Here is a 57,359-nt window from a genome sequence, read left to right on the forward strand (position 1 = left end):
CGGTCGGCCTGACCGTGGACTGGGTGGATATCGCCGGGCGTCCGCAACGCGTGGACGACGCGGTCCTCGGCGCGATCCTGGACGCGCTGGAGATTCCCAACGCCACGCCCGCGCAGCGCCGCGAGGCGCTGTCCGCGTTGGGGTCGCGCCGGCAGGTGCCGCTGCTGCGTACTGCCGTGGTCGGGGCGCCGGTGGATGCCGGCGCCGCGGATGCGCCCTGCGTGTGGGAACACGAGGATGGCGGCCGCGAGGACGGCCGCACCGACGTGTCGGGCCAGGCAACGGCCCCGGCACATCCGGGCTACTGGACCCTGGCCTGTGGTGCGCACACCCAGCGTGTCGCGGTGGCACCGCCGCGGTGTTTCGGCGTGCATGATGCGGTGACCCGCGCGCATCCGTGGGGCCTGGTCCTGCAACCGTATGCGGCCCGTGGCCAGCACGATGGCGGCACCGGCGATACCGCTGCCTGCGCGGACTGGGCGCGGCAGGCGGGCGCGGCTGGCGCGGACGCGCTGGCACTCGGGCCGGTACATGCCGCTGGCGGCATGGACGCGCACTACAGTCCCTATTTCCCGGGCGACCGGCGCTTCCTGGAGGCGGTGTATGCCGCCCCTGTCGAGCAGTTCGGTGATGTAGCGCTGCAGGTGCTGGAGCTCCACCCTGCGCTGCGCGAGCAGCTCGCCGCAATGCGGGCCGCACCATTGATCGATTGGCCGGCGGCGGCGATGGCCAAATGGGCATGGCTGGGTGCCGTGCGCGGCGCGATCGCCGATGACGCCGAAGCGATCGGCGACCTGCAGCGTTTCGTCAGCGACGGTGGCCCGGCGCTGGCGCGGCACGTGGCGTTCATGCATCCCCGCCTGGGTCTGTCGTCATCGCTGTATCTGTTCGGACAATGGATGGTGAGCCGCGGCTGGCAGCGCGCACAGGCGCAGGCGCGCGGCAGCGGGATGGGGTTGGGCCTGATCGCCGACCTCGCGGTGGGCTTCGATCCCGCCGGCGCCGAAGCCGACGCCGCCGGCGGCGCATTGCTGCGCGGCTTGGTGCTCGGTGCGCCGCCCGACAGGTTCTGCGCCGCAGGCCAGGTCTGGGGCGTGACCAGCTATTCGCCGCACGGGCTGGCCGAACAGGGCTTCGCACCGTTCATCGCGCTGCTGCGTGCGGTGATGCGCGACCGGGGCGGAATCCGGATCGACCACATCCTCGGCTGGCAGCGCTTGTGGGTGGTGCCCGATGGCGCCGGGGCAGGACAGGGCGCCTACCTGCGCTATCCGCTGCAGGACCTGCTCAACATCGCCGCGATCGAGTCGTGGCGCAGCCGCTGCATCGTGATCGGCGAGGATCTCGGCGTGGTGCCCCCGGGCATCCGCCAGACGCTGGCCGCACGCGGCGTGCTGGGCATGGATGTGCTGCCGTTCGCCCGCGATGAGAACGGCGGGTTCCTGTCGCCCGGGGCATGGCGCGCGGATGCCGTGGCGATGACCGGCACCCACGACCTGCCGACCCTGGTCGGCTGGCGGCGGGGGCTGGATCTTGGCTGGCGGCACCGGCTCGGCGAGCTGGACGAGGAGGGACTGCGGCAGCAGGCCGCCGAGCGCAGCGCGGATATCGCACGCCTTGATGCCGCCATGAAAGGTCGCGCCCTGGATGAGATCGCCGGCCGCCGCGCGGCACTGGAGTACGTCGGCGCCAGTCCGTCCGCGCTGGCGCTGCTGCCGGTGGAAGACGCGCTGGGCATGGCCGAGCAGGTCAACCTGCCGGGCACGTTGGGCACCCACCCGAACTGGCGCCAGCGGCTGCCCACGGAAGGGGTCGAGCACACATTGGAGGATGCCATGGACCGTTTTGCTGCCGCCCGCGCGCAGGTGCGCCCATGAGCCGGGTGCGTGCCACCGCGCGCCTGCAGCTGCATGCGGGATTCACCCTGGACTATGCCGCGCGCCAGGTGGATTACTACGCCGCGCTCGGGATCAGTCACCTGTACCTGTCGCCGATCTGGCGCGCCGTGCCCGGTTCGACCCATGGCTACGACGTGGTGGACCCGACCGAGGTGAACCCCGAGCTGGGCGGCGAACGTGCCCTGCGCGCGCTTGCCGGCCGGGCGCGACAGCGTGGCATGGGGCTGGTGCTGGACATCGTGCCCAACCACATGGCCGCCCACGCGGACAACCGCTGGTGGTGGGACGTGCTCCGGCACGGCCGCGCCAGCCCCCATGCCGACTGGTTCGACATCAACTGGAACGCGCCACTCGCAGGCGGCGCGCTGCAGCTGCCGATCCTCGATCGACCGCTGGACGCGGCCATCGACGACGGCGTGCTGCGCGTGGAGCAGGAGGCTGGGGGTGCGGTGCTGCGTCACCACGAGGCGCGGTTGCCGCTGGCACCCGGCACGGTGCCCGATGCCGCCCCTGCCGATCTGCGCGTCGTCATCGAGGCGCAGGCCTACCGCCCGATCTGGTGGCGGCTGGGCGACGACCGCTTGAACTACCGGCGCTTCTTCACCATCTCCAGCCTGGTCGGCCTGCAGGTACACCACGAAGGGGTGTTCGAGACCGTGCATCGCCTGCCGCTGGCGTTCCTGGCGGAAGGGCTGGTGGACGGCCTGCGCGTGGACCACGTGGACGGCATTGCCGACCCGCAGGCCTACCTGCAGCGACTTCGCACCGCGATGGACAGCGCATGCGCCACGCATGATGTTGCGCCCCTGCTGTGGGTGGAAAAGATCCTGGCGCCGGACGAGGAACTGCCGGCGTCGTGGGCCTGCGACGGCACCACCGGATACGATTTCATGGACCAGGTCGCGGCGTGGCTGCACGACGCGTCGGGCGAGGCGCCGCTGGCCCGGCAGTGGCACCAGGCCACGGGGCGCAACACTGCGTTCATCGCTGAAGAGCGGCAGGCGCGCGGTGAAATGCTGGCGCGTGGCCTGCGCAGCGAGTTCGACGCACTGCTGCGGCACGTGGCGCGCATGGAACGCGCCGAGTTACCGGCCAGCGCCCGGTTCGGGCGTGCGCTGCTGTCGCGTGCGCTGACCGCGCTGCTGGTGCGCTTCCCGGTATACCGGACGTATGCCACGCCAACCCGTTTCGACGAGCACGATCAGCGTCGCTGGGACGCGGTGCTGGACAGCGTGGAGCGCGAGGAACCGGCGGATACGGCACTGGCGGCGGGCTGGATTGCTGCCTGCTTCCGCGACAGCGGCGATATGCGCGCACGCGCTACGCTGCGGCGGCGCTTCCAGCAGCTCAGCGCGCCGCTCAACGCCAAGGCGGTAGAGGACCGCGCGTTCTACCGCTACGGCGTACTGCTCTCGCGCAACGAGGTCGGCAGCCGTCCCGACCATTTCGCCCTGTCCACCCGTGCCCTGCACACGCGCACGCTGATGCGGGCCCACCACCACCCACAGGCCATGCTGGCCACGGCCACCCATGACCACAAGCGCGGTGAAGACAGCCGTGCGCGGCTGGCAGCGCTGTCCGAGCAGCCGCAGTGGTGGGGCAGGCAGGTGCGCACCCTGGATCGTCGCGCCGCACGCGCCGGGTTGGCGCTGCCACCGCCGGCGGTGCGCCACATGCTGTGGCAGACCCTGCTCGGCGCGTGGCCGATGCAGGGCCTGCAGGACCCGCGAAGCTTCACTGAACGGGTCGTGCAGTGGCAGCTGAAGGCGCTGCGCGAAGCCGATCTGTTTTCGTCCTGGACCGACCCGGATACCGCCTTCGAGACCCGCACGCAGGCCTTCATCGAACAGCTGCTGCTGCACCCGGCCACGGTCTCGCTGCGCGGCGTCCTGCAGCAGGCGGCCGAGCATGTCGGCGCCGCCGGCGCCCGCAACGCGCTGGCCCAGCTCACGCTGCGGCTGACCGTGCCGGGCGTGCCCGATCTGTACCAGGGCACCGAGGGCTGGGACCTGTCGCTGGTGGACCCGGACAATCGCCGCGAGGTGGACTACGCGCAGCGCCGCGCCTGGCTCGACGATGCACGCCGCTGGCCGCAGCTGCTGGCGCAGTGGCAGGACGGCGCCGTCAAGGCGCGCCTGCTGCGTGACGTGCTGGCCCTGCGACGCGAACAACCGGCGCTGTTTGCCGAAGGAAGCTACCAGCCGCTGCATCCGGACCGCGATGTGCCGATGCTGGCCTTCCAGCGCGAGCACGCCGGCCAGCGGCTGCTGGTGGCGGTGGCGCACCACACCGCGGCGCAGCCTGCCCGGCAGGGCGCCGCGCTGTCCGCTTCGCATTGGGGCGGGGCGTCACTGACGGTCCCGCCCGGGCGTTACCGCAACCTCCTGACCGGCGCCACGCTGGTCAGTGATGGCACTCCCCTGCGCCTGCGGCAGCTGTTCGACGGCAGCCCGGTCGCGATTCATTCAACCTGCTGAGATATGACGATGGACGAGCAACAGAAAGCCGAACGTACCCGGGAACTGGCCCGGCAGATCTGGGAGGCGGAAGGCCGCCCGGAAGGACAATCGGCACGTCATTGGCAGATGGCCGAGCGGCTGGTCGCCGCCGAGATCGAAGCGCTCCTGCACGACCAGGAGGTCCCGCGATGAGTACCGCCAACGGCGCAGGGCAGACGCGGGTCAGGGCAGGGCGACCGTACCCGCTGGGTGCCACCTGGGATGGGCTGGGCGTCAACTTCTCGCTGTACAGCCGGCACGCCACGCAGGTGGAGCTGTGCCTGTTCAACGAACGCGGGCGCGAGGTGGAGCGGATCCGCCTGCCCGAATACACCGATGAGATATGGCACGGTTACCTGCCGGACGCGCGGCCCGGCCAGCGCTATGGCTACCGCGTGCACGGACCGTACGCGCCGGAGGCCGGCCACCGCTTCAACCCCAACAAGCTGGTGATGGACCCCTATGCCAAGCAGCTGGTCGGCCAGATCAAATGGGCGCCGCACCTGTTCGGCTACACCCTGGGCCACAAGGACAAGGACCTGAGCTTCGACCGGCGCGACAGCGCGGCCTACGTGCCGCGCTGCGTGGTGGTCGACCCGGCGTTCACCTGGGGCGCCGACCGCAGCCCGGCCACGCCGTGGGACCGGACGGTCATCTACGAAGCGCACCTGCGCGGGTTGTCGATGCAGCACCCGGCCGTGCCCGAGGCCATGCGCGGCACGTTCTCGGCGCTGCGCTCCGACGCGCTGTCCGACCACCTGCGACAGCTGGGCGTGACCGCGCTGGAACTGCTGCCGGTGCATGCGCACGTGGACGACCAGTACCTGGTCGAGCGCGGGCTGAAGAACTACTGGGGCTACAACACCCTCGGCTTCTTCGCACCGGACCCGTCGTTCCTCTCCACCAGCACCATCGCCGAGTTCAAGCAGATGGTGGCCAGCCTGCACGACGCCGGACTGGAGCTGATCCTCGACGTGGTCTACAACCACACCGCCGAGGGCAACGAACTCGGTCCGACGCTGTCGTTCAAGGGCATCGACAACGCCAGCTATTACCGCCTGGCCGATGACCGTCGTTACTACATCAACGACACCGGGACCGGCAACACGTTCGATCTGACCAACGCCGGCGCACTGCGCATGGTGATGGACTCGCTGCGCTATTGGGTGCAGGACATGCACGTGGACGGCTTCCGCTTCGACCTGGCCACCATCCTCGGGCGCGAACGCGCCGGCTTCGATCCGTCCGGCAGCTTCCTCGATGCGGTGCGCCAGGACCCGGTGCTGAGCCAGGTCAAGCTGATCGCCGAACCCTGGGACATCGGGCCCGGCGGGTACCAGCTCGGCAACTTCGCGCCGGGTTGGGCCGAGTGGAACGACCGCTTCCGCGACAACCTGCGCGCGTTCTGGAAGGGCGACGAAGGGCAGCTCTCCGAGTTCGCCACGCGCCTGATGGGCTCGGCGGACCTGTTCGACCACAACGGGCGCCGGCCGTCGGCGTCGGTCAATTTCGTGACCGCGCACGATGGCTTCACCCTGCACGACCTGGTGAGCTACAACGACAAGCACAACCTGGACAATGGCGAGGAAGGCCGCGACGGCACCGACCACAATATTTCCTGGAACCATGGCGCGGAGGGGGCGACCGACGACCCCGGCATCCTGGCGCTGCGTCGCCGGCAGATGCGCAACCTGCTGGCCAGCCTGCTGCTCGCGCAGGGCACGCCGATGCTGCTGGCCGGGGACGAGTTCGGCCGCACCCAGAACGGCAACAACAACGCGTACTGCCAGGACAACCCGATCAACTGGATCGACTGGGAGCGCGCGGCGAGCGAAGAAGGCCAGCAGCAGTCGCTGTTCGTACGGCGGCTGCTGGCGCTGCGCCGACGCTACCCGCAGCTGCGTCGCAGCCGCTTCCTCGACGCCCGCGATGGACATGGCACCGACGCGGCGCACTGGATCCGCCCGGACGGCCAGCCGATGCAGGAAGGCGACTGGCACGCACCGCAGCAGCGGGCCTTGATGTTGCAGCTGCCGGCGATGCCTGCCGACGGCGACGGCAACGGCAACGGGGTGGAGGGCATCCAGCTGTTGCTGCTGGTCAATGCTGCGGCGGAGCCACAGGCCTTCGTGCCGCCGCCGCTGGACAACACGCCATGGCGGTTGTTGATCACCTCGGTCGACGACGCGCCGGTGCAGGCCGACGAGCACGGACACTGGCACCTGCCGGACCGCGCCATCGCGCTGTTGGCCAGCCGGGGCAGCAGCGCGCACTGACCGCGTTGCACCACCAGTAGAAGTACTGAGGCCCGCGCTGCGCCGCAGCGCGCATGATGGGAATGAACGGGGGCGGCCGCTTGGCGGTGCGCCCTGCGTTCAGACAACAGACTTCCCAACGCCAGGGTGGCGCCATGCAGTGCCTGCGGTGCGCGCGACGCTGTCTCCCGGCTGCAGGGGTGCTGCTGCCCGCCTTGTTGCTCGCCGGCTGCGTGCAGGGGCCGGCGTATGTACGACCCACGGTGCAGGTACCGTCGCACTATCGTTTTGCTTCCACGCCGCTTCCACCGGCGCCGGCACCCACCTTGGCCGAGGTGCCGCGCTGGTGGCGCCACTTTGGTGATGCGCAGCTCGACGCGCTGGTCGACGAGGCATTGCGCGCCAACCATGATCTCGGCATCGCCACGGCGCGGGTTGACGAGTTCGCCGCGCGGGCGGCAGCCTTCCGCGCCGAAGCGCTGCCGGTGCTCGGCTATGGCGTGGCTGCCGGGCGCCAGCGCACCCCGGGTGTCGGCACCGGTGGCAATTACGCAGGCCTGCTGTCGGCCAGCTGGGAGCTCGATCTCTGGGGGCGCCTGCGACGCGAGCGCGAGGCCGCGCGTGCCGAGCTGATGGCCACCGAGGAGGCGCGACGTGGCGTCGCGTTGACCCTGGTGGCGGCGGTGGTGACTGGCTACATCACGCTGCTGGACCTCGACCGCCAGTTGGAGATCGCACGCGCAACGCTGGCAGGGCGAGGCCAGAATGTAGTGGTGTTCCAGCAGCGCCTGGACGGAGGGGCGTTGTCGGAACTGGAAATGCTGCAGGTGACCGCCGAATACGAAAGCGCGGCGGCGGCCATTCCAGAGCTGGAGCAGGCACTGGCGATGCAGGAGCACGCGCTGTCGGTGCTGGTTGGCCGCAACCCCGGCGCCATCGCGCGTGCGGGCACGCTGCAGGCCCTGCATGCGCCGTCCGTTCCGCCCGGGCTTCCCTCCGATCTGCTGGCGCGGCGTCCGGACATCCTGCAGTCCGAACAGGCGCTTGTGGCGGCCAATGCGCGCATCGGTGTAGCCCGCACGCTCTACTTTCCGCGCCTGTCGTTGAGCGGGGACGCCGGCTCGGCCAGCACCGAGCTGGACCGGCTGTTTACCGGGCCAGCGCGGACGTGGTCGTTTGCCGGGCAGCTGTTGGGGCCTATATTCGCCGGTGGCAGCATCGCCGCCGCCAACCAGCAGGCCGAGGCACGCAACCAGCAGGCCTTGCTGGCCTACCAGGGCGCGATCCAGGATGCGTTCCGTGACGTGGATGATGCCCTGGTGGCCATCCAGTCGAACACTACGCTGGTGGCGTCGCTGGAGCGGCGCGTGACAGCGCTGCGGCGTGCGGTCGGCCTGGCGGTGGAACGCTACGACAACGGTTACTCGGACCACCTGGAAGTGCTGGATACCGAACGTGGCCTGTTCTCGGCCGAACTGGCGTTGAGCAGCGCACGGGGCAACCGCTATCGGGCACTGGTCGCGCTGTACCAGGCGCTCGGTGGCGACTGGGCCACGGAGGCCGCGCAATGACCCCGCCTCCCACCCAGGAACCCTCGATGCAGACCGCAGCAGCCCCGCCAGCCGAGGCGACGGGCCCCGCAGCCGCAGCGCCTGCGGCACCGCCCGCAGGACCGGCACCCGTGCGCCGGATCGTTCGCCTCACGCTGGCGGCGCTGTTGCTGGTGTTCGTGTACCACCTCATCGCCGACCGCTTCACCCCGTACACGTCGCAGGCGACAGTGCAGACCTTCCTTGTCCAGATCGCGCCGGAAGTAAGCGGCCCGGTGGTCGCCGTGGACGTACGTGACAACCAGCCGGTGAAGGCCGGGCAGCCGCTGTTCCGGATCGACCCACGGCCCTTCGACATCGCGCTGCGCGCGGCGCAGGCCAGCCTGGCAGTGGCGCAGCAGGGCGTGGATTCGAGCGCGGCCGACGTGCGGGTGGCTGCCGCGCAGCTGCAGCGGCAGCAGGTGGAGCTTGCCACCAGCCAGCAGTTGGGAAAGATCGTGCTGGACCTGTCGGCAAAACGCGCCTTGTCGGAGACCTCGGCGATTCGTGCGCGCAGCGACATCGCCCGGACCCGTGCCGAGATCGAGCGCGCCCGGGCCGAGTCCGAGCGTGCGCGGATCCGGCTGGGCGATGGCGCGGCCGGGCATCCGCAGGTGCTGCAGGCGCTGACGGCGGTGGAGCAGGCCACCCTGGAACTCCGCCACACCACCGTGCTGGCCCCCGGTGCCGGCGCGATCACCAACCTGCGGCTGGCCCCGGGGCAATTCGTCAGCCGCGGCCAGCCGGTACTCGGTTTCATGGCCGACGGTCCACGCTGGGTGACCGCTGCGATGCGCGAGAACCAGCTGGGTCGGATCCGTCCCGGTGCCCGCGCGTACGTGACCTTTGACGACCAGCCGGGCGACGTGTTCCCCGCGCGCGTGGACAGCGTCGGCTGGGGCATTGCCAACGGCGGCGAATCACCCACCGGGCAGCTGCCGACGGTCGACGCGCCGACCGGCTGGCTGCGCGAACCGCAGCGCTTTCCGGTGCGCATCGCGCTGGACGGTGCGTCCGGCAATGCAGCCGCGTTGTCGCCGGGGCGCAGTGGCGCGCAGGCCAGCGTGGTGGTGCTGACCGCGGACGGCTCGCTGCTCAATCCGTTGGCCCGGGCATGGATCTGGGTCGTCGCGCAGCTGAGCTACCTGCAATGAACGCGCCGGTCCCGGGCGTGCAGCGCGCAGCCACCCATGCGGTGCTGCGCTTCGCGGTCGCCGTGACGGCGGCATTCGTGATCGGCGAGGTGCTGGGCTGGTGGCCCAGCTTCCTCGCCGCCGTGCTGGCAGCGGTACTGCTGGCGAGCCTGCCGGTACGCCCGACGCTGCGCATGGCCGTTGGGCTGGTAGCGGTGATGGCGGTCGTCGCATGGCTGCCGTACCTGCTGGCGTCGTTGCTGCGCGGCGTGCCGGTGGTGCTGTTCGGGCTCGCCGCGCTGGGCATGTTGCTGGGGTTCCATGCACTGCTGCAAGGGCGTCCCAAGCTGCCGGCAATGCTGCTGCTGATCTGCCTGGCGGTGATACCGGTGGTGGTGCTTACCGCACCGGCGCAGGCGGCTGCGTTGCCGTGGGCCCTGGTCCGCGGCATGGCACTGGCGCTGGCGCTGATCCTGGTGACCTTCGCGGCATGGCCTGCGATGCCACCACCGCGCGCCACGCCTGCATACGCGCCGCTGGGCGCGACCCCCTGGCGCCTCGCGCTGCTGGCCACGGGGGTGATGCTGCCGATCCTGCTGGTGTACCTGCTGTTCGGTCTGGTGGATGCGTTGCCGGTGATCGTCACCACGGTGATGCTGGTGATCCATTTCGACCCAGGGCAGAGCGCGCGTCACGCGCTCGCCCTGATCCTGGGAAATCTTGCCGGTGGCCTGCTCGGCTGGTGCATGCACTTGGCGTTGCTGACCACACCGACCCTGCCGTTCCTGGCGCTGCTGCTGTTCCTGGTCTCGATCGGATTCGCCCAGCGCATCGCGGTCGGCGGCGCGGTCGGTGCGGTGGCGCTGGTCGCCTGCAACGCGGCGTTGATCATCTTCGGCACCGCGCTCGCCACCGGCCCTGCGTCGGTGATGGTGTGGCTGACCCGGCTGGCCCAGTTCGCGCTGGCCGGCGCATTCGCGCTCGGCATGATGCACCTGCTCTGGCAGCGCTTTGCCACCGTCGCCGCACGCCCGGCGGCGTTACCTTCGCCTTCAACCCACGCGCCCTGAGCGCCAGGAGACCTTCCATGACCACGCTTCGTTCCGCAGACGCACCCGAATTGAATCCGGCGGCCAACGATCCGCGACAGAAGAAGCGACTGGTGCTGGGCGTCGCGGTCTGGGTCGTCGGCTGGATCCTCGGGCTTGGCCTGATGCCGGTGGTGGAAGCCTCGTCGCTGTCCGAAGGCCTGAAGACCACGCTCAACGGCGTGCTGCTGCTCGGCTTCCCCAAGCTGTTCCTGGTGCTCGCGGTGGCGATCATGGGCAAGCCGGGCTTCGCCTATCTGAAGTCGCTGATCGGTGCGCGTCTGCGTCGGTTCGCGCCGCCGGCCTCGGTCAGTCCGCTGCGTTACCGGATCGGACTGATCCTGTTCATCGCGGTCATCGTGCTCAGCTCGATAGGCCCGTACGTCGTGCCGGAATCGGGATCGCTGCGCATGCAGCACCCGCACCTGATGGCAATGAGCGGCGACCTGCTGCTGATCGTCAGTCTGTTCATCCTGGGCGGCGACTTCTGGGACAAGCTGCGCGCCCTGTTCGTGCGCGACGCCAAGGCGGTGTTCCCGCCGGCGTGATCTGCACGGAAAAGTTCAGGGCTCGTCGGCGGGCGACATTCCGGGCGGGCGCGACAGCCACACCGGGCCTTCGCGGGCCCGGTCGTAGCCGACCTGGTAGAGCACGGTCATGCGCGCCGGATCAAAGCTGGCGGCGTCGGCCAGCGCAAGCCGCGAATCGATGGTGACCCAGGCAAAGCGCGCACCGTCGCGCCGGGCGTAGGCGTACTCGCGGAACAGGTCGCCGATCATCCCGGCGCGGCCGGCGACGTCGATGGAACGGAAGGCAATGCCGCGCAGCGAACGCTCGGCCGGGTCCGAAGCCGCAGCCAGCTGGCCGTTGTGGATCATGAAAGCGTCGTAGGTGGCGGGCGCGCGCGACAGCCGGTTGTAGAGGCGCTGCGGATCGATGATGCCGGCGTGCAGGAAAATGTTGGCGGCAACGAAGCCGTCCACGTGCATTTCGTCGTAGCGCTTGCCCAGCACGTCCACCTCGATCAGTACCGGCGGGAAGGCGATCGGGATCGAGGCCGATGCCAGCATCACCCGTCGAAACAGCGCCAGCGCCTCCGGCGATCCGCGCGTGGCGATCAGCCCCATGTTCCAGACCACGAACTGGCGCGAATCCAGGTCCGCCGTGCCCATGTACAGACGACGCCCGGCGCGGTGTTCAGCGGCGATCCTGGCCAGCAACGGTGCGTCGATGGCGCGTGCGATCAGTGCCTCCAGCGGCGCGGTGTTCGCCAGTGCATCGCGGCGCAGCAGTGCCATCAGCGGATTTCCGGCCGCGAACACGTCGGCGTCAGAGGTGGTGGTGTAGAAGCGCCGCAACGCGTCGTCATGGTCCGGTCCAAGGAACGCGTAGGGCGCCATCAGGGCGCCGGTCGAGACCCCGGTGACGATCTTGAAGGTGGGGCGGCTGCCGGTGGCGGTCCACCCGTTGAGGAAGCCCGCGCCGAAGGCACCGTTGGCGCCGCCGCCGGACAATGCCAGGTGCGGGTAATGGATGCGGCCGTCGGCCGCGACAGGGAACTGCTCGGGGTGCTCGTCGCGGATGGACTGCTCGAAATCCTCCTCCATGTCGCGATTCGGGCGGCCGGCCCAGGCGCGTACATCCGGCATGCCGGGCACCACGGCCCAGGCGATCTGGTCGGCGGGCACCGGGGTGCGGGGCAGGGTGGCGCAGCCGCCCAGCAGCAGGCACACCACCAGGACAGCGGCCAGAAGCGGAAGGCGGCGGAAGGCATGGATCGCATCCATGCGCGCAGCGTGGCATCGACCCGGACCCGGTTCCACAGTAATTCCCGCAGCGTAGGGACACGCCACGCGTGTCAGCGTGGACCTGCACCGAGCGGTGCGGCACCCCGTGGACACGCATGGCGCGTCCCTACATATCCCAGGTAGGTGGGGTGCCGAATCTCTCCAGCAGGAACGCCGTCACCTCGCGCACCTTGCGCGACCGCAGCTTGTTCTCAGGCGACAGCAGCTGGATGTAGGAGGTTTCGGTCGCGACCGAGCCTTCCCACGCACCGAGCAGCGGCACCAGTTGCTGCTTCGCGAAGCTTTCGCGGTGGTACAGCCAGCTGGGAAACAGCACCACGCCGTGCCCCTCGAGCGCGGCGGCGAGCAATACTTCGGCGTTGTTGCTGCACAGCGGGCCGCTCACGTTGATGCCTTCGAACGGTTGCGCAGCTGCCTCGCGGAAATACCAGCGCTGCCGGCCGAACTGTCCCTTGTAGAGCAGGCAGCGGTGGTCGAGCAGGTCCGTCGGTGTGTCGGGCGTGCCGTGCTCGGCCAGGTAGGCCGGGCTGGCTGCGACGATCTGCTGCTGCGCGGCGAGGGTCCTGCCGATCAGGCCGGAATCGACCCGCGGCCCTATCCGGACCGTGATATCCACGCCTTCCTGCACCGGGTCGATGTAGGCATCGGTGAGCTGCAGCTCCACCTCCAGCGCCGGATGCGCCGCCTGCAGCTGGTTGACCAGTGGGGCGACGTGAAGCCGACCAAAGGCCTCCGGGGCATTGATCCGCAGTCGACCACTCAACGCGCCGTCGTCTCGGCCGAGGTCGTCCACTGCCGCATCCAGCAGTTCGATCGCTTCGCGGGCCTGCTGGTAAAAGCGTTCGCCTTCCTCGGTCAGCCGCACCGCACGGGTGCTGCGGTAGAACAGCTGGCGGCCCAGGTCCTTCTCCAGCGTGGCGATGAAACGGGACACCGACGAGGCCGGCACCTGGAAATGCCGCGCGGTCGCGAGAAAGCTGCGCGTGTTGGCCACCATCAGGAAATAGCGCAGGGCCTTGAGCTGCATGGGAATGCTCCGGTAATGCTGTTTCAGCAATTGTGATTTGCCGTGTGGCGGGATTGTAGCTGTATCGGCATCTACCTACGATGGCCGCCTGCCCGCACTGGCGGGCCCCTCCCCAGGACTACCGCAATGACTTCCCTGTTCACCCCGTTTGACCTGGCCGGCACGCCCCTGCGCAACCGCGTGGTGATGGCGCCGCTGACCCGCGCCCGCGCGCCCAACGACATTGCCGACGAGCGCATCGCGCTGTATTACGCCCAGCGCGCCACCGCCGGGCTGATCGTCAGCGAGGGCACGCCGATCTCGCAGGAAGGGCAGGGCTACCTGTTCAACCCCGGCATCTTCCGCCCCGAACAGATCGAGGGCTGGCGGCTGGTGACCAATTCCGTGCATGCGGTGGGTGGCCGCATCGTCGCGCAGTTGTGGCACGTGGGACGGGTGTCGCACCCGAGCATCCAGGCCGACGGCAGGCTGCCGGTCAGCGCCAGCTCGAAGCAGGCGGTGGGTGCGCAGGCGTTCGGCCTTGACGAGGCCGGCAACCCCGCCCTGGTCGCGCCGCCGGCACCGCGTCAGCTGGCCACCGATGAAATCGCCCGCATCGTCGGCGAGTTCGCCCAGGCGGCCGCCAATGCCATTGACGCCGGCTTCGATGGCGTGGAGATCCACGGCGCGAACGGCTACCTGCACGAGCAGTTCCTCAATCCGCTGGTGAATGACCGTACCGACGAATACTCGGCCGACAGCATGGACAACCGCCTGCGCTTCACCCTGGAGGTGATCGACGCGGTGGTGGCCCGGATCGGTGCCGCACGCACCGGTATCCGGCTGTCGCAGTACGGGCAGCTGTTCGACATGCCGCTGCACGACGAGATCGACAGCACCTACGCGGCGCTGAGCAGCGAGATCGGCAAGCGCGGCCTGGCGTTCGTGCACCTGATGGACCAGTCCGGCTTCAAGGTCGGCGAGGTGGTCGTCGAGGGTGGCGCCGAGAGCGGGTTCCAGGGGCTGCTGCGCACCATGCGCGGCAACCTGCCGAACACGGCACTGATCCTGGCCGGCGGCCTGGACCGTGCACGCGCAGAGCAGCTGGTCGACGCCGGCCTGATCGATCTGGCGGCCTTCGGCACGCCGTTCATCGCCAATCCGGACCTGGTGGCCCGCCTGCAGAACGGCTGGCCGTTGAACACCCCGGACCGCGCCACGTTCTACGGCGGCGGCGCGCAGGGTTACATCGATTATCCGAGCTACCAGGCCGCCTGATCGGCAAACGCATCGGTGGCGCGCACCAGCGCGTCCACCGTGGCCGGTTCGGTCGCGCTGTGGCCGGACAGCACCATTTCCAGCCGGGCCTCCGGCCAGGCCTGGGCCAGGTCCCACGCACTGCGGGGCGGGCAGATGATGTCGTACCGCCCCTGCACGATCACCCCGGGCAGGTGGCGGATGCGGTGCACGTCGTGCAGCAGCTGGCCGTGTTCCAGGAAAGCGTGGTGGCGGAAGTAGTGCGCTTCGATCCGCGCCTTGGCCAGCGTATCCAGCGGGTCGGCGTGGGACACCGCATCGACCTCGTGCACCAGCGTGGCGGCAAAATCCTCCCACCCCAGCCACGCCTGCGCGGCGGCAATGCGGGTGGCGCTGTCGCCGCTGTCCAGCCGCTGCCAGTAGGCCTCGATCATGTTGCCGTGTTCCGCCGTCGGCAGATGCGCGGCGTAGCGCGCCCAGCGTTCGGGGAACAGCCAGCGTGCACCGCCGTCGGCCTCGTTGAACCAGCGGTTTTCTTCGGCACGGCCCAGGTAGACGCCGCGCAGGATCAGGCCCGCGGCATGGTCCGGGTGCGCCTGCGCGTATGCCAACGCCAGCGTGGAGCCCCACGAGCCGCCGAATACCAGCCAGCGTTCGATGCCGAGGCGCACGCGCACGGCTTCGATATCCGCCACCAGGTGCGGCGTGGTGTTGGCGCGCAGCTCACCGAACGGCGTGGAACGACCGCTGCCGCGCTGGTCGATCAACACGATCCGGTAGCGGGCAGGATCGAAGAAGCGTCGATGGGTGGGGGACACGCCCGCACCGGGTCCACCGTGCAGGAAAACCACGGGCAGGCCGTCCGGCGTACCGCATTCTTCCACGTGCAGGGTATGCAGGTCATCGACGGCGATCGCGTGCTCGCGATAGGGAGCCAGCGGCGGGTAAAGCGTGCGCATGCGGAAGCCTTGGACGGGAACGGGCACAGGTTAACCCACGGCTTTCGTGGAGTTGCGTGGTTCGTCCGTCAGCAGGTTGGCGCGTTATTCCTGGGCTACCGCGATCTCCACGTCACGGGCGGTGTCGCGCAGTAGTTCTACCGTGAAATCCGGGGAGCCGCGCTGCGCCTCGATCACCACGGCATCGCCGTCTTCGACGGCCACCCGATAGCGGTCGCCCAGACGCTCACCGATGGCGCTGCGGGCCGCATTGGCAATCGATACTTCAGAGTCGCCTTTGCTGACCGGAACGTCCACGTGCATCGGCGATTCTTCCTGCAGCCAGATGCGGAAGCTGATGACGCCGTTCGACTCGGCCGCGTCATGGATGGCCAAGCGCCAGCTGTTGGCCGGCTTTGGAAGCTCGCTGTCGGTGGCCCGCGGGCTGAACATCGGCGCGAACTGTGCCATGGCGGTTTGAGTGCCCGCGAACAGCAGGCACGCGGTGAGGGCGAAAGAGGCCTTGAGCAGGGCGGGGCGGGAAGGGCGGTTCATGTGGATGGCCAGGCAATAACGTTGGATTCGTAGCGCTGTTTCTACGCCCCTGCGGGTAATCTGGACGTCAATGAGCCCGTCGCCTCTCCATCACGCCCTTGTTCCGTTTGAACCCGCCACCCGCGCCTGGTTCGCCTCCGCGTTCCCTGCACCGACGCCGGTCCAGGCGGCGGCGTGGGCCGCCATCGGCCAACGCCAGCACACGCTGGTGATCGCGCCCACCGGTTCGGGCAAGACCCTGGCGGCGTTCCTGCACGCCATCGACCAGCTGTTCCGGCAACGCCTGCACGACACGTCGCCACGCCGCACACGCGTCCTTTACATCTCCCCGATCAAGGCATTGGGCGCCGACGTGCAACGCAACCTGCAGCTGCCGCTGCAGGGCGTGAATGCGGAGCGCGAGCGGCGCGGCGATCCCCCGGTAACGCTGGGCGTGGCAGTGCGCACCGGCGACACGCCGACCGCCGAGCGCGCACGCATGGTCCGGCGCCCGCCCGACATCCTGATCACCACGCCGGAATCGCTGTTCCTGATGCTGACCTCGAAGGCGCGCGACACGCTGCGCGAGGTCGACACCGTGATCGTGGATGAGATCCACGCGGTGGCGGGCAGCAAGCGCGGCACGCACCTTGCGCTCAGCCTGGAACGGCTGGACGCGCTGCTGCAGGTACCGGCGCAGCGCATTGGCCTGTCCGCCACGGTGCGCCCGGTGGAGCGGGTGGCGGCGTTCCTGGGCGGCGACCGGCCGGTGACCGTGGTCGACCCGGACAGTCCGCGCCAGCTGGAGGTGCGTATCGTGGTGCCGGTGGAGGACATGGCCGACCTGCCGGCGCAGGCGGGGCCAGCGGGTGCGCGCGAGATGGGCGGGCAGGCCGGTTCGATCTGGCCGCATGTGGAAGCCAGCATCCTCGACCAGGTCCTGCAGCGCCGTTCCACCATTGTGTTCGCCAACTCGCGCGGGGTCGCCGAAAAACTCACCGCGCGGCTCAACGAGCTGTACGCCGAACGCACGGCTCGCGAGGCCGGGCAGGCGCTGCCCACACCGGTACCGGAACACTACGGATCGTTCACCGGCAGCACCGTATCGCGCGTGCTGGACAGTCCGGCGCTGATCGCACGCTCGCACCATGGATCGGTGTCCAAGGAACAACGCCGCGATATCGAGCAGTCGCTCAAGGACGGCAGCCTGCGCTGCGTGGTGGCCACCTCCAGCCTCGAGCTGGGCATCGACATGGGGCTGGTGGACCTGGTGATCCAGGTCGCCGCGCCGCCGTCAGTGGCCAGCGCGCTGCAGCGCATCGGACGCGCCAGCCACCAGGTCGGCGGCACGTCGACCGGGCTGGTGTATCCCCGCACCCGGCGCGACCTCATCGACGCCACCGTGGCCATCCAGCGCATGCTGGCGGGGCAGATCGAGGCGGTCGATCCGCCGCGCAACCCGCTGGACGTGCTGGCCCAGCAGACCGTGGCCGCGGCCTCGATGGAGACGCTGCAGGTTGAGCAGTGGTACGCCACGGTGCGCCGCGCCGCGCCGTACGCAACTCTGCCACGCAGCGCCTTCGATGCGACCCTGGACATGCTGGCCGGGCGCTACCCGTCCGACGACTTCGCCGGCTTCCGGCCCCGCCTGGTCTGGAACCGCGAGCGCGGCGAACTGAGCGCGCGCCCCGGGGCAAAACAGTTGGCCGTGACCAGCGCCGGCACCATTCCCGACCGCGGCATGTACAGCGTGATGCTGCCGGAAGGCGAGGAACGGGCGGGCTCGCGCCGGGTCGGCGAACTCGACGAGGAAATGGTGCACGAATCGCGGGTCAATGACGTGATCACGCTGGGTGCCACCTCCTGGCGCATCGAGCAGATCACCCACGACCAGGTGGTGGTGACGCCGGCGCCGGGACGTTCGGCGCGGCTGCCGTTCTGGCGCGGCGAAGGCGTGGGCCGCCCGGCGGAGCTGGGGCAGGCGGTGGGCGCTTTCCTGGCGGCGATGGATGCCGATGCGGCCAGCGGCGCGATCGCGCCCGCGCATCTGCAGGACCTGCAACGCTGCGGCCTGCAACCCAATGCCATCGCCAACATCGTAGGCCTGCTCGACGAGCAGCGCCAGGCGACCGGCGTGCTGCCCACCGACCGCCGGCTGGTGGTGGAGCGCTGCCGCGACGAGTCCGGCGACTGGCGGGTGATGCTGCATTCGCCGTACGGACGACGCGTGCATGATCCGTGGGCGCTCGCCCTGGCCGCGCGCATCCAGGACCGCTGGGGCGTGGATCCGGCCGTAGTGGCCAGCGACGACGGCATCATCCTGCGGCTGCCCGATTCGACCGGACGGCTGCCCGGCGCGGAGCTGTTCCTGTTCGATCCGGAGCGGCTGCGCCGCGAGGTGAACCAGTCGGTGGGCGGCTCGGCGCTGTTCGCAGCGCGCTTCCGCGAATGCGCCGCGCGTGCGTTGCTGCTGCCACGGCGCAGCCCGGGACGGCGTTCGCCACTGTGGCAGCAGCGGTTGCGCTCGGCCGAGCTGCTGGCCATCGCGCAGCGCTATCCCGAGTTCCCGATCCTGATCGAGACCGCGCGCGAATGCCTGCAGGATGTCTACGACCTGGACGCACTGGACGCGCTGATGCGGCGCCTGGCCGAGGGCAGCATCGAGATCGCCGAAGTCACCACCGAGGTGCCGTCGCCGTTCGCCGCCAACCTGTTGTTCGGCTATGTGGCCGAGTTCATGTATGGCACCGACGTGCCGCTGGCCGAGCGCCGTGCGTCGGTGCTGTCGCTGGACACCGGCCTGCTCGGCGAGCTGCTCGGCCAGGTGGATTTGGGCGAACTGCTGGACGCGGCCGTGGTGGAACAGGTCGAGAGTGAGCTGCAGCGACTGGCACCGGATCGGCAGGCGAGCGGCAAGGAAGGGTTGGCCGACCTGCTGCGCGAGCTGGGTCCGTTGAGCGAAGTGGACGCCGCACTGCGACTGACCGATGCCCCGCACGCAGCGACGCACCTGGCCGCACTGCAACGCGAACAACGCGCGTTCCCGCTGCTGCTAGCCGGCCGCCCTTGCTGGGCGGCGGTGGAAGACGCCGCGCGGCTGCGCGATGCGCTGGGCGTGGTGCTGCCGGACGGGCTTCCCGCCATCTTCCTGCAGCCGGGCGCCGATCCGCTGGGGGAACTGCTGGGGCGCTACGCACGCACCCATGCACCGTTCACCACCGCAGAGGTCGCGCAGCACTGGGGCCTGGGCGTGGCGGTGGCCGATGCGGGACTGGAGGCGTTGTCGGCGCAGGGCAAGGTGCTCGGCGGCCACTTCGGCGTTGCGCAGCGTGATGCGCCGGATGCCGGTGCGACCGGGCCGGTGCCGCTGGCGCGGCGCGAATGGGTGGGCGAAGGCGTGCTGCAGCGCTTGCGGGTGCGCTCGCTGCAGGCGGCGCGTGAAGCGACCCGCCCGGCACCGCGCGATGCCTATGTCGGCCTGCTGATGCAGCGCCAGGAGCTGCTGGCCGACGCCGCGGTCGCCAATCGCACTGCGGCCGTGCCTGTACGCGGACCGCTGCAGGGCGCCGATGGCGTGCTGCGCGTGGTGGAACTGCTGGCAGGGGTTCCGTTACCGGCGTCGGCATGGGAGAACCAGATCCTGCCCGCGCGCGTGGCCGACTACACGCCCGCGTTGCTGGACGGCCTGCTCGCGACCGGCAGCGTGGTGTGGGCGGGACACGGCAAGCTGGGCGACGACGACGGCATGGTGTCGCTGCACCTGCAGGCGCTGGCGGCTGAATCCCTGCCGCCGCCGCCGGCGTTCGAGCCGTCGTCGTTGCAGGCGGCGATCCTGCAGGTGCTGGCCGACGGCGGCGCGTACTTCGCGCGCCAGCTGTGGGCAGCGGTGCTGGCGCGCACGGAGGGCGCCGACATCGACAGGCCGGATCCGGAGGCGCTGCACGATGCGCTGTGGGAGCTGGCCTGGGCCGGATGGGTCAGCACCGATCTGTGGACGCCGCTGCGGCATCTGTCCGGCGCGCGTCCATCGCGTCCGCGCGTGGTCAGCCCTGCGCGGCAGGGCCGGTACGCGCGGGGCAGGGCGATGATGCACCCGCCCGGGCTCGACGACAGCCACGCGCTGCAGCGTGACGCGACCTCCACGTCCTCGCTTGCGGGTCGCTGGTCGCTGCTGCAGCGCCCGGCCAGCAGCGACACCGTGCGCGCGGTGGCGCTCGCCGAAGGGCTGCTGGACCGCTACGGCATCGTCACCCGCGGTGCCGCCGTTGCCGAAGGCATCGCCGGCGGATTCCCCGCGCTGGTGCAGGTGTACCGCGGCATGGAAGATGCCGGCCGCGTGCTGCGTGGGCGTTTCGTGGAGGGCATGGGCGGTGCGCAGTTCGCCGAGCGTGGCCTGGTCGATGCGCTGCGCGAGGTGGCAGACGCACAGCCGCAGGGCAGCGTCGGTGCCACCCTCGGGCTGTCGGCGGTGGACCCTGCCAATCCGTTCGGCCCGGTACTGCCCTGGCCGGCGCACCGTGCGGTGCTGCGGCCGGTACGTCGGCCGGGGGCGCTGGTGGTGATCGGTGGCGGCCACCTCAGGATGTACCTGGCCCAGGGCGGGCGCCAGTTGCTCACCTGGTTCGACGGCGACGGCGCCGGAACAGATGCGGCGCTGGCGGCTGCCGCGCAGGCGTTGGCGATCGCGCTGCGCCGTGGGCGGCGGCTGTCGTTCACGCTGGAACTGATCGATGACCAGCCGGTGCGGCGCGATGCGGTGAGCGAAGCGCTGCGGGCGGTGGGATTCACCCGTGCGCCGAAGGGGTTGGCGTGGGAAGGGTGAGAGCGGTCAGGCGGGGTCGATGAGGCCGAGGGCGCGGGCGGTGCGCAGGTTCTCGGGGGTGTCGATGTCCAGCGCCAGTCCGGGGGCGTCCAGCAGGAACAGCGACGACGGGGGCAGGGCGCGCAGGCGGGCGCGGAAGCCGCTGTCGGGGGTGCCGGGGGTGAGGTCGGTGAACCAGTGGCCTGGGATTACTGCGGGTACGCCGGGGGTGCTTGAGGCGTCGGTTGACACGCATGGCGTGTCACTACCTGGCGTTGTGGTTGCGGCGCAGCCTGAGGAGGCGTTTGAGGCGCCTCTCAACAAGGCGTGGAGGTGCGCGGCTTCGAGGGCCGGCTGATCGCAGGTGATGACCAGCACCTGCGCGTATTCAGCGACATACGGCGCGGCGGTGTCCAGGCTGCTGCGCATGCCGCGGCCGGGATCGGGATTGATCGCCAGGGTGCACGGCTGGCCGGCCAGCGCTTCGCGCAGGAGATCGGCGTCGGGTGGCAGCACGGCCACCACGGCGCCGGGCGTGGTGCCGCGTGCCAGCCGCACCATGCGGTGCAGCAGCGTTTCACCGTCGATGCGCAGCAGCTGCTTGGGCTGGCCCAGGCGCGTGCTGGCGCCGGCCGCCAGGACCACTACGGCGTGGCCGCGTGGCGCGCCCGCGGTCATGACAGTCCCGGTGCCGCGTGACGCCACGCCTGCAGCTGGGCGGCGATGCTCAGCGCGATCGCATCCGGGCCGCGACCGCCCAGGGCCAGCCCGACCGGTGAGCGCAGGCGGGGCGACAGCGCGGCGCAGGCCGCCGCCGGCAGCACCTTGAACAGGTCATCGCGGCGTCGGGCGGGCCCAAGCAGGCCGATGAAGGGGATCTCCGTGGCCGCCAACTGCTCCAGCGCGTCCCGATCCAACTCGAAGTTGTGATGCATCACCAGCACCGCGTCGGGCAACGCGCCGGACCACACAACTTCACCGGGGCGCTGCGTGCCCGGCAGCGGCAGGGCGTCGGGCAGCCGCGCACGCCAGCGTTCGCGCGGCTCCACCACCTGCACCCGCCACCCCAGCCCCTGCAGCAGTGGCAGCAGCGGCGTGGCCTCCGGCCCGGCGCCGAGCAGCAGCACGCTGGGCGCCGGGCGCCACTGCAACCGCCACTGCATGGCACCGCTGTTCCATTCCACCGGCAGGCTGGGCAGGGTCGTCGACACTTCGGCGGCGCCGCAGTGCCAGCTCAGCCGGCCATCGACGTGCAGCTGCAATGCCAAGGTATTGTCGCCCTGCAACCAGGAAACCAGCACGGCCTCGATGCCCGGCACTGCCGCCATCGGAATCAGCGCGACCCGCTGCCGACCACGACAGCCCACGGCATTGCCGCCAAACAGGGCGTCGTCGTCGCGGGTATCGATCTCCATCCAGTCCAGCGCGCCATGGTCGGCGGCGTCCAGCGCGCGCCGTTCGATCTCCGGCTCTAGGCAGCCGCCGCTGAGCCAGCCCACATGGCCGGCGTCGCTGAACTGCACCAGGGTGCCGGCGCGCGTGTACGTGGAGCCCTCGGTCTCCAGCACTACCGCCAAGGCAGCGCGCTGGTTGGCGCGCACCGCATCGAGCGCCGCTTGCAGCACACGGCCCGGGTTGCCGTCCTCGGCATCCAGCGCAGTGGCGACGCGTCCGGCGCTCATCCGATCGCGGGCAGCCCGGCCAGCAGCTTGTCCAGCGTGATCGGGTACTCCCGCACCCGGGTGCCGGTGGCGTTGTAGATGGCGTTGGCCACCGCCGCGCTGACCCCACACAGGCCGAGTTCGCCCACGCCCTTGGCCTTCATCGGCGACGACACCGGGTCGGTTTCGTCCAGGAACACCACTTCCTGGTGGGGAATGTCGGCGTGCACCGGTACTTCGTAGCCGGCCAGGTCGTGGTTGACGAAGAAGCCCAGCCGCGTGTCCACCGCCAGCTCTTCGGACAAGGCCGCGCCCACGCCCATGGTCATCGCGCCGATCACCTGGCTGCGCGCGGTCTTCGGGTTGAGGATGCGGCCGGCCGCGCAGACTGCCAGCATGCGCCGGATCCGGCTTTCGCCGGTGGCTACGTCCACGCCCACTTCAACGAAATGCGCGGCGAAGGTGGACTGCTGGAACTTCTCTTCCAGCTCGGCGAACTCGATGCTGTCCTCGACCACCAGCTCGCCACCGGCGGCGGCCTTGCCCAGCGCGAACCGCTTGCCGCCGCCGCTGACCTGGCCGTCGGCAAACGTCGCCGTGGCGGGGTCCAGCCCCAGCTTCGCCGCCACCGCCTCGCGCAGCTTGGTGCACGCCGCGAACACACCGGCGGTGGAACTGTTGGCGCCCCATTGGCCGCCGGAACCCGCCGAGGCCGGGAAACTGGAATCGCCCAGCTTCACGGTCACCTGTTCAATCGGCACGCCCAGCATCTCCGCTGCGGTCTGGCCGAGGATGGTGTAGCTGCCGGTGCCGATGTCGGTCATGTCGGTTTCCACCGTGACCTGGCCATTCGCATCCAGGCGCACGCGCGCACCGGATTTCATCACCAGGTTGTTGCGGAAGCCGGCGGCCACGCCCATGCCCACCAGCCAGCGGCCATCGCGCTGCTGGCCGGGGCGGGCATTGCGCTTGTCCCAGCCGAAGCGCTGCGCACCGTCGCGCAGGCACTGCACCAGTTGCCGCTGGGAGAAGGGGCGCTGCGGATTGGCCGGGTCGACCTGGGTATCGTTGCGGATCCGGAACTCGACCGGATCCAGGCCCAGCTTCTCGGCCATTTCATCCATCGCGATTTCCAGCGCCATCAACCCCGGGGTTTCGCCCGGCGCGCGCATCGCATTGCCTTCGGGCAGGTCCAGCTGCGCCAGGCGCAGGCCGGCCAGCCGGTGGGCACCGGCGTACATCAGCTTGGTCTGCTGGATGGCCTCTTCCGGCGAGCCGCCAGGCAGGTTGCCCGACCACGATTCGTGACCGATCGCGGTGAGCGTACCCTGCGCAGTGGCCCCCAGGCGGATGCGCTGCAGCGTGGCCGGGCGGTGGGTGGTGTTGTTGGCGATCTGCGGGCGCGACAGCGCGACCTTGACCGGGCGCTTTGCGGCGCGGGCACCCAATGCGGCCAGCAGCACGTCCGAACGTACGAACAGTTTTCCGCCGAAGCCACCGCCGATGTACGGCGAGATCAGGCGCACGTTCTCCTTCGGCAGTCCCAAGGTCTTGGCCAGGTCGGTCTTGCCCCAGTCGATCATCTGGTTGGAGGTCCACACGGTGAGCTTGTCGCCCTCCCAGGCAGCGAGGGTGGCGTGCGGTTCCATCATCGCGTGCGACTGGTCGGGGGTGTGGTACAGCGCGTCCAGGGTCACCGGTGCTTCACCAAAGGCCTTCTCGAAATCGCCCACGCGGGCATCCGGGTCGGTCTTCTGGAAGTGGGTGCCGGCCTTTTTTGCGGCGGCCAGGTCGTAAGCGCCTTTCTGCGTGGTATAGCGCACCTTGACCAGGCCGGCCGCGGCACGCGCCTGTTCAAAGGTCTCGGCCACCACCAGCGCCAGCGCCTGGTGGTAGTGCGAGATCTCCGGACCGCCCAGCAGTGCGGCGGTATTGCGCTGCGACTTCTGCAGCGGCCCGGCGTTGTCGGCGGTGACGATGGCCAGCACCCCGGGGGAGCGGCGTGCGGCGTCCAGTTCGATGCTGCTGACCCGGCCCTTGGCGATGCCAGCGGTGACCACGTAGCCGTACGCCGGCGCGGCCACCGCATCGTGGCGTTCATAGGCATACGGGGCATGGCCGGTGGTCTTGAGCGGACCATCGATACGATTCAACGGCTGGCCGACCACCTTGAGCTGGTCGATTGGATTCTTGCCGGCGGGGGTGTCGAATTTCATGGCTTATCCCTTCGCCTCCAGCAGCACGGCGGCGAGCGTGCGTTCGGCCAGCTGCACCTTGAAGGCATTCTGTGACGAGGGCGTCGCGCCTTTCAGCAGCGAGGCCATGACGGCCGCCGCACCCTGCGGCAACAGTGCGTCGGCTTCGGGCGTGCGCCAGGGCTTGTAAGCCACGCCGCCCAGGGCGACCCGACCGCTGCCGTCGCGCTGTACCACCGCGGCCACCGACACCAGCGCGAAGGCGTACGAGGCACGGTCGCGCACCTTGCGGTAGATGTGGGTCCCGCCCAGCGGGGCAGGCAGTACGGCGGCGGCGATCAATTCGCCCTTGTCGAGCACGGTCTCCACCTGCGGCGTGGTGCCGGGCGCGCGGTACAGGTCATTGAGCCGGATGCGCCGGCTGGAGCCGTCCGGGCGGATGGTTTCCACCACCGCGTCCAGCGCCATCATCGCCACCGCCATGTCGCTGGGATGGGTGGCGATGCAGGCCGGGCTGGTGCCGACCACGGCCAGCTGCCGGCTGATTCCGCCTATCGCGCCGCAGCCACTGCCGGGCAGGCGCTTGTTGCAGGGCTGGGCGGTGTCGTAAAAGTAGGGGCAGCGCGTACGCTGCAGCAGGTTGCCGGCCGTGGTGGCCTTGTTGCGCAGCTGGCCGGACGCACCGGCGACCAGCGCGCGGGTCAGCAGCGCATAGTCGCGGCGCACGCGTGCATCCGAAGCCAGGTCGGTGTTGCGCACCAGCGCACCGATGCGCAGGCCGCCATCCTCGGTCGCCTCGATGGTATCCAGCGCCAACCCGTTCACGTCGATCAGATGCGCCGGCGTTTCGATCTCCAGCTTCATCAGGTCCAGCAGGTTGGTACCGCCGGCGATGAAGCGCGCGCCCTGGGTCCGCGCTGCGGCGGCGGCCGCTTCGGCCGGGGAGGTGGCGCGTTCGTAGCTGAAGGCCCTCATGCGCGCTTCCCTCCCACGTCTTCGATCGCCTCGATGATGTTGGAGTACGCACCACAGCGACACAGGTTGCCGCTCATGCGCTCACGGATCTCATCGGTGGAGAGCGGGGTACGCGCCTGCAGGTCGCCGGTGACGTGGCTGGGAATGTTGTCGCGCACTTCCTGCAAAACCGCCACCGCCGAGCAGATCTGGCCCGGCGTGCAATAGCCGCACTGGTAGCCGTCGTGCTTCACGAACGCGGCCTGCATGGGATGCAGCTTGTCCGGGCTGCCCAGACCTTCGATGGTGGTGATCTTCGCGCCCTGGTGCATCACTGCCAGGGTCAGGCAGGCGTTGATCCGGCGGCCGTCGACCAGCACCGTGCAGGCGCCGCATTGGCCATGGTCGCAGCCCTTCTTGGTGCCGGTCAGGTGCAGGTGCTCGCGCAGCGCATCGAGCAGGGTCACCCGGGTGTCCAGCTGCAGGGTGCGCGGACGACCGTTCACCTCGAAGGCGACCTCGGCGCTGACCGGCGCGCGGGCCCCGGCCGGGTTTCCCTGCGCCTCGGCAACGGCCGCGGGCAGGACCATGGTGGTGGCCGATCCGGCGCCGAGTTTCAGCACGTCGCGTCGCGACAGGGAAAGGTGCGGAGGGGTAGGCATCGGTTGGCTCCTCGTTGGCTGCGGCCGCCTGGCTCACGGGATAGGCACGGGCACGCCCCAGGCGTGCCGACCGGGCCATCCTGGGGCAGACGCAGTCGGCATACGGTGAAACGGGTGAAGGCAGGCGCGACCCTCAACGCATGACCTTGTCCGGGGTGATCGGGGTGCTGCGGATCCGTTTGCCGGTGGCGTGGTAGATCGCGTTGCTGATCGCGGCGGACACCCCGACCAGGCCGATCTCGCCGACGCCCTTGGCGCCCAGGCTGCTCACCACCCGGTCGTCCTCGTCGGCGAACAGCACCTCGATGTCGTGGATATCGGCGTTCACGGACACGTGGTACTGGGCCAGGTCGTGGTTCATGAACCGGCCGAAGCGGTGATCCGACTCCGTCTGCTCATGCAGCGCCTCGCCGATACCCCAGATCACACCGCCGATGATCTGGCTGCGTGCGGTGGTTGGATTGAGAATGCGCCCGGCGGCGATCGCGCTGACCACCCGCATCACCCGCACCGTGCCCAGTTCCTCGTCCACCCGGACCTCCACGAACACCGCGCTGTGGGTAGCGCGGACGAACTTGCGCTGCTCCAGGATGTTGGGAAGCAGCAGGTATTTGGCGTCGATGCTGGACAGCCCTCCGCTGGCGAGCAGGTCGCTCAGCGGGATCGCGGTGGCAGGGTCGGCGGCCAGCGCCATGCGTCCCCCGGCGAAGACCACATCCTCCAGCCGCGCGCGTGCGAATTCGGCGCGGCCCTGTTTGCGGGCCAGCGCAAGCAGCTGCTTCTTCAGCTTCCCGCAGGCTCCCTCGACTGCCGAGCCGACGGTGGCGACGTGGGACGAGCCGCCTTCGATCGGCGCGACGGGCAGGGTGGAATCGCCCATCTGGAAGCTCACCTGCTCGAGCGGCAAACCCAGCGCCTCTGCGGCGATCATGCTCATCACCGTATAGGTGCCGGTGCCGATATCGCTGGCGGCACTGCTCACCACCAGCCGGCCATCGGCATGCAGTTCGGCGTGCGCGCGGGCGAACATCTGCATCGCATCCCACTGGCCGGTGGCCATGCCCCAGCCTACCCATTCGTCGCCCTCGCGACGTGCGCGTGGCAACGGTGCGCGCTCGCTCCAGCCGAAGCGTTCGGCCCCCAGCTGGTAGCACTCGCGCAGCGCCTTGGTGGAGAACGGCTTGCCGTCGGCCGGGTTGGTCTCGGCGTAGTTCTTCAGGCGCAGCGCCAACGGGTCCATGCCGATCTTCGCGGCCAGCTCGTCCATGGCCACTTCGAGTGCATGCATGCCATGGGCGGCACCGGGCGCGCGCATGTCCATCGGGCTGTACTGGTCAAGGTCGACCAGCTTGTAGCCCAGGTGCACGTTGTCGCAGGTATACAGCTGGCCGCTCCAGTTGACCACGACCTCGACGTAATCCTCGATCCGGGACGTCTCGGCGATGGCGTCATGCGAAATCGAACGCAGGGTGCCGTCCGCGTCGGCCGCCAGCTTCACCCGCTGCACGGTTTCCGGCCGGTGGCCGAAGGTGAACATCTGCTGGCGGGTCAGCACCACTCTTACCGAACGTTCCAGGGCGAGCGACCCCATCACCGCCAGGGCCAGCTGGTACTGCGGGCGCAGGCCCGAACCGAACGCGCCGCCCACATAGGGGTTGCGCACGGTGACCTTCTTCTTGGGCAGGCCGAACACGTGCGACACGTACCAGCGACTGTTCTGCGAGCCCTGGGTCTTGTCGTAGATGGTGAGGTGGCCGTCGTCGCCGCGGATGACGGTACTGGCGAACAGCTCCATCGGGTTGTGGTGCTCCACCGCATGGTGGAAGTCCGCCACCACCTGGTGGGGTGCGGCGGCGAAGGCATCCTGCGGATCGCCCTTGTCCTTGGGCGGCGCCGAGAAGCCCGCTTTCATCTTGCGCGGCTCGTACGCGCGTCCGATCGCGGCGAGGAGGTTGGTGTCGTGCTCCTCGACCGCATAGAACACCTCCACCCGCTCGGCGGCCTCGCGGGCGGCCTCGAAGGTCTCCGCAAGAACCAGCGCCACCGGCTGGCCGCTGTACAGCACTTGATCGTCATGCAGCGGCCGGAACGGCTTGCCAGCGGGTGCGGTCATGTCCTTGTAGAACAGGCCATTGCCGCGCATGTGTGGTCGGTTGAGGTGGGTGATGATCCTCAGCACGCCGGGTACCCCTTCAGCGGACTGCAGGTTGAAGCCAACGATGCGGCCCTTGGCGATGGTGCTGCTCACCGCCACGCCGTAAACCAGTTCACCCTCCGGGAACCATTCGGCCGCATAGCGCGCCTGGCCGGTGACCTTTGCGCGCCCGTCGATGCGGGGCGTGCCGGTGCCGGTCGGCACGTGGCCGGTGCCGGGGACGGCGACCGGCGGCTGCAGGGGCAGGTTCATGCGGCATCTCCGGTGGGGAGCAGGGGCACGCCCTGGTTGGTGACCGTGCCGTTCGCGGCGGTGGTGAGCGCGCGGATGATGGCGCGGTGGGCAAGCGGGATCTTGAACGCGTTCTGGCCCTGCGAGACGGCGCCGTCCAGGAGCCGGTCGGCAGCCGCCGCGAACGCCTCGGTGCCGGGCCGCTGGCCGACCAGAAGGGCTTCTGCCGCCGGGTCGCGCCACGGCTTGTGCGCAACGCCGCCCAGCGCAAGGCGCGCGCCGCGGATGCTGCCGTCGTCGGCAATATCCAGTGCCGCCGCCACGGACACCAGAGCGAAGGCGTAGGACAACCGTTCGCGCAACTTCAGGTAGGCGCTGTGCGCGGCGTATTCCGGCGCCGGTGGCAGTTCGATGCGCAGGATCAGTTCGTCCGGCTGCAGCGTGCTGTCGATATGCGGGGCATCCCCCGGTAGGCGGTGGAACCCGGCGAACGGGATGGTCCGTTCGCCCCGCACGCTGGCCACGTGCACGGTGGCCTCCAGCGCTGCAAGCGCCACGCACATGTCTGAAGGGTGGGTGGCCATGCAGTGTTCGCTGGCCCCGAGGATCGCGTGATGGCGGGTCAGCCCGCCCACGGCCGAGCAGCCGGTGCCGGGTTCGCGCTTGTTGCACGGGGTAGCCCGGTCATAGAAATACGTGCAGCGCGTACGCTGCAGCAGGTTGCCGCCATTGCTCGCCATGTTGCGCAGCTGCGGCGAGGCCGCCGCGAGCATCGCGGCCGACAACAGGGGATAGTTGCGTTCCACCAGCGGATGCCAGGCGGTATCGGCGTTACGCGCGGTGGCACCCAGGCGCAGCCCGCCGTCTTCGCGCTGTTCGATGGTATCAAGCGGCAGCCGGTTCACGTCCACCAGGGCAGCCGGAGTCATCAACTGCAGCTTCATCAGGTCGAGCAGGTTAGTGCCGCCGGCGATGAAGCGGGTGGTGTTGGCGCCTTCGGAATCGGCGAGGGCCTGCAGCGCCTGCTGCACCGATTCGGCGCGTTGGTAGGTCGGGGGAATCATGCCGGCACCGTCCCGGGCACCCAGTCTTTCGGGGTCGGTCTGGCGCCCTCATCGTCGCCATCCAGCACCGACATCACCGCATCGGTGATCTGCGGATAGGCGCCGCAGCGGCAGATGTTGCCACTCATCAGCTCGCGCACCTGGTCGCGGCTGCAGGCCTTGCCTTCGTTGACCAGGCCCTGTGCCGAGCAGATCTGCCCGGGGGTGCAATACCCGCACTGCAGGGCATCGCAGGCCACGAACGCCGCCTGCAGCGGGTGCAGCACGTCGCCTTCGGCAAAGCCTTCGATGGTCTGCACCTCGGCCCCGTCCTGCATCACCGCCAGGGTGAGGCAGCTGTTGATGCGCCGCCCATCCACCAGCACCGTGCAGGCGCCGCACTGCCCGTGGTCGCAGCCCTTCTTGGTGCCGGTCAGCTGAAGCCGTTCACGTAGGAGGTCGAGCAGGCTGACCGTGGATTCGAGCTGCAGGGTGTGCAGCGCACCGTTGACGGTGAGCGTCACGGGGTAAAGCTCGCGCGGACGCGGGTCGGGGCGGTCGTACTCGCTCATGGCAGTTCCGGCTGGGGCGATTTGCCCCACGGTGTGCCATGTCTTGTCTAGTCAGAGTGCATGGTGGATGCACGTAGCGCGAAGACGAGCGTTGATGGGCCGCGTTCATCCTCCCCCGCGTACCACCCGTTTCCGATACTCGCGGACGTTGTCGCCGCGTATCCGCGTCTCCTGGGTGCCGTTGTTGGTGCCCACCTGCTGGTCCGAGCCGGTCACCGGCTTGGCCTCCACCGTGGTCTCGCGCTCGAACGCGTGCGATTTGTCGGTGTTGCGGTAGTACCGGTACAAGCCCCAGTACAGGGCTGTTGCGCTGGCAGGGCCAGCCAACAGCAACCAGAGTCCACTATCGTCGCTCATGAGGCAGCTACCAGGAACCAGAGGGTGATGGCTTCAACGACCGTGCCGGTGGTGAGCGCGGCCAGCAGCAGCTTCCACTGCTGCACCGGCACGCTGCCCATGGTTTCACCGGTGCGCCCGTTGACCGCGATGTAGTGCAACATGCCGCCGTTCCTGCCGGGCTGGTGGTACGAATACAGCCACACCGGCAGGTACATCGACACCCAGCGCGAACCGTGCACGTCCACCTGCTCGGTTTCCCAGCGCACGCCGCGGTCGTAGCGGCGCACCGAGCCCTCGACCTCGGAACGGGCGATGGACAGCAGCTGGTCTTCCAGCCGCGGTTTCATCTTCTCCACGTCCAGGTTGCGCTTTTCCGAGGTAAAGCCCAGCAGGTACGATGCATTCCACTTCAACGCATTCTTGGTGTCGAACGGCAGGATCGCGTTGATGATGTTGTTGGTGTTGACCTTGGTATCCAGGTTGCCGCGCTCGGCCGAGGATTCCAGCGGCAGGTCGTCCACGGTGAAATCCACCTGGCGGTCCACCTGGTACACGTCCGCGTCGTAATACGTTTTCTTCTTGTCGCCTTCGCCGCGGGTGTACTGCCGGGTCTTGATCTCACCCTTGCCGGTCACGCGGGCGCTGACATTGCTGTCCACGATCATGTACGGCATGTACACGCCGACCACGTTTTCCGGAGTGAACTGCTCCTTGAACGCCTTCAGCGCGAACAGCCGGCGCTTGTCCACGAACTGGCGGATGCGCGCGACCGCGTCGTCTTTCGTGATCCGGAACGGCAGCACCGCATCGGGCACCGCGCCGTTGGCGACCTGTTCGTTGACCCCGAACACATGGCGGCACCAATGGCAGCGTGCGGTCATGGTCGTTTCGGTGTTGATGGTGACTTCAGCGCCGCAGCCGGTGCACTTGAAGCTCATCAGGCTGGCGGTCCCGGCCTGGATGTCGCGGGCACCGGAGGCGATGACCGTGCCCCGCAGCTGGTCGAGCCCTTCGCCCAGCCCGAATTCCTGCTCCACCAGCGCGCTGTGCCACTCGTGGCGACAGAACTGGCACACCAGCACGTCGGTGCCCAGCTTGAGGCGCACGTCGGTCGAGCCACACTTCGGGCAACGGTTGAGCCCGTCCTTCAGCTCCTCGGCCCGGGTATCGAGCGCGACCGGATCGGGCGCCTCGATCTCGGCGCGGATCGGGTCGGGCAGGGTGGCCGGGTCCAGCGGGAAGCTGCCGGGCAGCGGCGGGACGTCGCGTGGCGAACCGGGTCCGGTGACGGCCTCGGGCAACGGCGGCGGGCCCCCGGGCAGCGGGGGCGGTGTTCTTGGATCGGACATGGTTATCGTGCGCCCGCCTTACAGACCCAGTGCCTTGGCCTTGAGCGCGTCGTAGTCGTCCTGGGTGATCAGGCCGAGGTCCAGCATCTCCTTGGCCTTCTTCAGCTTGGCCACCGGGTCATCGGCCGCCGGCGCTGCCGGGGCGACCGGCTGCTGCATCGCGCCGGCCCCGAACATGCCGGTCGCCATGCCGACGCCGACCAGCCCGGCCGCGCCGCCGTTCTCACCGGCCGACTGGATGCCTTGGGCCACGCTCGCCTGCAGGTTGGAGTTGCCACGGCCGCCGGTCAAGGCATCGGCGCGCTGCACGGTCTTGAGCAGCTCGCGGGTATTGGCGTCGTACTCGATCGAGACGATGGCGGTCTTGACGATGGCCAGGCCACGGTCGGACTTCCACTGGTAGCCCTGTTCGACGGCCGCGGACAGGCTCTGCGCGAAGCCGAGCGAATCCTGCTGCAGCTTGGTGATGCGGTTGCCCTTGCCCGGATCGTTGGTATACAGGCTGAAAGCGGGCGCCAGCGAACCCACTACCTCATTGAAGAGCTGGCTGGCGGCCGCGTTGTCCAGGTCGGTGAAGTCGAACACCTTGCCCGGCTGCAGGTAGCTGGCCGGCACGAAGTTCTTCACGAACAGGATGGGGTCGACGATCTTCAGCGTGTACGAGCCGCGCGTGATCGCGCCAACCTGGGTATTGAGGAAGCCGTCGTCCCAGTAGATCTCGGACTGGGTGCCGAAGCGGTTGTCCGGCAGCTCCTTGAGCGAGACGAAGAACGCGGCCTGCTGGCCGCCCGGCTGGCCGCCGAACTTGAAGCGCTCCCAGCTCTGCTTGATCAACGGGGTGACGATGCCGTCGCCGGCAAAGATCGACTGCGAGTTGAGGTCATCCGAACGCCACTCGTAGCCACCCGGTTCGGCGACGAAGCCGGTGATGGCCCCGTCCTGGAACAGCAGCAGGCCATAGCCCTCGGGCACCACGATCTTCGAGCCGTTGCTGATGATGTTGGACGAGCCGCTGGTGTTGGACCCGCGCCCGGCGTTGGTGCCCTGGGGCACCGCCGCGAACAGCGCCGCCGTGGCCGGCAGGCCTGCCGGCACGGTGTAGAAGTCCTTCCACTGGTCGGCCAGCACGCCGCCGACTGCACCCTTCACTGCCTGAATGAGACCCATGGCCCGCTCCCTGAGATCCAAGGACGGGCGGGGTGCCCGTCACGATGAAGGGACTATAGCAGTGGGGCGAAGAGCGGGAGTGGGCGTTTCCGGCACCTTGCCCGACCGGGATATCATCACCGGCAATGAAGGCAACAGCTATCTGATCGGGACCGAAGGTGTAGACGTAATCTATGATTTGAACGGGAACGATACGCCCTTAGGCCGAGACAGGGACGATATCCCGGTAGGAGGTGCTGGCAACGAACCGGTGGCTTTCTCAAGCGCAACCTTGGTATTAGCTTGGATGCACATTGCAAAAAGCCGATTGGTCGCGCCGAAGTACACACTCTTCTTGACGCCAGCGAATGGCGGTATGCTGCTTGCGAGGAGGTCCGCCTTCCGCCTGAAGCAGAAATCTAGTATTAGCGGGGTAATTCATGGCAGGGGCAATACTCATCGGTGAGATGGGTGACATTTCCATCGGCACGATTCCATTCGCGCTTATTGTGAACAGGATAAGAAGTACTTTTCTGCCAGGAGAGATTGCTGTCCGAAATAAGGTTTTCAGTCCGATTGACGATGGCGGGATGAATTTTATTTCAGCCATCGACCTTTCGTCGGATGAGTTTCACGCATTCGCCGCCGCGGTTGAGGAGGTCTATCGAGCACGCAATATCGAAGGAAATCTAATCGTTCACGAAAGTGTTTGGCGGGAAATTATTGATGCCATTAAGATGGATTCACGCTATGGAGGTCATGGCCACATATAGCGTGGGTACTCCATCCAATTGACGCGAGCCCAGGAACGCGGAAGACCCGTTCGGCGCGTTGATGGGCACCATTGTAGGACGTAGCCTTGCGAATTGACGACGCCGCCATTGAGCAGCCACGTGCAACCGGTAGTCCGGCCGGGCGAAGTGTCGAGTGTCGAGTGTCGATCGCATCCCCATCGAATTCGATCTGGGCGGCGCCCAGGCGACCTGCTCATGGCGCTGCCTGTCATTGGCGCGGCAGCACGGCGGGCGAGGGTCGTAGTTTCCGGCCTGCCGCCGCGCTATTTCAGCGCTTTGCGCGCTCTACCAGTGTCTTTCCGGCCGGCGTGCCAGCGGCCAGGCCATACTCTGCGACGGCGCTTCCAGCCAGGCATACATCGGACCTTTGCATGGCTGCAGGCTGCAGGCTGCATGCGAGGGTGCGCAGCCGGTGAGGATAGCTATCTCGGTGCAGGGATCGAGGCAGGCTGAGGCTGTGCTGCCAAGGGGCAGTTGGGCGCTGCTCAGTTCATGGGCCGACGTCGCCATTGCTGGCAAACCCACGAATCACACGTTTAACTGGGAAATTGAAGACGTGCACGCAAAGGGATTTGCGACGTATGTAGGCGGCAAGCGCATAGCAGTCGTCGTGGCAAAGGAGAGTCCGTACAATGGGCGCGTAGTCTCCGCGTTCCAGCCGGATTCTTGGCAGCTTACTGAGTGGGGAACTGAGTGATGAGCATTGTTGAGGATGCGCTCCTATGGGATGGGGTTTACGCAAACATCGCGATGTATGCCCTGTTTGAAGGCGACCCCAATATGCAGGAGTGTTCGTTTGCTACTGGCGATGTGGAACCGATAAAGGCGTGGCCCCCATTTCTGCTGGAAGATGAGCTCAACACCCTCCCTGGTCGATCCCTGGTAAATTATGAGGTCAGGCTCTCAAGAATTCCCGACGATCTGGCAGGCTATCTGGAGGTCTGTACGGGCGTGGCCAAGGCCAAGGGCGCGGTATTCATCTGGTTCCAGTTTGAGGCATCATTCAACTTTGATTATTTGTTCACCGGCGAAATTGCGAGGCAGATCTATTACATTGTTGATCGCGATGGTCGAGCGTACAAAGCTCTGGAAGATGAAAATCTGCTCAGCGATGGCTGGAAGAGCATTGTTTTGGAGAAGCGCCTTCAGATTGTTGACATGACTTGACGAAGTCTTAGGCTGGGGGTCGTTGACTTGGGCGATGCGGATTAGTCTCTAGCGGTCTACCTGGGTCTGGTGCTCAGCCTGTGGAGCCTGTGATTAACTTTCGGTAACTTGGCATTGAGGCTGGGAATGTAGGTGGAAAGCAGGCTTGGCGCTCTACTCACCTCTACGGAGCGCCAGCGCCCAACGGGATAGTTCCTGCGGGGCGGGCGGCCTCAGGCTTGAAGACGAACATGCCGCTTTTGTGGCTTTGCATCGCGGGATCAAGTTGGTGACATGGTTGGAGGACAGATGTACCTGCATTGGCTGAAGCAGCTGCCCACGTCTGATGGCGAGTATCCGTCTGCAAGGTGCCCTTCCTGTGGTAGTACAGGGCTGAGTTTTAAGTACTTTGGCCCTGCCTCCGGAGAGTACGGCTGGAAGGTTGTATGGTGCGAGACGTGTTGGTCAGGCATCAACGTGTCGCGCATCAAGCTTCCAGGCTCGCAATCCATAGTTAGGTCAGAAGATGGCTGTAAGGATTTTGAGGCCACGCTTAAGCGTATTCGCTTGGTATTGGAATGAGTAGAGCCGATGATTCCCTGTTTGAATTCTATGGGGTCGTAGAGGTTGTGGCTGGAAGGCCAATAATTGGTGAGGTAGTCGGACGCCGGGGCGCTGTGATAGGGAAGGCGCAGAACGAGGAAACCGGGGCGTGGTCATACTCGGTATCCATGCTGGAGAGCCGGGAGAGCTGGAGCCTCAGGGAAAATGAGATTGTTTCAACCGGGCTTCATATGACCAGGCAGGATTTTTACGATGGTTCCTCAGTAAAAATCTTGTCGGATCCGGAAACAGGCGAGGGCACTCTCGCCGATCCGACGGAGTGACGACCGTACTCAGGGCAGGTCGCATTGCATCTTGCCGTCTACGTAGTACGGCTTGGGCACGTTTGGATTGTCGCTGGTCCTTTCGAACACTACTTCGAAAGAGTCCACCTTCGGCGTGCCGTTGCGGTCCGTGCAGGCTTCCTGCAGTTTCTTCTTGACGGAGGCGATACCTGCGTCCCGAGTGGCACCGTCGGCGCTGTTGGTCAGGTTTGCCACCTCAGCGAAGGCGAGGGAACTCATGCCCAGCAGGCATGCGGCAAGCATGGCGGTGTGCAGCTTCTTCATTGCGGCTCCTTAGCAGTGTCCATCAGGTTCCTTCGAACAATTCGAGCGGAACAATCAAAACGTCGGGCGGTACGCCGTCGACGCGCAGGTAGCTTAGGGAACCTTGGTTAAGGCTCCGTCGGCAAGAGGTCCGGCGCGTGGACCGCATTCCTGCTGACCGGCATGCTCCGCCCGCAGCCTGCCTGCCGGCCGTCTTGACGCCATCTTGGCATCGTCCGAGGATACTTCCAGGCGTGTCCAGCTGGAGACCGGTCATGAGCGGCGCATCCCAGAAAACCTCCTCGTCCCCGCACGTGCTGCGGTTTGAAACGCTGTCGCTGGATCCCGGTGAACTGGCCGTGGTGATCGAGCTGGAGCAGCCACCTTCGGCCAACTGGGTCAAGGCCCTGGAGCGCGAGCTCGGGCAGAGCGACGGGCTTGAAGACGCGTTCGCGCGATGCGACGGGCGCTTTGTCTACATCGTGGGGCTGGAGCCCGGCCTGCGTGGCACGCTGCAGCGGGTCAGCCGGGTGCTGCAGGCCGTGCAGGGCGGGGGTTCCCCCAGGAAATCCGAGCAGGTCAGCACCCACGCCGTGCACGCGTGAGCCACTGCGCGGGCGTCAGGCGCTGCCGGGACGCTCCCGGCGGCGGCGCTCGTACAGTTTCATGTCGGCACGGTTGATGGTGTCGGCCACGGTCTCGCCAGAGCGGTTGATCGCGCAGCCCCCGGAGAACCGCACCGGTGCCAGGTGCGCCCGCTGCTGATACTCGGCTTCCAGGGCCTGCAGCCTGCCCAGCGTTGCTCCCGGCACGAACACCAGGAACTCATCGCCGCCCAGGCGGACCACCACCTCGTCCTGCTGCAGCGGCGCGGACAGGAAGGCCACGAACTCGACCAGCACCGCGTCGCCATAGGCGTGGCCCCGGGTGTCGTTGATCTCCTTGAAGTGGTCCAGGTCGAAGACCAGGCAGCCCCAGGCGTCGAGCTGCTTGCTGGCAAGTTCGGCCAGGTAGCGGCGATTGAACGACCGGGTGAGCGGATCGCGGATGGCCATCTCCAGCAACTGCCGCTCCTGCAGGTGCTGGGTGGTGATGTCCTGGGCGTGGCCGAGGACGTAGGGCGGGTCGGCCTCGGTATCCAGCACGTTGTGATAGGCCCAGTAACGGCGTGAGCCGTCTTCGGCGACCAGCTCCATCAGGCCCGAATCGCTCTGGTTCTCCACGATGCGCTCCAGGTAATACTGCAGGTACTCCAGCCGCTCCAGCGGCATGATCTCGGCCAGCGTGCGACCGATCAGCTCCGCTTCGGGACGCCCGAGGGACAACGAGGCGGCCGGGTTGACCGAGGTGATCGTGCCGTCGAGGGTGTGCGTGCAGATCAGGCCCAGGCTGTGCTGGAACAGTCGCCGGTAACGGGCTTCGCTGTGGGCCAGGGCGTCGGTGGCCGTGCGCTGTTCGGTCACGTCCTGGATCGCACCCACCAGCCGCGGGCCGGTAGCGTCCTCCACGCGCTGGCCGACGATGTGCACCCAGGTGCGATCGCCCGTGGCCTTGAGCGCGCGCACGGTCAGGTCGATCGGGGTGCCGTTGGCGGCGCAGGCGGCAATGGCGTCCTGGAGCTGCTCGCGGCTGCTGTCCGGGTAGAACGACAGCGCTGCGGCCAGGTTGGGGTCGAAGTCCTCGGCCACGCCGTGGATCAGGCGCGTTTCGCGGGTCCAGTCCAGGGTGTTGCTGTCCAGGGCGAGCTCCCAGCCGCCGACTTTGGCGAGGGTGTTGGTGCGCTCCAGGAACGCCTGGCTGCGTTGCAGCTGGCGATGCAGGCGGTTGCTCTCGGCGATGCGGTTGAGCAGGCTGGCGCGTTGTTCCATGCCGATGGCCGCCACCCGTGCCAGCCACGCCAGCGCTTCGCGCTGGGCGGCGGTGGCGTGGCCGGGTTCGGGGTTGAGCAGGCACAGCGTTCCGATCCGGCTGCCGCCTTCCAGCCGGATCGGCGCGCCCAGGTAGTGGCGGACGTAAGGCGGGCCTTGCACGATGGGGTTGTCGGCGAAGCGCGGATCTTCGCGCGCGTCCTCCACCTCCAGCACCATGTCGGACTGGATCGCCCAGGTGCAAAACGAAATGTCGCGGGCGGTCTCCGACGCCGCCTCCAGGCCGATGTGCGCCTTGAACCATTGGCGCTCGCCATCGATGAGCGAAATCATCGCCACCGGCATGCCGGTCATGGCGTAAGCAGCGTGGGTCAGGGCATCAAAGAACGGCTCGGGGTCAGAATCCAGGATCCGCAGGGAATCCAGTGCTGCCTGGCGTGCGCTCTCGGTCATCCGGTGCCTCCACAGCGTGTTTCGACACGACCCTCCGTCGTGCCTGCGGCCATCCTAGGCAGCTGGGATGCAGCAGTTGGTGAAAGCAGGTGATATGCGACATTAACGTAATGTTATAGTGTCACATTGCCAGTCACCCACACGCCATGAAGAACCACGCCCTCGTTGCCGCCGTCGCTGCCGTCCTGTTTGCCCCCGACTCCCGCGCCCAGTCGTCCGATTCCGCCCTTACCCTGGGCAAGGTCGACGTGCACCAGCACACCGAGGGCCAGCTCACTGCCCACCAGGTGCTGACCTCGGTGGACGTGCTCGGCGCCGACCAGATCGAAGACAAGAACGTGTCGCACAGCTGGGAACTGCTCGGTCAGATGCCCGGCATCCAGTTGACCGAGACCCGGCAGGGCGCGGAGTCCGGCAAGGTCAGCTTCCGGGCGTTCAACGGCGAGGGCTATCTCAATGCGATCAAGACCCTGATCGATGGCATCCCCAGCAACGTCAACAGCGGGAACCAGCGCTTCATCGACATGCTGTTCCCGCTGGAAATCAGCTACATCGAAGTGGTGCGCGGCACCAACGACCCGCGCTACGGCCTGCACAACATCGGCGGCAACGTGAACTTCGGCACGCGCCAGGGCGGGAACTACACCGATGCTCGGCTGGCCTATGGCAGCTACAACACCCGTGACGCGCAGCTGGCCATCGGCCGCGAAAGCAACAGCGTTGCCCAGAACTACTTCATCGGCACGCAGGCGTCGGACGGCTACCGCGACCATGACACCTCGCGGAAGTACGCAGTGGGTGGTAAATGGTTCTACGGCAGCTTGGATGACGGCATGCGCATCGGCCTCACCGCGCGCGCCTACCACCACGAGGCCGACGAACCGGGCTTCATGACCGCTGAGGAACTGCGTACCGACCGCCGTGGCTCACAGCTGCGCAACGCCAACGATGGCGACGACCGCGACATGCGCCAGATCGGCGTGCACATGGACCTGAAGCTGGCGGACAGTCTCTATCTGGGCAGCAAGCTGTACTACAACCGCTACGAAGACGACCGCCGGGTGACCTTCAGCGACCTGCCCATCGGCAATGCCCCGCGCCAGCGCCGGGTGTGGGATGAGAAACAGACCGGCATGCTCACCACGCTGACCTGGCAGCCCGGCGCCACGCTTACGCTGGAAGGCGGGGTGAACATCGAGCATCAGGACAACGGTTACATCCGCGAGCGTTTCAGCTACGCCGAGCCCACCGACTTCAGCGCCACACCCGCACGCGTGCAGAACAACGACCGCCACACCTTCGACAACTACGGCGCGTATGTGCAGGCTATCTACCAGCCCATCGAGGCGCTGAAGATCGTGCCGGCCTACCGGGTGGACCGTTTTGATGGTGACACCCGCCTGCCGGGCGGCATCACCGGCCCGCTGCAGCGCTACGGCACCATCGACCAGCCCAAGCTCAGCGTGGTCTATGCCTTCACCGACAGCACCAATGTGTATGCCAACTGGGGCCGCGCCTTCCAGGTGCTGACCGGCTCCACCGCGCCGGCTTACCTCACGCCGGGGCAGGGCGCCATGAACCCGTCCACCAACACCGGCATGGAGCTGGGCATGAAGTTCAGCCCGTTCGCCGGCAGCCAGGCGCGCATCGCGGTATGGCAGCAGGATGCGGCCAACGAGGTCTCCAACATGCCCGCCACCGGCACCACCGTGACCCTGGGCAAGACCCGCCGCCGTGGCGTGGATGCGCAGATCAGCGCGCAGGTAGGCGAGAAGTGGACGGTGTGGGCGTCCCACGCGTACCAGGAGGCGAAGATCGAGCGTGACTTCCGTGACGCGAGCCTCTCGCTGGAAGGACGCGAGGTGGCCGCAACGCCGCGTTACATCAGCAACGTCGGGCTTGACTACCAGGCCACCGAGGCTCTGCAGCTGGGGCTGCAGGGCAGGGCGCAGGGCGACTACTACCTGGAAGAGCGCAACGTGGCCGGCAAGTACGGTGGCTTCGCGGTGCTGGACCTGAGCGCCCGATACCAGTTCACGCCGCGCTGGAGTGTGGACGTGCAGGTGAAGAATGCGACCGATCGCCAGTACGAATACGCGTGGTACGACAGTTTCTTCTGGGAACAACCGCAGCCGATGTTTTCACCGGCTGCGGGGCGTGGCTTTTACCTCGGTCTGAACATGAAGCTTTGATTGCGTGAAGTAGTCTGGGTCGCACTTGGCAGGCATTCCGAGGGACACGCAATGCGTGTCCCTCGGAACCCGAGCATCCGCACGTAGCGACACGCCATGCGTGTCCCACGGAACCCATGCCGAAACCAGGACGCGCCAAGCGCGCCCCAGCCATCATCAGAACCGCGCAGTAGCGCCGACGAAGAAGGTGCGCGCACCACCGTCGTAGTTGTTGCCTTCGTCGATGGTGGAGACGTCGCCGGCGTTCAGCACGCCTGCGCGCAGGGTCAGGTTCTCGTTGACGTCGAACCCGGTCACCAGGTCCCACGTCGTGTAGGCCTTGGCGAAGGTCGCGCTGCTGCTGGAGACCAGCTGCTCGCCGATGTGCTGCGCGCTCAGGTTGAGCGACCAGGCCTCGGTCACCTGCCAGTCCAGCGAGGTGTTGGCGGTGATCTTCGGCACCACCAGCAGGTTCGCCCCGGTGGTGCGGTTCTTCGATTCCAGCATGCGCGTGGCGTTGGTGGTCCAGCTCAGGCGCTCGTGCAGGGGCACGGTGACGCTGGCCTCCACGCCGCGGGTGCGCGCCTCCTGGATGTTCTGCGCCACCGTCCACCAGAAACCGTTGACGAAGCTGGTGTCGTAGCCGGCAATCTCACGCAGCGGCACCTGCTCGATCTTGTCGTCGAAATCGGTGAGGAAGTACGTGGCCGAGGCCGACCAGCCGCCGCGGTCGAAGCCGACGCCCAGCTCGTAGTTGGTGCTGGTTTCCGGCTCGAGGTTGGGATTGCCGGCCATGTAGCAGCCGGTGGTGCCATCGGCACTGACCGAGCGGTTGGTCCAGCCTTCCACGGTGAGGCTGCGGCAGCCGTTGCCGCCCGACTGCGTGGCCGCACCGGCGCTGCCTTGTTTCAGGTTCGGCGCCCGAAAGCCCTGCGACACACCGCCGCGCACGGTCCAGTCGTCCGACGGGTGCCACACGCCGTAGATGCGCGGGCTCAGGTTGTCGTCGTAGTTCTCGGTGTTGTCCCAGCGCAGGCCCAGGGTGAGCGTGAAGCGCTCATGCAGGGTGATGTGGTCTTCGGCGAACAGCGCCCACGAGTCGGCCTCGTTGGTTGGGCTGATCCGGCCGCTGCCGCTCCAGGTCACCGGCACGGTGCCGATGGTGTCGGTGTTCTGCAGCTCTTCGCGCTTCCATTGGCCACCCACGTTCAAGCGGTGCTCGAAGCCCAGGTGGAAGCCAGTGGCGAAGGCGGTATCGAACACGGTTTCCTTGGCGTGGTTGCCCACCTGGCTGCCCTTGTCCTCGTAATCGTTCTGGGTCAGGGTGGACTTGGAGGTGCTGGCATCGCCGTAGCGGCCGTCGTGGGTGACCACGTAGCCGGTGTGCACCAGCTTGGACAGGCCCCATGCGCCGACATCGCCGCCACCGCGGTTGCGCTGCGTGCCATGGGTGGCCTCGAAGCCCAGCGTGTGGTCGCCGTTGATGGCCCAGTTGAGCAGCGCGTTCGCATTCTCGGCCTTGGTACCCGGGGTCTGGCCGCGGCCACGGTCGGATTCGCGATCGGTGACGTTGGCACCGACGCGCAGGCCCAGGCTGTCGGTGAGCGGGCCGCTGAACAGCCCGCCCATCTGGGTGGTGTTGCCGCGCGTGGACGAGTCCGGCTTGCTGTAGTTGTAGGTCACCGAGCCGCCCCATTCGGGCGCGATCTTCCGGGTGATGATGTTGATCACGCCGCCCATGGCGTCGGAGCCATACAGGGACGACATCGGCCCGCGCACCACTTCGATGCGTTCGATCATGTCCGGCGACAGCCAGTTCAGATCCTGCGGGCCGAGGTCATCGCGGTAGTTCACGCCGGACGAATTGCCCTGGCGGCGACCGTCGATGAGGATCAGCGTGTACTGCTCCGGCAGCCCGCGCAGGCGGATCTTCGACTGCGCGCCGGAGAGGGCGTAGCCACCGGTCACGCCGGGCACGGTGCTGAGCAGCTGGCCGATGCTGGAGACCGGCTTGCGCTCGATGTCCTGGCGGCTGATCACGCTGATGCTGGCCGGCGCGTCCTTGATCCATTGCTGGGCGCCGGTGGCGGTGACTACTACGGTGTCGAAGTCCTTGGCGTCGGCGGCGGCTTCGCCGTTGGCGTGGGCCTGTGCGGACAGGGCCAAGGCGATGGCCGCAGTCAGTGCGGCCAGGGAATGGGCAAGCGTGGGGGGTGCAACGCGCATCGAGCAAACTCCTGGAAAAGAGGGTCCGCTGGCGATGGCTGGGACGTCCGTGTGGTGATTCTGAAATCGTTCACAATGATATCACGAATCATTCGCATGTGACACATTCGGACATGTACCGGTAGCGCCGGCCGTTGGCCGGCCTGCGGGGGATTTGCATCGGGCGATGAAGGTCCGCGAGGGCCGGCCAACGGCCGGCGCTACCGCGTTTGCGGACTTTCCGTGGGCACCGCGGGCGCCTGCCTCACCAGTCGGTGGGGGCGTAATCCTTGAGGAACTGGCCCCACACGTGGTTGCCGGTGTTCGCGCCGTGGATGATCGGGTCGACGATGCGCGCGGCGCCGTCAACGATGTCCAGCGGCGGATGGAAGCGCTCTTCGGCGACCTTGCGCGCTGCGATCTCCGCCGGATCTTCGTCGGTCACCCAGCCAGTATCCACGGAATTCATGTGGATGCCGTAGTTCTGGTAATCGGCCGCCGAGGTGCGCGTCATCATGTTCAACGCGGCCTTGGCCATGTTGGTGTGCGGGTGGCGGGTGGTCTTGAAGTTGCGGTAGAACTGCCCCTCCATCGCCGACACATTGACGATGTGCTTGTCGCGCTCGGGCGTGCGCAGCATCAGCGGCTTCAACCGCGCATTGATGATGAAGGGTGCGATGGCGTTGACCAGCTGCGTCTCCAGCAGCTCCACCGACGGCACTTCGGCCATCAGCAGGCGCCAGGAGTTGCGTCCACGCAGGTCCACCTGCTGCAGGTCCTGGTCCAGCCGGCCTTCCGGGAACAGGTGCTGCTGGCCCAGCAGCTCATCGGCCAGCAACGGCACCTGCGACAGCTCGGCGGCGCGGGTAAGGCCATCGGCGCCGACCAGGCCGTCCTGCAGCGCCGGTACCGCCGCGTCCGAACCCAGCGCCAGCATCTCCGGGCTGCGCAGGCCTTCGTACTGGCCCACCAGCTTGCGGATCGTCTCCGGCACCTCGTGCAGCGCGGCGGTTTCGCCGGCCATCATGTGCGCATAGAACTGCGGCGGACGGCGCACGGTCTGGCAGGCATTGTTGATGATGAAATCCAGCCGCGTGCGCGTGGCCAGCAGCTCATTGCAGAACGCTTCCACGCTGGGCGTATGGCGCAGGTCCAGCCCGTACACCTGCAGGCGGTGGCCCCATTCGGCGAAGTCCGGCTCTTCGGCATAGCGGGCCGCCGAATCGCGCGGGAAGCGCGTGGTCACGATCAACTCGGCGCCAGCGCGCAGCAGCTTCAGGCCGGCCTGGTAGCCGATCTTGACCCGGCCGCCGGTCAGCAGCGCCACGCGGCCACGCAGGTCGGCGGTTTCGGTGCGCTTGAGGAAGTTCAGATCGGCACAGGCGGTGCACATCTGGTCGTAGAAATGATGCAGCAGGGTGAACTTCTGCTTGCACACGTAGCAGTGCCGCACCTCTTCCGAATGCACCGGTTCCGGCGTGGCAGCGGCGCCCTCGCCGTTGCGCGCATCGTGCAGGCCGGCGGCGTGTGGCGGGAAGTAGTTCGGGGTGCTGAATACCGGCTTGCGGCGCAGGGTGCGGATGCCGGTCTGGTCCAGCAGCGCTTCGGCCTTGCGCACCTTTTCCTGCTGCAGCCGTACCTTGGCCTGCTGCTTCAGCTTCTGCCGCCGTTCCTTCGGTTCGGGGTGGTAGACCCTGGCCACTACCTGGTGGAAACGCACGCGCTCGTCTTCCGGCAGCGTGTCCAGCATGGCGCGGTCGGCCTCGATCGCCTCCAGCAGGTCCAGCGCGGCGCGCAGGCGGTCGGTCAGGGGCAGCTCGTCCTGGGGCAGGGCGTCGGCGGGGGAAGAAGCGATGGCGTTCACGTTGGATCCGGAGGTAACGGCGGGAGGGCGGTCGGCAGTGCCGTCAACCGCAAGGGAGCGGCCCCTGCCGTTGCAGGGCAGGGGCGCTCGGAGGGCCGCTATTCTCCCCGATCCGGGGGTTTCGTGCAGGAGCCGGCTGAACCGCCGGGTTATTCCGCGTCTTCGCCGCCCCGGGCGGCGGTCGGGTCGTGCGCGTCCTTGGCGGCCTTGGCCTCGTCATCCAGGTGCTGGCGCACCTTCTTCGCCTGGTCGGCAGTGACCGCACCGGCCTGGTTGCCGAAGTCCTGGCGGATGAACGTGGCCAGCTGGGCGATCTCCTTGTCCGACAGGCGTTCGGCGAAGCCGGGCATGCCCAGGTTGGAGGGACGCTGGGTGGTTGAGGGCAGTTCGCTGCCGGCCAGCAGCAGTCGGATCACCGAGGTCGGGTCGTCGGCCAGCACGGTGGGGTTGCCCGCAATGGCCGGGAACACGTTCGTATAGCCCTTGGCATCGGTGCGATGGCAGGCCGCGCAGTTGTCGACGAACAGTTCGGCGCCGCGGCTGTCGTTGATGCCGGTCTGCAGTTTGCGCGCCGTGGCATCGCTGGCGGTGTACGTGGAAGGATCATGCGGGCTGGCCGGCAGCTGCTTGAGATACACCGCGATCGCCTTCAGATCCTCGTCGGTGAGCTTCTGCGTGCTGTGCGTGACCACGTCGGCCATCGGCGAGCCCACCACCGCGCTGTGCGCGTTGCGGGCGGTGCGCAGGGTGTCGACGATGTCCTGCTCGGACCAGCGGCCAAGTCCGTCGGCCGCGTTGCCGCGCAGGTTGACCGCGTTCCAGCCGTCGATCACTTGGCCACCGGACAGGTACGCCGGGCTGGATTCGTCCAGCGCCTTCTCCTGCAGGGCGAGGCCACGCGGGGTGTGGCAACTGCCGCAGTGGCCGAGGCCCTGCACCAAATAGGCGCCGCGTGCCAGCTGCGGATCGCTGTACTTGCCGGGATCGAACGCCACCGCGTCCGCCTCGGGCGCGAAGGTCTTGCGCCAGATCGCCAGCGGCCAGCGCATCGACAGCGGCCAGGTGATGTCCACGGCCCGGTTGTCCTGCCGCACCGGTGCGATGTCGCCGTGCAGGAAGTACGCGTGCAGGGCGCGCACGTCGTCGTCGCTGATCCGCGCGTAGGACGGGTAGGGCATCGCCGGGTACAGCGTGCGGCCGTCAGGCGCGATGCCGTGGCGGACCGCACGGTCGAAGTCATCCAGCGAATATGCGCCGATCCCGGTGTCCTTGTCCGGGGTGATGTTGGTGCTGTAGATGTTGCCGAGCGGCGATGCCACCGGCAGCCCACCGGCGAACGGCTTGCCGCCCGGCTTGGTATGGCAGGCGGTGCAGTCGCCGGCCGCCGCCAGGTAACGGCCGCGTTCGATCAGCGCCGCATCGGCCGCGGGCCCATCGGCCAGCACGCGGGTTCTGGTGGGAATGAAGGCATAGGCCAGGGCGGCCAGCAGCACGACCAGGCCGATGACCACGATCCAGAGAAGAAGCTTTTTCATGCGCGCCTCCTCAAGCCTGGACCAGGGGGCCCGGATCGGGCAGGTACTTCTCGCGGATGGCCTTGGCCGCCCAGTACGCCAGCCCGCCGACCAGCCCGGTCGGGTTGTAGCCGTTGTTCTGCGGGAAGGCGTTGGCGCCGATCACGAACACATTCGACACGTCCCAGCTCTGCAGGTAGCGGTTCAGCGCCGAGGTCTTCGGGTCCGCGCCCATGATCGCGCCGCCGCAGGTGTGCGTGCTCTGGTACTTGGTGATGTTGTAGTGCTCCCCATCCTTCTTGGCGTCGCCGCTCATCGACAGCGGATTGAGCGTGCGGCTCATCTGCATGGCCTGGTCGACGAAGAACTGCGAGGCCTTGATCTCGTTCGGGTGCCAATCGAAGGTCATGCGCAGCAGCGGGCGGCCGAAGGAGTCCTTGTAGTTGGGGTCCAGGCTCAGGTAGTGCTGGCGATAGGACATGCACGCACCCTGCACCTCGTAATAGAAGTTGTGGCGGAAGTTGTCGGCCGCCGCCTTTTTCCATGCCGCGCCCCAGCTCGGGGTGCCCGAGGGTACGTTGATGCCGCGCACCGGGCCGGCGCCGGGCTGACGAGCCCACACCAGGCCGCCGCCGACGAAACCGGCCTTGGCGTTGTCCAGCTGGTTGCCGTTGAGGTCGTCCATGGTGGTGCCGGCGCCACCGATGCCGATGAAGCCGTTGGCCTGCACGTCCTTGTCGAAGAACAGCACCACCCGGTTGAGGTTCTGGTAGGAGTAATTGCGGCCCACGGTGCCGGTGTTGGTCTGCGGGTCGTAGGCTTCGCCGATGCCGGAGACCAGCATCAGGTGCACGTTGTACAGCTGGAACGCGCACAGCAGCACGATGTCCGCCGGCTGCTCCACTTCACGGCCCTGCGCATCCAGGTAAGTCACCCCGGTGGCTTTGCTGTTGCTGCTGTCCAGGTTCACCTTGAGCACCTGCGAATGGGTGCGCAGTTCGAACTTCGGCCGCTGGCGCAGCACCGGCAGGATGCAGGCGTTCGGGCTGGCCTTGGAATAGTTCAGGCAGCCGTAGTCGCTGCAGAAGCCACAGGCATTGCACGGCCCGAGCTGGCAGCCATAAGGGTTGACATACGGCCCCGAAGCGTTGGACGCCGGAATCGGGTAGGGATGCCAGCCCATTTCCTTGGCTGCCTTGTAGAACAGCTCGCCGCCGAGATAATTCGGATTGGGCCCCAACGGGTACTCGCGCGAACGCGAGCCCTCGAACGGGTTGCCACCCTCCTGCACCACGCCGTTGATCACGCCGGCCTTGCCGGACGTGCCGCACACCAGCTCGAACATGTTCAGGTGCGGCTCCAGCTCGGCATAGGTCACCGGGAAATCCTGGATGGTCATGTCCGCGGGGATGAACGCCTTGCCGTAACGCTGCTCCACATTCGTGCGCAGCTGCAGGTCTTCCGGCAACGGCCGGAAATGCGCGCCCGACCAGTGGCTGCCCGCACCGCCCACGCCGGTGCCGGGCTTGAACGAGCCCATCTGGCGATAGGGCACGGCGGTGTCGGCGATCGAATGCCGGATCGTCACCGTTTCCTGGTTGAGGCTCTGCAGGTACTTGCGGTGCACCGAGCCTTCCAGCTCGTCCACTACCTTGGGGTAGGCGAAGTCGGGCTGGGTATCGCGGTCGCCGCCGCGTTCCAGCGCCACCACGTGCAGGCCGGCGTCGGTGAGTTCCTTGGCCAGGATCGCGCCGGTCCAGCCCATGCCGACGATGACCGCATCGACTTTCGGTTTCGTGATTGCCATCGGTCAGCCCCTCCGCCCGGACAGGTCCACCGGCGGCAGGGGGTAGCCCTTGTCGCGCACGCCGATCCAGTCGATGTAGTCCGCGCGCATGCCCGGGTAGCCGATCATCTTCCAGGCACCCATGTCCTTGTTGGCGCCGTACTTGGGATCGGCGAAGTAACCGTTCTTCACCTCGCCCAGCAGGTTGGAGAAGAACAGCTTGCTGGAGATCGCGTCCAGTTCCAGCTTGCCGCCCTCGGCTGCCTTCAGCAGGGTTTCCTGCTGTTCGTGGCTGAGCTGGGCGAAGGTCTTGCCGTCGAACTGGCTGCGGCAGTGCGCGTCGAACGCATCGATGCCGACCTTCAGGATGTCACGCAGGGCGAGCTTGCCCTGGTAGCCGAACTCGCTGGGCGCTTCCAGGAAGGGGCCCTGCATGTACCAGATGGCGCCGGCGGCATACGGGGTCTGCATGTGGCGATCGAGGAACTCGGGCACGCCCGATTCCACCGCACCCGGGCCGGTATCGTCGGACGGGATCAGGCGGTCGCAGGCGGCGGTGATGAACGCCCACTCGGCGGCGTTGAAGAATTCGGGGCTGTAGTCCCTGGCCGGCGCTGGGGCCGCGGATCCGCCATCGGCGGTGGTGGCGCTGGGCGCGCAGCCGGGAAGCGCGGCGGCAACCGGAATCAGGGTCAGGCCCTGGAAAAAGCGGCGACGGGTCAACGTCGGCCGGCTCTGGTCCTCGTCTTTCATGGGGGTGGCTACCTGTGGGGGGTGGCTGGATGAACCGACCCATTGTGTGTAGGTGGGACGCTTTCTGGAATGGCAAACTGGGAAAGGCGCTGTTGCCTGAAAGGAAATAATCGCCATGATCGACGACCTGGGCGAACTCCGTACCTTCGACCGCATCGTGTTTGGCGGCAGTCTTTCCGCGGCCGCGCGTGAGCTGGGCGTATCGCTGGCGGTGGTCAGCAAGCGGCTGAGCGCGCTGGAGGCACGGCTGCAGGTGCGCCTGCTCAATCGCAGTACGCGGCGTGCGTCGTTGACCGACGATGGCCTGTTGTTCCATGAACATTGCCGGCGCGTGCTCGATGCGGTGGAGGCGGCCGAATCGGCACTTGAAGAGCGCCACTCGGCGGTAGCCGGGGTGCTCAAGCTCACCGCGCCCAACGGATTCGGGCGGCGGCACATCGTGCCGGCGGTGCGCAGTTTCCAGCTGGAGCATCCGGGTGTCAGGGTCCACCTTTCGTTGCGTGACGAGCTGGTTGACCTGGTCGGGGAGGGCGTTGAGCTGGCCATCCGCTATGGCGCACTGGATGATTCGCGGCTGATGGCCCGTCAGCTGGCCCCAAATCGTCGGATCCTGTGCGCCTCGCCGGAGTATCTGCGCAGGCGTGGGGTGCCGACCTGCATCGAGGACCTGCGCGGACATGACTGCATTGCCTCGGGAAATCCGCCGGTGTCGCAGTGGCTGTTCGCCAGTCCCGACGGCGTCCTGGCCATGTCCATCGAAGCATCTACCGTGTGCGACGACGGCGAGGCCGCGCAGCTGATGGCACTGCAGGGCGCCGGGATCGCGCGCAAGTCGATCTGGGACGTGGCCGACGACTTGGAGGCAGGCCATCTGGTCGAGGTGCTCCCGCATTTTGCCTTGGCCACCTCTCCGCTCAGTGCGGTGCACGGGTCGGGCAAGCAGGTGGCGCCACGGGTCCGGGTGTTCCTGGACCACCTGCTCGCGCACCTGCGTTCCTCGGTGGCCTGGCGTTACGCCACGCTTGCGGGCACGGACGTGCACCCCGCATAGCCCTTGCTCAGGCAGGGGCATCCGCGACCGTCAGCGCCGGCTTCTGCCAGGTGCGGTCCAGCACCGCCTTGGCCGGACTGTAGTTGCGAAGAATCAGGTAGAACGGTCCCGCCGGGGCTGGCAGCCAGTTGGATTCCTTGCCCTCACCCGGCGAGGCAGCCTGGATGTACAGCGTCAGACCACCATCGGCGTCGCGCTTGAGCTTGGGCAGCATGGCCGAGTTGATCAGGTAGCGGTCCAGCGGGTTGTCCACCAGCAGCTTGCTCTTGCCGTCGTACAGCGTGACCGACCAGAAGGCGTTGGTGGGCGGCAGCTGGTCCTTGGCAAACCGCAACACGTAGTTGTGCTGGCTGCCATCGGCTGGCGTGCCCTGCGCGTCGACGAAGTAGCTCTGGTAGTCGGCTTCGGACGCCGAATTGCCGTAGATGCCCAGCTTTGCACCCGCAAAGCGATAGAGGTAATTGTCCTTCAGCGCCGCGCGCGTGCCGAACATGTCCGCGCTGGCAACCTTGGCGGTGTTGATTTCAGTAGCAACGAAGCGCTCCAGTTCCTGGTTGGCGTCGGCGATGCCGCCCAACAGGGCTTCCCGGTCGGTGGCAGGAAGCGCCGCCTCGTCAAAGGGTTTGCCGGGCTCGACGCCGATGCCGGCGAAGCGTTGGCGAAGCGCGGTTTCGCTGTCCAGGACAGGCGCGAACTGCAGCAGGAAGTTCAGGTAGGAGAAGAAGCCCAGGCCGTTGGCCTTTTCAGCATCGTACGGCGGGAACGTCAGCGGTGCTGCCGCAGGCGGTGCCGGGGTGCCCAGGAACGCGCTGAGCGGTTGGACCTTGTACTGCGCCTGCAGCCGCTTGACGTTGTCCAGGTCCGAGGGCGCCAACAGCTGCGTGCGGAACAGCGCGTACGCCAGCTGGGTCTCGGCACGGAACACCTGGCGCACGCCCTTGGGCGTTTCACCGTTCCAGCCCGGCCCGGCGACCATGAACGCACCGGCCTTGCCCTCGGTCGCCGACCGGTTGATGTAGGCGAAATTGTAGGTGTACAGATCGATCAGCTGCACGGAGAAGTAACGCTTGGCGTCGATCGCCGGCACGCTTATCACCACCGGCTCGGCGCGCAGGTCCATCCACAGGAAGGAATAGGGCGTGTCCGAATTGGGGGTGATGATGGCCGTGTCCTTCGGGGTCGCCACCGTGGCCACGTTGCCGATTTCGTTGAAGCCGGCATGGAAGTTGGCGCCACCCCGATCCACCGCCTGCTGGTACAGGGTCTTGTAACCCTCCACGAGCGGGAAGCCCCATATGTAGGCGTCCTTGGCGGTGGCGCGCAACGCGCTGGTACGCGCAGCGGCGGGCGCGGCAGGCGGGGCCGATGCGGCCGGGGTGGGCGTCGCGGCAGCCGTGTCGGGCTCGCGCTTGCCGCACGCTGCCAACGCGCACAGGGTGATCAGTGCGAAGCCGAACCGGCGGGTCAGGTACGGAGCATGTCGAGCCGGGGTGTAGAACGTCGCCATCTGGGCAGCCTGCGTCGGGCGGAGGTGGTGATGAGCATGACGCCCGCTTCAATCACGCTCCACCGAAATAGCTGCAACCCCGGCGCGTAAAACTACTTAACTCACGATCCAGGTGCTTCACGTTGGGCTTGCTAGAGTCGACGCACTTCAAGGAGAAGCCTGGCCATGACCCTTACCGACCACCAGCTCGCCGTCCTGCGCGCGATCCACGCCACCGATCCGGTTTCGGCCGAAGACGCAACGTGGGCGGTCACCGCGGGACTGGCCGTGCAGGCCGAGGATGCGGATATCGATCTCACCCCGGCTGGCCGGCATGCGCTGGACCAAGGGCAGCCCGCGCCGCCGGCAGCGCCCGGCCGCGCGCCCTGAATCAGATGTTGGCCAGGCTGGCCAGCGCGAGCAGCGCCGTAGCGACCGTGACGACACTGAAGTACAGCCAGCCCAGCACCGTGAACTTGAGCGACGTGACCAGCCATGACTCCCCATAAACCCGGCGCTGCATCACCAGCAGGTAGATCGGCATCCACACCAGCACGCCGGCGATGGCCAGGCCGATCAGGATGTCGGCGCCGGGGATTCCGGCCAGCGGGGTACCCAGCATCGACAGCAGCAGGACGCCCAGCAGGCCCACGCACAGGAATGCATGGCTGTACAGCGCCACTACCAGGTGCTCCAGGTACAGGCGGCCGCTGCCCAGGTAGAACACCTTCAACAGCAGCGCGAACAACGGCACCAGCACGAACAGCACCGACGGAACCGAAGAGAAGAACGCATTCACGGCCAGCTGCGGATTCTCGCTCACCCGCGGCAGGTTCTTGCGGATGGCAGCGGCCTTGCCGTCGAGCCAGTGGTTCACGAAGTCCGGCAGCCCGTCTATCTGCACCGGCTTGGAATGCCCACCCGTGGACGCCGGCGCCTTTGGCTTGACCGCAACCGGTGCGGTCGCGGCAACGCCCGCCGGCTGCGCTGCCAGTTCCTGGTTGCGCCGTACCGCCTGCTTCTCGACCTTCTCGATGGCCGTGTCCAGCGGCGCGCGCAGGCGCTCCGGCATGGCCTGCCGCGACTGCGCCAACGGTGCCACCAGTGCACGCCGCACCTGTTCCACTTCGGCGCTGCTGGTCGCATCCCGGAACGCGCCTGGCACTTCGGGCGGCGTGGCGGTCTGCTGGATGAAAGTGCCTCCATCCACATGCACGGCGAGCCGGGCAACGAAGAAGGTCAGCACGCTCAGGATCACGAAAAGCCGCATCGGCGGCACGTACCTCGCGCGATGCCCGGCCAGGTAGCTGGCCGCCAGCCGGCCGGGCAGCAGCAGCTGGCGCAGGGTGCGGAAGATGCGCCCATCCAGGTGCCAGAACGACTCGAACACTTCCTCCACCGCATGCCCGAAGCTGCGTACCGGGCTATGTGCCGATTGCCCACACTGGTGGCAGAAGTCGCCGTGCAGGGCAGCAGTGCAGTTCTCGCAGGCGGCAAGGGGGGACGCGGAAGCACTCATCAGGGCCGGGGCAAGGGCAGGGAAGGCGCATAACATAGCCGGGCCCCCGCCCGGCTGCCAGTGCCCGCGGCATGGTGGAACGCGGCCTCAGGCCTGGTCGTCGATGGGTGCCTCCGGGCCATTGGTCATCACCGAGCGGATGCCGATTTCGCGGGCGCTGGGTGAGGTGTAGGTCTCGCTGGTGCCGATGGTTTCACCGTTGGCGGAAAGCAGGTTGAACATCGGCTGGCCGTTGGCGGCGGACGTCCGCTGGTAACGGTCGTCGTAGGGCGCGTTGGCGCGGACCGAGCCAATGCCGGACAGCGCGCTGTGCCTGGCGGTGTAGCGCTCGCTGCGCAGGATCACTTCGTTGTTGCCGGCTTTCAATACAAAGTGGTACTGGGAGCCGGAGAGGGTCAGGACGTATCGAGCGGCCACGGGAACTCCTTCAGGCGTGCCGGGGAGGGTCGCTTGAATGTCTGTCGGGCCCCGGCAGGTGTCTATCCTCAATCCGACCGGGCCATGCATTCTTCACTGGCGGCGGGCAAGTAGAAGTACTGACGCGCCGTCCGGCCTGCCTCCGCGATCCTCTGCATGGACATGTAGGCCGTGAGATCGGCATCCACCGGAGTTGACCCGTGTACCTTGCTGCCACCACCCGCCCCCTGGACCCGCTACCGCTGCAGAGCTGGCTGGTGACACTCACCGAGCCGGTGGTCACCATCATCGCGTTGCTGGCCCTGATCCTGATCACACTGGCGACGATCAAGGCGTTCGCGAAGATGATGCGGTTGATGGTGCGCGGTGGCAGCCATCCCGAGCGCAGGGCCTTGTGGCTCGAATATGGCCGCTGGCTGGTGGCCGGCCTTACCCTGCAGCTGGCCGGGGATATCGTGGAATCGGCCATTTACACCACGTGGGACTCGATCGGCCAGCTCGCCGCCATCGCGGTGGTGCGGACGTTCCTGAATTATTTCCTGGAACGCGACATCGAAGAGGTCCGCGAGCGCCAGCATGGCGACATTCCGTGATTTTCGCGCTGCGTTCGCAGCACCCTGCACGCGGAGTCCACGTCCCGATCCCTAGAGTCGGTCCGACCCCGTTCCGGTGCGACACGTGAACCTGCAGACCCGCATTCCCCAGCCTTTGCCCCGCCGTCCGAATCCCGACACCTGTCAGTTCGAACTGCTTGACGTGGACGCCCTGCAGGACCCGTGCAGCGGACGCATCGTGCATCTGTACGCAATGGTCGCCCGCTGCCTGTCGTGCGAGTCGGTGTTCAAGGCGCACGAAGGGCAGGGGTTCGTCAGCACCTCGGTCGCCCGCGTGCTGCGCTGCCCCACCGGGTGCGGCGAACAGGCCCTCAGGGGCGCGGTGCTGCGTCAGTGGAGCGCGCCGCCGCCGGTAACGTCGCCGGCGCCGGTGCCGCTGGCCTGCCCAGCGTAACGACCGCGTCGACGATCTGCTCCGGAGTGAAGTCGCAGTGGCCCGTGCCGGTAGCCGGCAAGGTGGTGAGCTGCGCGGCAGCGCCCGCCTTGGCGACCAACGCCGGATACACCGCCTCGAGGCGCGGCGTCACCGAGGGATCCTCGCGGTTGTACTGAAGCAGCAGGGGCCGGCGGAGGGCGCCGGTCAGTGCCAGGTCGCGGTCCAGCCTGGCCTGTGCCGCTGGGTCTGCCGCCACCCTTCGCACGCCGGCGTTGAACGCCTTGTCGTCGCCAAACCCCGCGTACGCCGTTTCATGATTTCCTGCCGGCATGCCTCCGGCGCGTTTGAGCAGTTGCTGGAACACCAGCGCATGCAGGCTGAGCGTGCCTGAAAGCTCGTCCGGCGTCACTTCCAGCCGCCTCGCCAGCACTCCTGCGGCCTTCGGGTTGCCCTTCACGGCAGCGTCGATCGCGGCAAACAACTCACCCTGTGGGAGTGTCACCGCGTCCGCCGACGCCAGGCCTGCGACGGGCAAGCCCCTGGCGTTCGGGAAGAAGTACTCGAAGGCCAGTAGCGAGGTCAGCATTTCCGCCGCCAGTACGCTGCCCGGCAGGTTCGCCCCGCACAGGGATGCGCCACCGGCATAATGCGCGGGCAGCCGTTCAAGCGTGGCGATGGCGACCGCGCCGCCCATCGAAAACCCCATGATCCAGGTATGGCGGGTGTCCGGATGCTCGCGCAGGAACTGCGCACGCAGCCGCTCCAGATCGTCGATGGCATCCTTCACCGCCCAGCCCTGGCTGCGGTAACCGCTCTGCGCAACCGCATAGCCGGCCTTGCCCAGCGCTTCGGTCCAGGGATTGGCCGGCCAGGGATCCGGTCGCGGCGTGCCGACCGGTTCGAAGCCATGCGCATACATCACCAGCTCGCCGTTCCAGTGCGCGGGCACGTCAATGCGCCAGGGGGCGCCCTGCAGGGTGCCCGTTTCCGTACGCGGCGGCTGGTCGGACGTGCGCGGCCTGCTCCATGCCGGCGCCGGCAGCAGGCTGCAACACAGACCGATGCACAGCAGGAGAGGGCGGGCTTTGCGCATCCGGTGCATCCTCAATCGGTGGCTGGCGCAAGATCCACCAGCAGGGTGGGAATCAACTCGGAAACCGTCGGGTGGATCGGCACGGCCCAGCGCAGGTCATCCAGTGGCCGGTCCGCGCTCATCGTGTCGAGGATGCCGTGGATGGCCTCGTCGCCGCCAGTGCCGAGGATCGCCGCGCCCAGGATGCGGCGTGTGCCGGCATCGGCCACCACTTTCATGAAGCCCTGGGTCTCGCCTTTCTCCACGGCGCGGCCGACTTGGGTCATCGGTCGCTTGGACACCAGCAGCGGGCGTCCGCTCCGCGCCGCCTCGGTTTCCGACATGCCGGCCCGGCCCAACGGCGGGTCGATGAAGAGCGCGTAGCCGGGCACGCGCTGGCTGACCCGCCGCTCTTCGCCGTCGAGCAGGTTGGCCGCCACGATCTCGAAGTCGTTGTACGCGGTATGGGTGAAGGCGCCGCGGCCATTGCAGTCGCCCAGCGCCCAGACCCCGGGCACGGAGGTCTGCAGCTGGTCATCCACCGTGATGTAGCCACGCTCGTCGGTCTTGATGCCGGCCTTGTCCAGGCCCAGGTCGTCGGTGTTCGGGCGCCGCCCGATGGCGATCAGCAGGTGGCTGCCAATCACCTCGGTCGTACCGGCCGCAACCGAAACGCCATCGGGGTGGCGTGCGAACGTCATGTCGCTCACCCCGGTGTGCACCGCGATGCCTTCGGCCTCCAGGATCGCGCGCGCCGCCTCCGATACATCAGGATCCTCGCGGGATATCAGGCGGTCGGACCGCTCCAGGATGCTGACCTGCGCCCCGAAGCGTCGATACATCTGCGCGAATTCCAGCCCGATGTAACTCCCACCGACCACCACCAGGTGGCGGGGCAGGGTCTCCAGCGCGACCATGCTGCTGTTGGTCAGGTACGGCACCTCCGCCAGCCCGGGCATGTCCGGCACCGCTGCACGCCCACCCACGTTGATGAAAATGCGCGGCGCGGTCAGCCGCACGCCGTCCACCACCACGGCGTCCGGGCCATCGAAGCGCGCATGGCCCCGGATCAGTTCGACGCCCGCCATGCTGCCCAGCCAGTGCTCATTGCTGCTACGCGAGTCCAGGATGACCTTGCGTGCCCGTGCGGCCACCACGCCCATGTCCACGGTAATCGGTCCGCTGGAGAAGCCGTACTCCGCGCCGCGTCGGGCCGTGTGCGCGGCGTACGCACTGGCCACCAGTGTCTTGGTCGGCTTGCAACCGGTGTTCACGCAGGTGCCGCCAACCAGATGACGTTCGATGATCGCGACCCGCATGCCCGCCTCGTGCAGGCGGCCCGCCAGTGCAGGGCCGGCCTGGCCGGTGCCGATGATGATGGCATCGAAGCGGCCGTCGGGAACGGGTGTGGAGGAAGTTGCATCGGAACTGGGCATGGAAGGATCCTTTGACGGGTCTTGTATGATCCCGATGGCCGCCACGGGAGGCGGTATCAGGTTCACCATGGAGATGAAGCGTTGAACTATCTGGTAGTGGGTGTTGTGGTTCTGTCGATGCTGGCCGGGTGTGCCCAGGCCCCTCAATCCGCCGCCGCTGCGGCACCGCGTCCGGCGCCACTCGCGCCGACCGTTGACAAGGCCACCGCGCTCGGCGGTCAGCGCGCCGCCGGCGCGCCGTATGAGGTGGTCGGCAGCGAAGTCTGGGACGTGAAGGATCCGGTGTCCGGCCGCACCTACCAGGTGTTCGTCGCGCTTCCCGCGTCATACGCCGAGTCGCCCGGGCGCAGGTACCCGGTGCTGTATGTCACCGATGCCGACTACGCATTCCCGTTGGCGCGGCAGATCGGCCGCCGCCTCAATGTAGAGGGACCGAAGCTGCAGGAGTTCATCCTGGTCGGCTTGTCCTATGCGGTCGGCGACGATGGCGTGACCAGCCGACGCCGCGACTACACGCCCACACGCAAGGGGCCCAGCAGCGCGCCCGCGGAGGCGGTGCACGGCGAAGCGG

The 57,359-nt window shown here is 67.8% G+C and carries 47 protein-coding genes (2 of these 47 only partly in view); 20 read left to right on the plus strand and 27 right to left on the minus strand.

Going from position 1 to position 57,359, the window contains the following annotated elements:
- From FSZ13_RS00525 to FSZ13_RS00560, 8 genes are all read left to right on the plus strand, one after another.
- Positions 1-1,877 carry the 3' portion of a 4-alpha-glucanotransferase gene (locus tag FSZ13_RS00525; RefSeq protein ID WP_145477494.1) on the plus strand. It extends 37 nt beyond the left edge of the window, so 1,877 of the gene's 1,914 nt are visible here — the last part of the coding sequence; its start codon lies beyond the left edge, outside the window; it ends in the stop codon at positions 1,875-1,877.
- Complete coding sequence (gene treY, locus FSZ13_RS00530) at positions 1,874-4,375, plus strand: malto-oligosyltrehalose synthase (RefSeq protein WP_145477495.1); 2,502 nt, start codon at positions 1,874-1,876, stop codon at positions 4,373-4,375. The genes FSZ13_RS00525 and treY overlap by 4 nt, the downstream gene beginning before the upstream one ends.
- A gap of 9 nt (positions 4,376-4,384) precedes the next feature.
- Positions 4,385-4,549: a DUF2934 domain-containing protein gene (locus FSZ13_RS00535; RefSeq protein WP_083214152.1), complete on the plus strand. Its 165-nt coding sequence runs from the start codon at positions 4,385-4,387 to the stop codon at positions 4,547-4,549.
- A complete protein-coding gene (gene glgX / locus FSZ13_RS00540) occupies positions 4,546-6,672 on the plus strand; it encodes a glycogen debranching protein GlgX (protein WP_145477496.1) in 2,127 nt (708 codons plus the stop codon). The genes FSZ13_RS00535 and glgX overlap by 4 nt, the downstream gene beginning before the upstream one ends.
- A gap of 179 nt (positions 6,673-6,851) precedes the next feature.
- On the plus strand, positions 6,852-8,222 hold the full coding sequence (locus FSZ13_RS00545; protein ID WP_222116580.1) for an efflux transporter outer membrane subunit: 1,371 nt from the start codon (positions 6,852-6,854) through the stop codon (positions 8,220-8,222).
- A gap of 110 nt (positions 8,223-8,332) precedes the next feature.
- Positions 8,333-9,394, plus strand: a complete 1,062-nt coding sequence (locus FSZ13_RS00550) for an HlyD family secretion protein (protein ID WP_186308809.1) — start codon at positions 8,333-8,335, stop codon at positions 9,392-9,394.
- Entirely contained in the window at positions 9,391-10,443 is a 1,053-nt protein-coding gene (locus FSZ13_RS00555) for a DUF2955 domain-containing protein (RefSeq protein WP_186308810.1), read from the plus strand. Before FSZ13_RS00550 ends, FSZ13_RS00555 begins: the two co-directional genes overlap by 4 nt.
- Before the next feature lie 17 nt (positions 10,444-10,460).
- Positions 10,461-11,009: a hypothetical protein gene (locus tag FSZ13_RS00560; RefSeq protein ID WP_145477500.1), complete on the plus strand. Its 549-nt coding sequence runs from the start codon at positions 10,461-10,463 to the stop codon at positions 11,007-11,009.
- Positions 11,010-11,024: 15 nt separating this feature from the next.
- Here the strand turns inward: FSZ13_RS00560 and FSZ13_RS00565 are convergent, their stop codons facing one another.
- A complete protein-coding gene (locus FSZ13_RS00565) occupies positions 11,025-12,248 on the minus strand; it encodes a patatin-like phospholipase family protein (protein ID WP_145477501.1) in 1,224 nt (407 codons plus the stop codon).
- A gap of 127 nt (positions 12,249-12,375) precedes the next feature.
- Positions 12,376-13,296, minus strand: a complete 921-nt coding sequence (locus FSZ13_RS00570) for a LysR family transcriptional regulator (RefSeq protein WP_145477502.1) — start codon at positions 13,294-13,296, stop codon at positions 12,376-12,378.
- A gap of 126 nt (positions 13,297-13,422) precedes the next feature.
- Here FSZ13_RS00570 and FSZ13_RS00575 point away from each other — a divergent pair, with 126 nt between their 5' ends.
- Positions 13,423-14,553 (plus strand): alkene reductase, encoded by a 1,131-nt coding sequence (locus FSZ13_RS00575; RefSeq protein ID WP_145477503.1) that lies wholly within the window; start codon positions 13,423-13,425, stop codon positions 14,551-14,553.
- On the opposite strand, the gene pip is transcribed toward FSZ13_RS00575, so the two are convergent.
- Together pip and FSZ13_RS00585 are read right to left on the minus strand one after the other, a co-directional pair.
- Positions 14,538-15,491 (minus strand): prolyl aminopeptidase, encoded by a 954-nt coding sequence (pip, locus tag FSZ13_RS00580; protein ID WP_145477504.1) that lies wholly within the window; start codon positions 15,489-15,491, stop codon positions 14,538-14,540. The genes FSZ13_RS00575 and pip overlap by 16 nt on opposite strands.
- A gap of 84 nt (positions 15,492-15,575) precedes the next feature.
- A complete protein-coding gene (locus tag FSZ13_RS00585) occupies positions 15,576-16,025 on the minus strand; it encodes a hypothetical protein (RefSeq protein ID WP_145477505.1) in 450 nt (149 codons plus the stop codon).
- 70 nt (positions 16,026-16,095) lie between these two features.
- Here FSZ13_RS00585 and FSZ13_RS00590 point away from each other — a divergent pair, with 70 nt between their 5' ends.
- A complete protein-coding gene (locus tag FSZ13_RS00590; protein WP_145477506.1) occupies positions 16,096-20,826 on the plus strand; it encodes an ATP-dependent helicase in 4,731 nt (1,576 codons plus the stop codon).
- 6 nt (positions 20,827-20,832) lie between these two features.
- On the opposite strand, the gene FSZ13_RS00595 is transcribed toward FSZ13_RS00590, so the two are convergent.
- The 11 genes from FSZ13_RS00595 to FSZ13_RS00645 form a co-directional block, all read right to left on the minus strand.
- Positions 20,833-21,483, minus strand: coding sequence for a nucleotidyltransferase family protein (locus FSZ13_RS00595; protein ID WP_145477507.1), 651 nt, complete (start codon positions 21,481-21,483; stop codon positions 20,833-20,835).
- Positions 21,480-22,487 (minus strand): XdhC family protein, encoded by a 1,008-nt coding sequence (locus tag FSZ13_RS00600; protein WP_145477508.1) that lies wholly within the window; start codon positions 22,485-22,487, stop codon positions 21,480-21,482. Before FSZ13_RS00600 ends, FSZ13_RS00595 begins: the two co-directional genes overlap by 4 nt.
- On the minus strand, positions 22,484-24,682 hold the full coding sequence (paoC, locus tag FSZ13_RS00605) for an aldehyde oxidoreductase molybdenum-binding subunit PaoC (protein ID WP_145477509.1): 2,199 nt from the start codon (positions 24,680-24,682) through the stop codon (positions 22,484-22,486). Before paoC ends, FSZ13_RS00600 begins: the two co-directional genes overlap by 4 nt.
- 3 nt (positions 24,683-24,685) lie before the next feature.
- Positions 24,686-25,636, minus strand: a complete 951-nt coding sequence (locus tag FSZ13_RS00610) for an FAD binding domain-containing protein (RefSeq protein ID WP_145477510.1) — start codon at positions 25,634-25,636, stop codon at positions 24,686-24,688.
- Entirely contained in the window at positions 25,633-26,277 is a 645-nt protein-coding gene (gene paoA / locus FSZ13_RS00615; protein WP_145477511.1) for an aldehyde dehydrogenase iron-sulfur subunit PaoA, read from the minus strand. The genes FSZ13_RS00610 and paoA overlap by 4 nt, the downstream gene beginning before the upstream one ends.
- Positions 26,278-26,410: 133 nt before the next feature.
- A complete protein-coding gene (locus tag FSZ13_RS00620; protein WP_145477512.1) occupies positions 26,411-28,684 on the minus strand; it encodes a xanthine dehydrogenase family protein molybdopterin-binding subunit in 2,274 nt (757 codons plus the stop codon).
- Positions 28,681-29,751 carry an FAD binding domain-containing protein gene (locus FSZ13_RS00625; protein ID WP_186308846.1) on the minus strand — a complete coding sequence of 357 codons (1,071 nt, stop codon included), beginning with the start codon at positions 29,749-29,751 and terminating at the stop codon, positions 28,681-28,683. The genes FSZ13_RS00620 and FSZ13_RS00625 overlap by 4 nt, the downstream gene beginning before the upstream one ends.
- Positions 29,724-30,278, minus strand: coding sequence for a 2Fe-2S iron-sulfur cluster-binding protein (locus tag FSZ13_RS00630; protein WP_145477514.1), 555 nt, complete (start codon positions 30,276-30,278; stop codon positions 29,724-29,726). The genes FSZ13_RS00625 and FSZ13_RS00630 overlap by 28 nt, the downstream gene beginning before the upstream one ends.
- 105 nt (positions 30,279-30,383) lie before the next feature.
- Positions 30,384-30,635 (minus strand): hypothetical protein, encoded by a 252-nt coding sequence (locus FSZ13_RS00635; RefSeq protein WP_145477515.1) that lies wholly within the window; start codon positions 30,633-30,635, stop codon positions 30,384-30,386.
- On the minus strand, positions 30,632-31,966 hold the full coding sequence (locus FSZ13_RS00640; RefSeq protein WP_145477516.1) for a TFIIB-type zinc ribbon-containing protein: 1,335 nt from the start codon (positions 31,964-31,966) through the stop codon (positions 30,632-30,634). Before FSZ13_RS00640 ends, FSZ13_RS00635 begins: the two co-directional genes overlap by 4 nt.
- A gap of 18 nt (positions 31,967-31,984) precedes the next feature.
- Entirely contained in the window at positions 31,985-33,133 is a 1,149-nt protein-coding gene (locus tag FSZ13_RS00645; protein ID WP_145477517.1) for an SPFH domain-containing protein, read from the minus strand.
- A 419-nt stretch (positions 33,134-33,552) separates the two neighbouring features.
- Between FSZ13_RS00645 and FSZ13_RS00650 the strand changes: the two genes are divergently transcribed.
- The 3 genes from FSZ13_RS00650 (at position 33,553) to imm31 (ending at position 35,939) form a co-directional block, all read left to right on the plus strand.
- The gene (locus tag FSZ13_RS00650; RefSeq protein WP_145477518.1) at positions 33,553-33,885 is read left to right on the plus strand and encodes a hypothetical protein; all 333 of its coding nucleotides are present in this window, start codon (positions 33,553-33,555) and stop codon (positions 33,883-33,885) included.
- A gap of 717 nt (positions 33,886-34,602) precedes the next feature.
- Positions 34,603-35,073, plus strand: coding sequence for a hypothetical protein (locus tag FSZ13_RS00655; protein ID WP_145477519.1), 471 nt, complete (start codon positions 34,603-34,605; stop codon positions 35,071-35,073).
- A gap of 557 nt (positions 35,074-35,630) precedes the next feature.
- A complete protein-coding gene (imm31, locus tag FSZ13_RS00660; protein ID WP_145477520.1) occupies positions 35,631-35,939 on the plus strand; it encodes an Imm31 family immunity protein in 309 nt (102 codons plus the stop codon).
- Between the two features lie 9 nt (positions 35,940-35,948).
- On the opposite strand, the gene FSZ13_RS00665 is transcribed toward imm31, so the two are convergent.
- Positions 35,949-36,224, minus strand: a complete 276-nt coding sequence (locus tag FSZ13_RS00665) for a hypothetical protein (protein ID WP_145477521.1) — start codon at positions 36,222-36,224, stop codon at positions 35,949-35,951.
- A gap of 254 nt (positions 36,225-36,478) precedes the next feature.
- Here FSZ13_RS00665 and FSZ13_RS00670 point away from each other — a divergent pair, with 254 nt between their 5' ends.
- The gene (locus tag FSZ13_RS00670; RefSeq protein WP_145477522.1) at positions 36,479-36,808 is read left to right on the plus strand and encodes a hypothetical protein; all 330 of its coding nucleotides are present in this window, start codon (positions 36,479-36,481) and stop codon (positions 36,806-36,808) included.
- Between the two features lie 15 nt (positions 36,809-36,823).
- Here the strand turns inward: FSZ13_RS00670 and FSZ13_RS00675 are convergent, their stop codons facing one another.
- Positions 36,824-38,524, minus strand: coding sequence for a sensor domain-containing diguanylate cyclase (locus FSZ13_RS00675; RefSeq protein ID WP_145477523.1), 1,701 nt, complete (start codon positions 38,522-38,524; stop codon positions 36,824-36,826).
- Positions 38,525-38,670: 146 nt separating this feature from the next.
- On the opposite strand from FSZ13_RS00675, the gene FSZ13_RS00680 reads away from it, so the two are divergent.
- Positions 38,671-40,716, plus strand: coding sequence for a TonB-dependent receptor (locus tag FSZ13_RS00680; RefSeq protein ID WP_145477524.1), 2,046 nt, complete (start codon positions 38,671-38,673; stop codon positions 40,714-40,716).
- A gap of 156 nt (positions 40,717-40,872) precedes the next feature.
- Here FSZ13_RS00680 and FSZ13_RS00685 read toward each other — a convergent pair whose 3' ends face one another.
- The 5 genes from FSZ13_RS00685 to FSZ13_RS00705 all read right to left on the minus strand — a co-directional run bounded on the left by FSZ13_RS00685 (position 40,873) and on the right by FSZ13_RS00705 (position 48,817).
- Positions 40,873-42,921 (minus strand): TonB-dependent receptor domain-containing protein, encoded by a 2,049-nt coding sequence (locus FSZ13_RS00685; protein ID WP_145477525.1) that lies wholly within the window; start codon positions 42,919-42,921, stop codon positions 40,873-40,875.
- Positions 42,922-43,165: 244 nt separating this feature from the next.
- Positions 43,166-44,764, minus strand: a complete 1,599-nt coding sequence (locus FSZ13_RS00690) for an SDR family NAD(P)-dependent oxidoreductase (protein ID WP_428999952.1) — start codon at positions 44,762-44,764, stop codon at positions 43,166-43,168.
- Positions 44,765-44,913: 149 nt separating this feature from the next.
- Entirely contained in the window at positions 44,914-46,299 is a 1,386-nt protein-coding gene (locus FSZ13_RS00695) for a c-type cytochrome (protein WP_145477526.1), read from the minus strand.
- 10 nt (positions 46,300-46,309) lie between these two features.
- Positions 46,310-48,085 (minus strand): GMC family oxidoreductase, encoded by a 1,776-nt coding sequence (locus FSZ13_RS00700; protein ID WP_145477527.1) that lies wholly within the window; start codon positions 48,083-48,085, stop codon positions 46,310-46,312.
- Positions 48,086-48,088: 3 nt separating this feature from the next.
- Entirely contained in the window at positions 48,089-48,817 is a 729-nt protein-coding gene (locus FSZ13_RS00705; RefSeq protein WP_145477528.1) for a gluconate 2-dehydrogenase subunit 3 family protein, read from the minus strand.
- 115 nt (positions 48,818-48,932) lie between these two features.
- Between FSZ13_RS00705 and FSZ13_RS00710 the strand changes: the two genes are divergently transcribed.
- Positions 48,933-49,868 carry a LysR family transcriptional regulator gene (locus FSZ13_RS00710; protein ID WP_145477529.1) on the plus strand — a complete coding sequence of 312 codons (936 nt, stop codon included), beginning with the start codon at positions 48,933-48,935 and terminating at the stop codon, positions 49,866-49,868.
- A 7-nt stretch (positions 49,869-49,875) separates the two neighbouring features.
- On the opposite strand, the gene FSZ13_RS00715 is transcribed toward FSZ13_RS00710, so the two are convergent.
- Positions 49,876-51,375 (minus strand): DUF1254 domain-containing protein, encoded by a 1,500-nt coding sequence (locus FSZ13_RS00715; RefSeq protein ID WP_145477530.1) that lies wholly within the window; start codon positions 51,373-51,375, stop codon positions 49,876-49,878.
- 165 nt (positions 51,376-51,540) lie between these two features.
- Here FSZ13_RS00715 and FSZ13_RS00720 point away from each other — a divergent pair, with 165 nt between their 5' ends.
- A complete protein-coding gene (locus FSZ13_RS00720) occupies positions 51,541-51,744 on the plus strand; it encodes a hypothetical protein (protein WP_145477531.1) in 204 nt (67 codons plus the stop codon).
- A gap of 1 nt (position 51,745) precedes the next feature.
- Here the strand turns inward: FSZ13_RS00720 and FSZ13_RS00725 are convergent, their stop codons facing one another.
- Entirely contained in the window at positions 51,746-52,873 is a 1,128-nt protein-coding gene (locus FSZ13_RS00725; RefSeq protein WP_145477532.1) for a DUF3667 domain-containing protein, read from the minus strand.
- Positions 52,874-52,960: 87 nt separating this feature from the next.
- Positions 52,961-53,290, minus strand: a complete 330-nt coding sequence (locus FSZ13_RS00730) for a YegP family protein (protein ID WP_145477533.1) — start codon at positions 53,288-53,290, stop codon at positions 52,961-52,963.
- A 200-nt stretch (positions 53,291-53,490) separates the two neighbouring features.
- Between FSZ13_RS00730 and FSZ13_RS00735 the strand changes: the two genes are divergently transcribed.
- Both FSZ13_RS00735 and FSZ13_RS00740 read left to right on the plus strand, forming a co-directional pair.
- Positions 53,491-53,883 carry a DUF1622 domain-containing protein gene (locus FSZ13_RS00735; protein ID WP_260844055.1) on the plus strand — a complete coding sequence of 131 codons (393 nt, stop codon included), beginning with the start codon at positions 53,491-53,493 and terminating at the stop codon, positions 53,881-53,883.
- Between the two features lie 85 nt (positions 53,884-53,968).
- Complete coding sequence (locus FSZ13_RS00740; RefSeq protein ID WP_145477534.1) at positions 53,969-54,298, plus strand: hypothetical protein; 330 nt, start codon at positions 53,969-53,971, stop codon at positions 54,296-54,298.
- On the opposite strand, the gene FSZ13_RS00745 is transcribed toward FSZ13_RS00740, so the two are convergent.
- Both FSZ13_RS00745 and FSZ13_RS00750 read right to left on the minus strand, forming a co-directional pair.
- On the minus strand, positions 54,216-55,373 hold the full coding sequence (locus tag FSZ13_RS00745) for an alpha/beta hydrolase family protein (protein WP_145477535.1): 1,158 nt from the start codon (positions 55,371-55,373) through the stop codon (positions 54,216-54,218). The two genes, FSZ13_RS00740 and FSZ13_RS00745, sit on opposite strands and share 83 nt — an antisense overlap.
- A gap of 11 nt (positions 55,374-55,384) precedes the next feature.
- Positions 55,385-56,788, minus strand: coding sequence for an FAD-containing oxidoreductase (locus tag FSZ13_RS00750; protein ID WP_145477536.1), 1,404 nt, complete (start codon positions 56,786-56,788; stop codon positions 55,385-55,387).
- A 117-nt stretch (positions 56,789-56,905) separates the two neighbouring features.
- Here FSZ13_RS00750 and FSZ13_RS00755 point away from each other — a divergent pair, with 117 nt between their 5' ends.
- Positions 56,906-57,359: the 5' portion of an alpha/beta hydrolase gene (locus FSZ13_RS00755; RefSeq protein WP_145478495.1), read on the plus strand. The gene runs 467 nt beyond the window's last position; the window shows 454 of its 921 coding nt (coding positions 1-454); its start codon is at positions 56,906-56,908; the stop codon falls past the right edge of the window.

This window comes from Stenotrophomonas rhizophila (assembly GCF_007667275.1).
Lineage (GTDB): Bacteria > Pseudomonadota > Gammaproteobacteria > Xanthomonadales > Xanthomonadaceae > Stenotrophomonas > Stenotrophomonas maltophilia_AE.

Excerpts from the sequence above, each read along its gene's own strand:
- treY (WP_145477495.1), top strand. The coding sequence starts at position 1,874 with ATGAGCCGGGTGCGTGCCACCGCGCGCCTGCAGCTGCATGCGGGATTC.
- FSZ13_RS00535 (WP_083214152.1), top strand. The coding sequence starts at position 4,385 with ATGGACGAGCAACAGAAAGCCGAACGTACCCGGGAACTGGCCCGGCAG.
- glgX (WP_145477496.1), top strand. The coding sequence starts at position 4,546 with ATGAGTACCGCCAACGGCGCAGGGCAGACGCGGGTCAGGGCAGGGCGA.
- FSZ13_RS00555 (WP_186308810.1), top strand. The coding sequence starts at position 9,391 with ATGAACGCGCCGGTCCCGGGCGTGCAGCGCGCAGCCACCCATGCGGTG.
- FSZ13_RS00560 (WP_145477500.1), top strand. The coding sequence starts at position 10,461 with ATGACCACGCTTCGTTCCGCAGACGCACCCGAATTGAATCCGGCGGCC.
- FSZ13_RS00565 (WP_145477501.1), bottom strand. The coding sequence starts at position 12,248 with ATGGATGCGATCCATGCCTTCCGCCGCCTTCCGCTTCTGGCCGCTGTC.
- FSZ13_RS00570 (WP_145477502.1), bottom strand. The coding sequence starts at position 13,296 with ATGCAGCTCAAGGCCCTGCGCTATTTCCTGATGGTGGCCAACACGCGC.
- FSZ13_RS00575 (WP_145477503.1), top strand. The coding sequence starts at position 13,423 with ATGACTTCCCTGTTCACCCCGTTTGACCTGGCCGGCACGCCCCTGCGC.
- pip (WP_145477504.1), bottom strand. The coding sequence starts at position 15,491 with ATGCGCACGCTTTACCCGCCGCTGGCTCCCTATCGCGAGCACGCGATC.
- FSZ13_RS00585 (WP_145477505.1), bottom strand. The coding sequence starts at position 16,025 with ATGAACCGCCCTTCCCGCCCCGCCCTGCTCAAGGCCTCTTTCGCCCTC.
- FSZ13_RS00590 (WP_145477506.1), top strand. The coding sequence starts at position 16,096 with ATGAGCCCGTCGCCTCTCCATCACGCCCTTGTTCCGTTTGAACCCGCC.
- FSZ13_RS00595 (WP_145477507.1), bottom strand. The coding sequence starts at position 21,483 with ATGACCGCGGGCGCGCCACGCGGCCACGCCGTAGTGGTCCTGGCGGCC.
- FSZ13_RS00600 (WP_145477508.1), bottom strand. The coding sequence starts at position 22,487 with ATGAGCGCCGGACGCGTCGCCACTGCGCTGGATGCCGAGGACGGCAAC.
- paoC (WP_145477509.1), bottom strand. The coding sequence starts at position 24,682 with ATGAAATTCGACACCCCCGCCGGCAAGAATCCAATCGACCAGCTCAAG.
- FSZ13_RS00610 (WP_145477510.1), bottom strand. The coding sequence starts at position 25,636 with ATGAGGGCCTTCAGCTACGAACGCGCCACCTCCCCGGCCGAAGCGGCC.
- paoA (WP_145477511.1), bottom strand. The coding sequence starts at position 26,277 with ATGCCTACCCCTCCGCACCTTTCCCTGTCGCGACGCGACGTGCTGAAA.
- FSZ13_RS00620 (WP_145477512.1), bottom strand. The coding sequence starts at position 28,684 with ATGAACCTGCCCCTGCAGCCGCCGGTCGCCGTCCCCGGCACCGGCCAC.
- FSZ13_RS00630 (WP_145477514.1), bottom strand. The coding sequence starts at position 30,278 with ATGAGCGAGTACGACCGCCCCGACCCGCGTCCGCGCGAGCTTTACCCC.
- FSZ13_RS00635 (WP_145477515.1), bottom strand. The coding sequence starts at position 30,635 with ATGAGCGACGATAGTGGACTCTGGTTGCTGTTGGCTGGCCCTGCCAGC.
- FSZ13_RS00640 (WP_145477516.1), bottom strand. The coding sequence starts at position 31,966 with ATGTCCGATCCAAGAACACCGCCCCCGCTGCCCGGGGGCCCGCCGCCG.
- FSZ13_RS00645 (WP_145477517.1), bottom strand. The coding sequence starts at position 33,133 with ATGGGTCTCATTCAGGCAGTGAAGGGTGCAGTCGGCGGCGTGCTGGCC.
- FSZ13_RS00650 (WP_145477518.1), top strand. The coding sequence starts at position 33,553 with ATGGCAGGGGCAATACTCATCGGTGAGATGGGTGACATTTCCATCGGC.
- FSZ13_RS00655 (WP_145477519.1), top strand. The coding sequence starts at position 34,603 with ATGAGCATTGTTGAGGATGCGCTCCTATGGGATGGGGTTTACGCAAAC.
- imm31 (WP_145477520.1), top strand. The coding sequence starts at position 35,631 with ATGAGTAGAGCCGATGATTCCCTGTTTGAATTCTATGGGGTCGTAGAG.
- FSZ13_RS00665 (WP_145477521.1), bottom strand. The coding sequence starts at position 36,224 with ATGAAGAAGCTGCACACCGCCATGCTTGCCGCATGCCTGCTGGGCATG.
- FSZ13_RS00670 (WP_145477522.1), top strand. The coding sequence starts at position 36,479 with ATGAGCGGCGCATCCCAGAAAACCTCCTCGTCCCCGCACGTGCTGCGG.
- FSZ13_RS00675 (WP_145477523.1), bottom strand. The coding sequence starts at position 38,524 with ATGACCGAGAGCGCACGCCAGGCAGCACTGGATTCCCTGCGGATCCTG.
- FSZ13_RS00680 (WP_145477524.1), top strand. The coding sequence starts at position 38,671 with ATGAAGAACCACGCCCTCGTTGCCGCCGTCGCTGCCGTCCTGTTTGCC.
- FSZ13_RS00685 (WP_145477525.1), bottom strand. The coding sequence starts at position 42,921 with ATGCGCGTTGCACCCCCCACGCTTGCCCATTCCCTGGCCGCACTGACT.
- FSZ13_RS00695 (WP_145477526.1), bottom strand. The coding sequence starts at position 46,299 with ATGAAAAAGCTTCTTCTCTGGATCGTGGTCATCGGCCTGGTCGTGCTG.
- FSZ13_RS00700 (WP_145477527.1), bottom strand. The coding sequence starts at position 48,085 with ATGGCAATCACGAAACCGAAAGTCGATGCGGTCATCGTCGGCATGGGC.
- FSZ13_RS00705 (WP_145477528.1), bottom strand. The coding sequence starts at position 48,817 with ATGAAAGACGAGGACCAGAGCCGGCCGACGTTGACCCGTCGCCGCTTT.
- FSZ13_RS00710 (WP_145477529.1), top strand. The coding sequence starts at position 48,933 with ATGATCGACGACCTGGGCGAACTCCGTACCTTCGACCGCATCGTGTTT.
- FSZ13_RS00715 (WP_145477530.1), bottom strand. The coding sequence starts at position 51,375 with ATGGCGACGTTCTACACCCCGGCTCGACATGCTCCGTACCTGACCCGC.
- FSZ13_RS00720 (WP_145477531.1), top strand. The coding sequence starts at position 51,541 with ATGACCCTTACCGACCACCAGCTCGCCGTCCTGCGCGCGATCCACGCC.
- FSZ13_RS00725 (WP_145477532.1), bottom strand. The coding sequence starts at position 52,873 with ATGAGTGCTTCCGCGTCCCCCCTTGCCGCCTGCGAGAACTGCACTGCT.
- FSZ13_RS00745 (WP_145477535.1), bottom strand. The coding sequence starts at position 55,373 with ATGCGCAAAGCCCGCCCTCTCCTGCTGTGCATCGGTCTGTGTTGCAGC.
- FSZ13_RS00750 (WP_145477536.1), bottom strand. The coding sequence starts at position 56,788 with ATGCCCAGTTCCGATGCAACTTCCTCCACACCCGTTCCCGACGGCCGC.